The following is a 56,670-nucleotide window of genomic DNA, read 5'->3' as shown; positions in this document are numbered from 1 at the left end:
GCCAGCAAGGGCATTCCGGCGGTGATGAAGGACATCAACGAGAAGGCGCTGGCACTTGGCATGGGCGAAGCCACCAAGCTGCTCAATGGCCAGCTCGAGAAGGGCCGCATCGATGGCATCAAGATGGGCCAGGTGCTCTCCGCCATCACCCCGACCCTCAGCTATGACAACGTCAAGCATGTGGATGTGGTGGTCGAAGCCGTGGTCGAAAACCCGAAAGTGAAGGCCGCAGTGCTGGGCGAAGTGGAAGGGATCATCGGCGAAGACGCCGTGCTCGCCAGCAACACCTCCACCATTCCCATCTCCCTGCTGGCCAAGGGACTGAAGCGCCCGCAGAACTTCTGCGGCATGCACTTCTTCAACCCGGTGCACCGCATGCCGCTGGTGGAGATTATCCGCGGCGAGCAGACCTCCGATGAAACCATCAACCGCGTGGTGGCCTACGCCGCCGCCATGGGCAAGTCCCCGGTGGTGGTCAACGACTGTCCGGGCTTCTTCGTCAACCGCGTGCTGTTCCCCTACTTCTTCGGCTTCAACAAGCTGGTCGCCGATGGCGCCGACTTCGCGACCGTCGACAAGGTGATGGAGAAAGAGTTCGGCTGGCCGATGGGCCCCGCCTACCTGCTGGACGTAGTCGGCATCGATACCGGTCACCATGCCGGTGACGTGATGGCGCAGGGCTTCCCGGCGCGCATGAGCAAGGAAGGCCGCACCGCCATCGACGTGATGTACGAAGTGAACCGCTTCGGTCAGAAGAACGGCAAGGGCTTCTACGCCTACGAGCAGGACAAGAAGGGCAAGCCGAAGAAGGTAGCCGACGCAGCTGCTTACGAGCTGCTGGCCCCCATCGCCAAGCCGAAACAGGATTTCGACAAGGACGCCATCATTGCTCGCATGATGATCCCGATGATCAACGAGGTGGTGCTCTGTCTGGAAGAGGGCATTGTCGCCACGCCAGCCGAAGCCGACATCGCGCTGGTCTACGGTCTGGGCTTCCCTCCCTTCCGCGGCGGCGTGTTCCGCTATCTGGACACCATTGGTCTGGATCGCTACGTGGCCATGGCCGACCAGTATGCCGATTTGGGCCCGCTCTACCGCGTCAGCGACAAGCTGCGCGAGATGGCTGCCCAGGGCAAAACCTTCTACTGATTGCGGAAAGGAGATCCATTCATGAAAGACGTAGTCATTGTCGACTGTATCCGGACCCCGATGGGCCGGTCCAAGGGCGGCGCCTTCCGCAACGTGCGTGCAGAAGATCTGTCCGCGCACCTGATGAAATCCATCCTGCTGCGCAACCCCAACCTCGACCCGAACGAGATCGAGGATATCTACTGGGGCTGCGTGCAGCAGACCCTGGAGCAGGGCTTCAACATCGCCCGCAACGCCGCGCTGCTGGCCGGTATTCCGAAGCAGGTAGGGGCGGTTACCGTCAACCGCCTGTGTGGCTCCTCCATGCAGGCGCTGCACGACGCCTCCCGCGCCATTCAGGTGGGTGATGGGGATATCTTCATCATCGGCGGTGTCGAGCACATGGGCCACGTGCCGATGAGCCACGGCGTTGACTTCCACCCCGGCATGGCCAAGTCGGTGGCGAAAGCCTCCGGCATGATGGGGCTGACCGCCGAGATGCTCGGCAAGCTGCACGGCATCAGTCGTCAGCAGCAGGACGAATTTGCCGCCCGCTCCCACCGCCGCGCTCACGCGGCCACCGTGGAAGGGCGTTTTGCCAAGGAGATCGTCGGGCTGGAAGGCCATGACGCCAGCGGCGCCCGCTTCTTCTACGACTACGACGAGGTGATCCGCCCGGAGACCACGGTCGAAACCCTGAGCCAGCTGCGCCCGGTGTTTGACCCGGTCAACGGCACCGTCACCGCCGGCAGCTCCTCGGCGCTGTCAGATGGCGCCGCCGCCATGCTGGTGATGAGCGCGGATCGCGCCAAGGCCCTCGGCCTCACGCCGCGCGCCAAGGTACGTGCCATGGCCATCGCTGGCTGTGACGCCGCCATCATGGGTTACGGCCCGGTGCCGGCCACCCAGAAGGCGCTCAAGCGTGCCGGTCTGACTGTCGGTGATATCGACCTGTTCGAGCTGAACGAGGCGTTTGCCGCCCAGTCCCTGCCCTGCGTGAAGGATCTGGGTCTGCAGGACCTGGTGGACGAGAAGGTGAACCTGAACGGCGGCGCCATTGCGCTGGGCCACCCCCTCGGCTGCTCCGGCGCCCGCATCTCCACCACCCTCATCAATCTGATGGAGGAGAAGGATGCCACCCTGGGGGTTGCCACCATGTGTATCGGTCTGGGTCAGGGCATCGCCACCGTGTTTGAACGGGTGTGATAACCAGCCGGATCGACGGGATGCACTACTGAGAGTTGTCCCTTTTCGGGGCCAGTCTGACTGGCCCCTTTTCAAGTCTGTGACGATCGCCACACGGGGTGCTCGTCAGTGGTCAGAAGCTGTCTGTTGGCCGTCCCGTTTGGGTCGGCCTTTTTTCGTTTTAATCTTATCAATAGGCTGTTATTGCCTTAAACCTCACATTAGATGGGGGGCTTGCTTGCTTTTTACTCCCCCGACAGGTTCAATCTGCACAAAAAAATGGGTGGATGCACATACATATGTCAATGAGCAAACAACTGCTGATCGTCGATGACGACCAAGAGATCCGCGAGCTGCTCAATGAGTACCTGACCCGGGCGGGCTTTCAGGTATTGACGGCGGCGGAGGGCAACGAGATGCGCCAGCAACTCGCCCAGCACAGCCCGGACCTGATTATTCTGGACATCATGATGCCCGGCGAGGATGGTTTTACCCTCTGCCAGCAGATCCGTCGTGACTCCCAGGTGCCCATCATCATGCTGACCGCAGCCTCCGACGAAGCGGATCGGGTGATCGGCCTGGAACTCGGCGCCGACGACTATATCGCCAAGCCGTTCAGCCCCCGTGAACTGCAGGCCCGCATCAAGGCGCTGCTGCGCCGCGCCGAATTCCGCCAGCCGGAAAAAGAGAAAGAGCCGAGCCGCCGCCTGCGTTTTGCCGAGTGGACCCTCGACACCCTGAGCCACCAGCTGACCCATGACGATGGCAGCCTGCTGGATCTCTCCGGCAGCGACGCCATGCTGCTCGGCATGTTCCTGCAACAGCCCGGCGTGGTGCTGGATCGCGACACCATCTCGGATGCCACCCGCGGCCGCGAAAGTCTGCCGATGGAGCGCGGTATCGACGTGCAGATCAGCCGTCTGCGCCAGAAGCTGGGCGACAACGGCAAGAGCCCGCGCATCATCAAGACCATCCGCGGCAGCGGCTACATGCTGATTGCCGAGGTGCACGAGCTGCCATGAGCAACAAGTGGTCCTGGGGGGCGCTGGTGCCCCGCTCCCTGTTGTCACGGATGATCCTGCTGCTGTTGCTGGCCATCCTGCTCTCCCAGACCATTCTGACCGGCATCTGGATGCAGCAGATCCAGAAGCGGGAACTGGAGGGGATGCTCAGCACCACCCGCAACCTCGCCATGTCTGCCGCTTCCACCGTCAACTTCTTCAAATCCCTGCCGCTGCAATATCGCCACATCGCGCTGGACCAGCTGCGCAACATGGGGGGCAGCCGCTTCTTCGTCTCGCTCAACGAGGAAGAGATCCACATCAACGCCATCCCCGACAGCGAACGCAAGACGCAGGTGCTGGAGGAGGTTCAGGGAGTGCTGACCCGCAAGCTCTCCGACGCCATGGCGATCAAGGTGGACTTCTCCCGGCCCGATGACCTCCACGTCTTCAACAACGACACCCTGCTGGCGGATCTCCCCTCCTCCTGGGCCCGTTACACCCTGTCGCTGGAACCGCTCAATCCACCGGTGCTGGTGACCCAGATCGAGATTGAAAAGGGGGAGTGGCTCTATCTGGCGGCCCTGCTGCCCGCCCCCTACATGACCCTCGACGATACCGTGATGCCGAGCAACCAGGTGCGCTTCATCGCCCTGATGACGGTGTTCCTCTGCTTCTTCACCTTTATGCTGGTACGCTGGCAGACTCGGCCGCTGCGCCGTCTCGCCAAGGCGGCGGTGAACCTGGGCAAGGATATCGACCAGCCTTCGCTCAAGGAGGAAGGGGCGTCGGAAATCGTGGCGGCGACCCGCGCCTTCAACATCATGCAGCACCGCATTCGCCGCTATATCGACGATAGAGAGCGGCTGTTCAGCTCGATTTCCCACGACCTCAAGACCCCCATCACCCGACTGCGACTTCGGGTCGAACTACTCGACGACGAAGTGCAAATCGCCAAGTTCAACAAGGATCTCGACGAACTGGAGCTGATGGTGAAAGGGGCGCTGCAGACGGTCAAAGAGACCGACATTCACGAGAATATCGAGGAGATCGACATCAACGCCCTGCTTGAGCAGATGGCGGAGTCGATGAACCTGCACGACGAGCGGCTGACCATCGAAGGCCACTGCAAGTGGCCCTATCGCGGCAAGCTACTGGCGCTCAAGCGCTGCATCGGCAATCTGGTAGACAACGGCATCAAGTACGGTCAGAAGGTGCGCATCATCATCATGGATGACGAGGAGATGCTGATCCTCTTCATCATGGATGAGGGCCCCGGTCTGCCGGACGATCAGTTCGAGCGCATCTTCGAACCCTATTACCGGCTCAGCACCGATCAGGCCGGCACCGGCCTCGGCCTTGGCATCGCCCGCAACATAGCCCACGCCCACGGCGGCGATCTGGTGCTGGAAAACCGTCCGCAAGGTGGCCTGCAGGCCACGCTCTCCCTACCAAGGCAGTAACCTTATGAAGTGGTTGTCTTTTTCTGTCATCGCCCTGCTCTCTGCTCCCGTTGCAGCCTCCCAGGTGGAAGTGCTGCACTGGTGGACCTCTGGCGGCGAAGCGAAAGCGGTCGAAGTGCTCAAATCCGAGTGGACCAAACAGGGCAACCAGTGGAACGACTTTGCAGTGCAGGGCGGCGGCGGCAAGAGCGCCATGACGGTATTGAAGAGCCGGGCACTGGCGGCCAACCCGCCAGAAGCGGCCCACCTCAAGGGCTATGAGCTCAAGGAGTGGGCCGGGCTGGGCTTTTTGCGCGATCTCACCCCCATGGCCGAACACCTCGGCTGGTACAGTCAGATGCCGTCCATGGTGCGGGCCACCCTCAGCCAGAATGGCGCCCTGATGGCGGTGCCCACCGGCATCCACCGGGTCAACTGGCTGTGGCTCAACCGCAAGATCTTCGAGCGCAACAAGCTGACTCCACCCACCGACTGGGCCCAGTTTGTCACCGTCGCCGACCAGCTTAAAAAACGGGGCATCACCCCGCTCGCCATCGGTAACGAGCCCTGGCAGCTGGCGGTACTGTTTGAAACGGTGGCGCTCGGTGAGGGCGGTAAAGAATTCTATCGCAGGGCGTTCCTCGAGCAGGACAGCGCCACCCTGACCGGCCCCGACATGGTGCGGGTGTTGACCCGTTTCCAGCAGCTGCGCGCCTATGTGCCGCAAAAATACGCCGGTCTGAAGTGGCATCAGGCCACCAATCTGCTGGAGAGCGGTGGCGCCGCCATGCAGGTGATGGGGGACTGGGTGAAGGGGGAGCTGAGCGCGGGCAACTACCGGCCGGGTGAGGATATCGCCTGTCTGCCGAGCCCGGGCAGCGCCGGGCTATTCAGCTACAACCTCGACTCCATCGCCATGTTCAAACAGCGGGATCCGGCCCAACTGCAAGCGCAGGGCGATCTGGCCCAGCTGCTGATGACGCCGAAATTCCAGGAAGAGTTCAATCGGGTGAAGGGGTCTATTCCGGCTCTGACCAATCCCGACATGAGCAAGTTCGACCGCTGCGCCGTCCGCTCCTATCAGGATTTCCTGCTGGCGGAAAAGCAGGACAACCTGCTGCCCAGCATGGCGGAGGGGATGGCGACGCCGACCAATATGCGGCAGGCGATCCTCGATGTGCTGAGCAACTTCTTCAACGACCCCAAGGCCAACCCGGAGCAGACGGCGCTGCATCTAGAGCGGGCGATGCGCTCGACCCGCTGATCCGGGCAGATTGCCAAACGGCAGAAATGACAAAGGCGGAATTGCTCCGCCTTTGTTGCTGAATCGTCATCCGATTCAGGATTGATCGTTCTCGTCCTCATCCTCGTCATAGTAATCGCTGAGCTCGATCCAGAGCCCCAACCCGACCATCACCATGGAGCCGAACCAGGTACCGGTATTCCCGATCGGGCTGCCCATCACTATCATGGCGAAGGACAAGAACCCCATGCCTGCATAGGCTTGTAATCTGCCGTAGGAGACCTGCATATTCACCTCCTTGTTGAATATGGTTCAATTTTTATATTACTCGTCCGGCGCAAGCTGGATAGGGCCGAATAACATTTCGGTTACATATGCTGGTTGATGGGGCGTTTGTTTGATTATTTTTTAGCCCTGAGTATCATTGGCAGCCGAATAGGTTGAAGGTTGATAATAGATGAGTGATTTATTCTGCGGCGCAACCCACGAGTTGGACGCAATCGGGCTTCGTTGCCCGGAACCCGTTATGATGGTTCGCAAAAAAGTACGGCTGATGGCGGATGGCGAGACCCTGCTGGTCAGTGCCGACGATCCTTCAACCACCCGCGACATCCCCAGTTTCTGCCGCTTTATGGATCACACCCTGGTCGCCAGCGAGACAGAGCAGGCCCCCTACCGCTACCTGATCCGCAAGGGTCAATAAGCCCCCGTACCGGAGCACTCCATGACAACCATTACCCGAATCGGCACCACCCAGCGTTGGTCAGACGTGGTCATCCACAATGGCACCCTCTACGTGGTGGAAGTGCCCGTCAGCGAAGAGGCCGACATCCACCAGCAGACCCGCGAAGTGCTGGCAAGCCTGCAACGCCTGCTGGAAGCCAACGGCTCTGGCGTCGACAAGATCCTGATGGCCAATATCTATCTCAAAGACATTCAGGACATCGTTGCCTTCAACGAGCAGTGGGATGCCTGGATCCCGGCAGGCACCGCACCCGTGCGCGCCTGCGTACAAGCCCGTCTGGCCCACGAAGGTTACAAGGTGGAAGTGCAGCTGACTGCCGCTGTCTAAGTAAAACGGGATGCCTGGCTCCCCTTATGCCGACACCGCACCGGTCCGCGCCTGCGTACAGGCCCGCCTCGCCCACGAAGGCTACAAGGTCGAAGTGCAGCTGACTGCGGCCGTCTAAGAGGCGCTTATACCCCTCATCCCCGCCCCTTCTCCCACGAGGGGAGAAGGGAGCAAACAACAAGGCGTCATTGCTCGCCACGGCGCCAATAGAAAGGCCCCGCCATCACTGGCGGGGCCTTTTCGTTACCGAAACCTGAACGACTTAGGCGGTCGGGGTCAGGGTAATGGTCACGCGGCGGTTCTGAGCTTTGCCAGCGGCGGTGCTGTTGGTAGCAACCGGCTGATCCGGGCCCACGCCGGTGGTGGAGATGCGGCTGCCTGCAACGCCCTGACCAATCAGCTGAGCGGCAACGGCATCGGCACGATCGCGGGAGAGCTTCATGTTCAGCTCGCGGGAACCGGTACTGTCGGTGTGACCGACCACGTTCAGGCGGGTCTTGTCGAACTCGGCAACGACCATGGCCACACCGGAGAGGGTGTTGGCACCGGCCGCTTTCAGCTGGGAGCTGGAGCTGTCGAAGGTGACGTTGTTCGGCATGTTGAGGATCAGCTCATTGCCATTGCGGGTCACGCTGACGCCGGTGCCCTGCAGCTTCTCGCGCAGCTTGGCTTCCTGCACGTCCATGTAGTAGCCGATACCGCCACCCAGCGCCGCGCCGGCAGCAACGCCGGTCAGGATGCCCTTCTTGCGGTCACCCTTGCTGGAGGAGAGCGCACCTACGGCCGCACCGGCAGCGGCGCCAGCCAGCGCGCCCCAGGCACCTTTGGAGGTCTGGGATTCACCTGTGTAGGGGTTGGTGGTACAGCCGCTCAGGGCAACGGTCAGTGCCAGAGCAGGCACCAGGATCTTGGCTCGCATGAAAAAACCTCTGTGAAAACAATCCGGCACCATGCCGGGGGCCGGATTGTAACGCGCTGGCACGCCATTGTCTGACGCAAGCCTGAATCAACGGCGAGAGTGATGTTTTTTTGGCCAACCGGCGGGCTGTCAGCGCGGTAACTGACACTCGGCGTGGCAAGGACAGCTGACCAGATGATCGTTCACCATTCCCACCGCCTGCATAAAGGCGTAACAGATGGTGCTGCCGACGAAGTTGAAGCCAAGCTTTTTGAGCGCTTTCGACATGGCATCTGACTCCGGCGAGGTCGCCGGAATATCGCCATTGCCCTGCCGCTGGTTAACGATGGGGGCGCCGCCAACAAAGCCCCACAGGTAGTCGGCGAAGTCGATCCCCTGCTCCTGCAACGCCAGATAAGCGCGGGCATTTCTGATGATCGACTGCACCTTGAGCCGGTTGCGGATAATGCCGGTGTCCTGCATCAGCCGCTCTACATCCTGCTCGTCGAACCGGGCAATCTGCACCGGATCAAAGTCGGCATAGGCGCGGTAGTAGCTCTCGGTGCGCTTGAGGATGGTGATCCACGACAGCCCCGCCTGCTGGCCGTCGAGGCAGAGCTTGGCAAACAGCTCGCGGGCGTCATAGACCGGCCTGCCCCACTGTTTGTCATGGTATTCGATGTATTCCGGGTCTTTGGTCACCCAGGCGCAGCGCAGTTCCATTTCCTCTCCCTCGTTATTTCAGCGGTTTCCCCGCCCCTGCCCACTCTGCAGGCGGCACTGCTCACATCATATACCGGACAGCCCGCCCGACCAGCCAGAGCGCAGCACCATCCCGCGAATCCGCTGCAATTTCGCCTATTATCCGACCATGCCAGACGGTATACTCCCTCGGTTCACATTCAGCAAATCTTGCTCTGATTTTCATTTCGCGCGAAAAAAATTATGCAAAAATTCGATGTCAAAACCTTTCAGGGCCTGATCCTGCAGCTGCAGGACTATTGGTCCCGCCAGGGCTGTACCATCATTCAGCCGCTGGATATGGAAGTGGGTGCCGGTACTTCCCACCCCATGACCTGTCTGCGTGCCCTGGGCCCGGAGCCCATCGCCTGCGCTTACGTGCAACCGTCCCGCCGTCCGACTGACGGCCGCTACGGTGAAAACCCGAACCGCCTGCAGCACTACTACCAGTTCCAGGTGATCATCAAGCCTTCCCCCGACAACATTCAGGAACTCTATCTGGGCTCCCTGAAAGAGCTGGGCATGGATCCTGAAATCCACGACATCCGCTTCGTGGAAGACAACTGGGAAAACCCGACTCTGGGTGCCTGGGGTCTGGGTTGGGAAGTGTGGCTGAACGGCATGGAAGTGACCCAGTTCACCTACTTCCAGCAAGTTGGCGGCCTCGAGTGCAAGCCGGTCACCGGCGAGATCACCTACGGTCTCGAGCGTCTGGCCATGTACATTCAGGGCGTGGACAGCGTCTACGATCTGGTCTGGTCTGACGGCCCGCTGGGCAAGACCACCTACGGCGACGTGTTCCACCAGAACGAAGTGGAGCAATCCACCTACAACTTCGAACACGCCGATGTGGAGTTCCTGTTCCACTGCTTCGAGCAGTACGAGAAGGAAGCCCAGAATCTGCTGGCACTGAAAAAACCGCTGCCGCTGCCTGCCTACGAGCGCATCCTCAAAGCCGCTCACTCCTTCAACCTGCTGGATGCCCGCAAGGCCATCTCGGTCACCGAGCGTCAGCGCTACATATTGCGCATTCGCACCCTGACCAAGGCCGTGGCAGAGGCATACTACGCCTCCCGCGAAGCGCTGGGCTTCCCGATGTGTCAGCGCAGTGAGAACAAGCAAGGTTAAGGAACGGACATGGCACAACATACATTTTTGGTAGAGATCGGTACTGCTGAGCTGCCGCCCAAAGCCCTGCGCTCCCTGGCCGAAGCCTTTGCCGACAACTTCAAAGCCGAACTGACCAAGGCCGACCTGGCCTTCGGCGACGTCGAGTGGTTTGCCTCACCGCGCCGTCTGGCACTGAAGGTTAGCGAGCTGGCCGGCGAACAGCCTAGCAAGAGCGTCGAGAAGCGCGGCCCGGCCGTGGCGCAGGCGTTCGATGCCGAAGGCAAACCGACCAAGGCTGCCGAAGGCTGGGCCCGTGGCAACGGCATCACCGTTGAGCAGGCCGAGCGTCTGGTCACCGACAAGGGCGAGTGGCTGGTTCACACCGCCAAGGTCGAAGGCCGTCCGGCCGTCGATCTGCTGGGCGAACTGGTCGCCTCCGCACTGGGCAAACTGCCGATCCCGAAGATGATGCGCTGGGGCGACAAGACCATCCAGTTCGTGCGTCCGGTCTTCACCGTGACCCTGCTGCTGGATGGCGAGCTGGTTCCCGCCCACATTCTGGGTATCGACTCTGCCCGCACCCTTCGCGGTCACCGCTTTATGGGCGAGAGCGAATTCACCATCGACAACGCCAGCCAGTACCCGCAGATCCTGCAGGAGCGCGGCATGGTGATTGCCGACTTTATGGCGCGCAAGGCCAAGATCAAGGCTGACGTCGAAGCGGCCGCTGCCGCCTTCGGTGGCGTAGCCGATCTGGACGACGCCCTGCTGGAAGAAGTGACCGCACTGGTCGAATGGCCGGTGGTGCTGACCGCCAACTTCGAAGAGAAGTTCCTGGCCGTTCCGGCTGAAGCGCTGGTGCACACCATGAAGGGTGACCAGAAGTACTTCCCTGTCTACGACAAGAGCGGCAAGCTGCTGCCGAAGTTCATCTTCGTCACCAACATCGAGTCCAAAGACCCGAGCCAGATCATCAGCGGCAACGAGAAGGTGGTTCGCCCCCGTCTCTCTGACGCCGAGTTCTTCTTCAAGACCGACCTCAAGCAGACCCTGGCCTCCCGCCTGCCGCGCCTTGAAACCGTGCTGTTCCAGCAACAGCTGGGCACCGTCAAGGCCAAGGTCGAGCGCATCGAGACCGTCGCCGGCTTTATCGCCGAGCGTATCGGCGCCGACGTAGCTCAGGCCAAGCGTGCCGGTCTGCTCTCCAAGTGTGACCTGATGACCAACATGGTCGGCGAGTTCACCGACACCCAGGGTGTCATGGGGATGCACTACGCCCGTCACGATGGCGAAGATGAAGCAGTGGCCTTGGCCCTCAACGAGCAGTACATGCCGCGCTTTGCCGGCGATGCCCTGCCGTCCGGTCTGGTTGCCTGCGCCGTCGCGCTGGCCGACAAGTTCGACACCCTGGCCGGTATCTTCGGCATCGGCATGCTGCCGAAGGGTGACAAGGACCCGTTCGCCCTGCGTCGCGCCGCCATCGGTGCCCTGCGCATCATGACCGAGAAGCAGCTGGATCTGGATCTGGTTGAACTGGTTGAAGAAGCGGTACGCGTCTACGGCGACAAGCTGACCAACAAAACCGTCGTTACCGACGTGGTCGACTTTATGCTGGGCCGCTTCCGCGCAGCCTATCAGGACGAAGGCATCGGTGCCGACGTGGTGCTGGCCGTACTGGCCCGCCGCCCGACCCGTCCGCTCGACTTCGATCGTCGCGTCAAGGCCGTCAGCCACTTCCGCACCCTGGATGCCGCACTGGCACTGGCTGCCGCCAACAAGCGCGTGAGCAACATTCTGGCCAAGGTCGAAGGCGAACTGCCGACTGCCGTCAAACCGGAACTGCTGGTCGATGCCGCCGAGAAAGCGCTGGCCACCCAGGTTGCCGAACTGCAAGCCGAACTGGCCCCGCTGTTCGCCGCCGGTGACTATCAGGCTGCCCTCACCCGTCTGGCCGCCCTGCGCGAGCCGGTCGATACCTTCTTCAACGAAGTGATGGTGATGGCCGATGACGAAGCCCTCAAGGCCAACCGTCTGGCACTGCTGAACAACCTGCGCAACCTGTTCCTGCAAGTCGCGGATATCTCGCTGCTGCAGTGATTAGGGTTGAGTAAGTGATATTAAAAACGGCGCCGCGAGGCGCCGTTTTGATTAGGTTCACAGTTTTTATATTTAAATTATGTGACATTTATTTCATAAAAATCAAAGAGAGCAATTTCATGAATAAATTTTTCATTGTCTTTTTTTTATTGTTTTTCTCTGTTGTGATAAATGCACATGCAGAAAAAAACTCTCAGAGCAGCGTAGAGAATGGCTCTCTTATTAATTATGAAACAATTTATAAACTAAAAGCATTTGAAGAGCTTAAAATTGAAAACAAAATAATTAAAGAGTACCATGACTCATTGTTAAGCACCGTGTACTGGGCTATAGGTGCTGTTTTGGGAGTATCAGCATTATTATTTGGTTTCGGATGGTGGTCAAATTTTAAAATACATGAAAAAGATAAATCAACACTACTAAACGAAACATCCAGACTTATCATTGAATCAGAAATAAAGATTGCAGGAATAGTTGATGAAAAAAACTCTAAAAACGTAGATAACCTCTTAGCCTCACTAAAAAGCACCAATGAAAGAATAGATAAAATTTATAATTCAATTGAGGATTATTCCAGCGAACTTAATGAAATAAAATCTGGAATATCAAAAATAAAAATCGAACTCTCCCTGCAAAACAAAACAATTAAATACAATGAATACTCCCAAGAACTAAACCTTCGCTCTGTAGAAGAACGCCTTTGGGATTTAAAAAAGGTTTACAATAACGTTTTACTGGCGCAGTTGGAATCACTGGAGGCCAGTATTAAAATGAACCATATTCTTGGTTCAACTGAACACAACTTTGATCTAACACCAATATTGGAGAGAATTAAAACAACCATTGAGGATAATATCCTAGGGAAACCTTGCTACATATCTGACTTTACTACTTCTCGAACAGTAGAAATTCTTAAATCCATTGGTGGAGAATATAGTATAAAAGTTAATGATATTCTCTCCTTAGTAGAGAGAATAAACGTCACGCCAAGCCCATTTAGCTCGTAGGTTCGATTAGCCGTCAGGCGTAATCGGACGTTCGCGTAAATCAATTCTCCCGCCATAACGGCCAGCCGAATTTTCCCCTCCGGCTGGCCGCCTCTGTTTCACGGCAACAACCGTAATCAAAGCCTCTCGTTCGTCCGATTACGCTGCGCTAATCGAACCTACAGGGGGGTGATCAGCTGTTATCATTTGAGACAGTGCCCAGCGCCGCCACGCCCCGAGAGGAGAGTCATGGATATACCTGCCGCCCCGTCCCCCGCCATCTGCCAGCTGTGTCAGGAGAAAGCCGATCTCGACTTCGACTTCACCATGGCCTTTCAGCCCATCGTCGATTGCAGCAAGCGCACCATCTTCGGCTACGAGGCGCTGGTGCGGGGGTTCAACAATGAGCCAGCGCAGAGCGTGATTGCCCGGGTCAACGATGGCAATCGCTACCGCTTCGACCAGCTGTGCCGGATCAAGGCCATCGCGCTGGCTGCCCGGCTCGATATGCGGGGCATGCTGAGCATCAACTTTCTGCCCAATGCGGTCTACCGCCCGGAGCGCTGCATCCGCACCACCCTGCAGGCGGCCCGCGAGCATCTCTTTCCCATCGAGCAGATCATGTTCGAGTTCACCGAGGTGGAGCAGGTGCTGGATAACCGCCATATTCGCGGCATCGTCGATCACTATCAGGCGCTCGGCTTCAAGACGGCGATCGATGACTTTGGCGCCGGTTACTCGGGCCTCAGCCTGCTGGCCGATTTTCGCCCCGACATCGTCAAACTCGATATGCACCTGCTGCGCGGCATCGACCATGACCCGACCCGGCAAGCCATAGTGCGCCACTCTCTGGCCCTGCTTGCCGAGTTGCAGATCACCCCGCTGGCGGAGGGGGTCGAGACCCGCGAAGAGATGGCCTGCCTGCGGGAGATGGGCATCAACCTGATGCAGGGCTACCTGTTCGCCCGCCCCGGCTTTGAAAAACTGCCGGAAGTAGATTTCGCCATCCTCTAAGCCATGTCGGCCAGGGCTGCGCAAACATCCGGCTCCATTGCGCTGGATGACAAGCAGTTTCGCCTGCGCCACTGCTATGATGCTGGCACCTGTTCATCAACGACCGAGATATCATGAAGCGCAAAACCATGGCCCTGCTGCTGGGCACCCATCTGCTGGTCGCGGCGGCAGGCTTTGCCGCCGGTGTCTACACCCTGCCGATCCTGATCGCGCCAACCGCCCCTGATACCGAGCAGGTAGCGGCCAGCCAGCAGCAGGCGAGATTCCACGGCACCTTTCGCCGGGATCTGAAAGACAGCGATCGGCTGCACTGGGGGGAAGGCAAGGTGAGCATAGGGCCGGATGCCGTCAGCCTGATGGGCAAGCTGGCCCCCGGGCCGGACTACCAGCTCTACCTCTCCCCCGAGTTTGTCGAGACCGAAGCCGATTTTGCTCGCCTCAAGGATCAGATGGTGCGAGTCGGGCCGGTGAAGACCTTCGACAACTTTATCGTGCCGCTGCCCGCCACGATCGATCCGGCCCGCTACAGCAGCGTGATCGTCTGGTGTGAAACCTTCGGCCAGTTCATCACCGCCGCCCGTTACCAGGATGAGAGACCGGAGCAGTAACCTCGCCCCAGACCCGCACCATGAAAAAGGGCTGACATCGCTGTCAGCCCTTTGGCTATCCGATCCGCTAGTCATTAACGCTCCGGCTTGGTCATCTCCTGCAGCAGCTGATCGATGCAGCCCACTACCTGCTCTGAGTTCTGCTCGATCTCGCGATAGAGAGCCTCTGCCTCTTCATGCTTGTGCTGATTTTTCAGCTCGATAATCTGCTGGATCACCTGATGCAGTCTGGCGTGCGGGGCGGCCATCGCCCTGAAGGCGGGTTGATCGCCGCAGCATGCCTGCCCTTCGCTGAAGTACCAGTGGCCAAGGCGGCACTCCTTGTCACTGACCGCCTCGCTGCGCGACAGCCCCTCCTGCCCATCCAGATAGGCACGCACCCGGGTCTTCCAGCCCATATGAGCGGCGCGGGCGCGACTCAGCACCATCCGCACGTTGGAACCATCCTGGAACTGCCCGGCCAGATCCCCCAGCTTGTCCACCAGGGTCGCCACATGGCTGGCGATATGGGCGGTATCCCGCGCCACCAGCGTGGTGGCCTGGGAGATCTCGTGGACGCTGACGATATTGCGGGTGATCTCGTCGCTCACCGAGGATTGCTCCTCCGAGGCCGCGGCGATCTGGGTGTTCATGTCGCGAATGCTGTTGACCGCCCCCTTGATCCGGCCGAGGGCTTCTCCCGCCTGATTGGCCCGCTCCACCGACTCCCCGGCCCGCGAGACGCTGTGTTCGATCATGGTCACCGTGGTGCCCACCGCCCGTTGCAACTGCTCGATGGTGCCGCGGATCTCGGCGGTGGAGTGCTGGGTGCGCCCGGCCAGCGAGCGCACCTCGTCGGCCACCACCGCAAAACCACGCCCCTGTTCACCGGCCCGGGCCGCCTCGATGGCAGCGTTGAGGGCCAGCAGGTTGGTTTGCTCGGCGATGGACTGGATCACCGCCAGCACCGAGCCAATCTGCTCGCTGGCCTTGGCCACCTCTTTCACTGTGTTGCCCGCGCTGGCGATCTCCTCCGCCAGCTGTTCGATCATGTTGACGCTCTGCTGCACCACCTCATCGCCGGTGACCGCCTGATTGTCCGCTTCGTTGGCCGCTTCGGCCGCCTGCGCCGTGTTGTTGGCCACCTCGTGTACCGTGCTGGTCATCTCGGTCATGGCGGTGGCGAGCTGGGTGGTTTGCTCCTGCTGGCGCGTCATGTTGCCAAGGTTGCCCGCCGCACTGCGCGACAACCGCTCACTCTCGCCAGCCAGTTCGCCCAAAGTGGCGGTGAGCTGGCTGATGGTGTCGCGGATCTTGGCAACAAAGCCATTGAACGCCGACCCGAGGCGGCGGATCTCCTCCGGCCCCGCCACCGGCAGCTTGCTGCCGAGATCGCCGGAGCCATTGGCCAGCGCCTCCAGCGCCTTGACGCTGTCGAGCAGCGGACGGCTAAGACGCGCCAGCAGCAGCACCAGCGCCACCGCAATCAGAGCGGTGCCAAGTAGCGCGATCATTACCATCTGCCAGCTCTGGCGTACCAGCGCGGCTGCCACCTCACTGTGATCACGCGCCAACTCGATCACCCCGACCGCCTTGCCGGAGAAGTCGCGCAACGGTGCCGCCATCACCAGAAAATCGCTCCCCTGCTGCTTGATGGTGGTGAAGCGGCTCTCTCCCGCCAATACCTCCTGATACCAGTCCACCGACTCACCAAGCATGGAGGTACCAGTCAGCATAACGGGTTTACCCTGTTCAAACAGATAGATGGCAAGGCGACTCTCCTTGCCCAGCAGATCGGCAAACAGCGAGGTGTCGAGGGCGCGGCCAAACTCCACCGAGCCGACCGACTGGCCATTGAAAGTGACCGGCACTACGCCGCGGATCCCGGTGCCACCCTGACCGGTCTCCAACCCGCCGACCGGTTGATGATTGCGGTTCACCTCGACCACAGCCAACCGTGTAGCAGAGAGGTCGTCGCCATGATTTGCGGGCTTGTGTACCCGATAAAGGGAAGTAGCCGGGGGAATGTGAAAGTGAAACTGCTGGATCCCCTGCGCCTTGAGGGCGGGCCAGAGCGGATCAAACAGATTGGCGAGGGTCTGCCAATCCTTGTCGGCCACCGCCTTTGCTGCATCCGGCCGCTGGGCGATCAGGGTCGCCGCCAGCACGGTTTCATGGCTGGTATTTTTGATCACAGCTTCCACGTTCTGGAGCTGGCTCCGCAGTGCAGCCTGCTCGGCCGCGAGCGCCCGCTGGCGATTTTCAAACAGATTAAAGGTAAGCAGCACCACGGCGAGCAATACGATGCCGCCAATTGCCAGCAGCGTGATCTGGTGACCCAGCTTGCGAGGGGGGAACATAAGACACCATCCTTGACAGTCATACCCAACCTACAGGATGGAACGGTTAAGTCGGGAGTCCATCAGAACTTAACCCTTTGTTGATATTGATCAAACGATTAACAAGCAAAATGCGAGGCAGCTCAAACGGGGGGAATATTCACTCACAAGGCCGAGATCGGCGCTGCGAGCCACTGGTTGAAAGTAAACCGCCCATAAACAAAAACCCCCTCGTGACAGAGGGGGTTTTTCGTTTTGGCAACGGGTGCGGATTAACGCAGCGGTTTGACCGAGCGACGGACAATCAGCTCGGGCTGTACCGTCATCGACTCCACTTCCAGCTCCTTGTTGCGGATCCGGCTGACCAGATGCTTCACCGCCAGCTGGCCCAGTTCGGCCTTAGGGTGACGGATGGTGGTCAGCGGCGGGCTGGAGAAGCGCGCCATCTCCACATCGTCGTAGCCGATGATGGAGATATCGTCCGGCACCTTGACTCCCGCTTCCCAGGCAGCGCAAATCGCGCCGATCGCCATGGGATCGTCGAAGGCAAAGACCGCGGTCGGACGAGGCTGCAGGGCCAGGATGCGCTGCATGGCATCGAAGCCGCTCTGGCTCTCGTAATCCCCTTCAAAGACCTGCTCATCTTTGAGGGTCAGACCGTGCTCGCCCAGCGCATCACGTACCCCGTCCAGTCGCTGCTGGGTGGTCGGCTTGGAGAGCTGGCCAGTGATGCAGACGATGTCGCGGTGCCCCAGCTCCAGCAGATGGCGAACGGCCATGCGGGCGCCGATGCGGGCGTTGTCGTTGATGACGTTGGCGAAATCGCACTCCGTGCCCCAATCCAGTACCACCTGCGGCACGTTCTTGTGGATGCGCAGCATGTCACGCAACGGGGTGTCGATATCGGTACCCAATACCAGCAGTCCATCCACCCGTTTTTCCATCAGCATTCTCAGGTAATGCTGTTGGCGAGGCGGCTGGTTTTCGGTGTTGCAGAGGATCAGGCTGTAGCCCTGTTCGAAGCAGTACGCTTCAACCCCTTGCACCACTTCTGCGAAGAAGGGGTTTACGCTGGTGGTAACCAGCATGCCAATGGTCTTGGTCGAATTTATTTTAAGACTGCGCGCTACCGAGTTGGGCGCGTAGTTGAGTTCTGCCACCGCCTCAATCACTTTCTGGGTCGCGTCTTCGCTGACCCGCCGAGTGTGGTTGAGCACATGTGAGACGGTGGAGATGGATACGCCTGCGCGCGAGGCGACATCCTTGATAGTGGCCATCTCTGTCTCCTGACTGTCAAAGGCGGAACATTAGCAGATTTCCCGAATAAAGGCTTGGTTTTAACGAGCTCTGCCACGGAATTGTCAATGCCGGCTAATTTAGGCGCTCATTTCTGTTTGCGCAAATGGATTCTGGTCAAAATGGGAGCGCTGTCAGAGTAAAATATCGCCAGATTAATCCTCTGGCGTTTGTCAGAATCGCCTCTCGTTACCAAGATGTTAAGTCAACAAATCAAAATTAAGCTCTGATTAGCCGAAAATAACAGGTCATTTATTTCAAAATCCGTCCATCCAACCCCCTCTGGTTAGTATCTTTAACAGCTTGTTATTGCCCCGTGAGGAATGATAGAACCATACCTATAGCCGGATGCACGGGATGTAGATCCGGAATGGCACACGGAAATGAAACAATCCACTGATTAAGGGACGAATCAATGCATAAGTTGAGCAAAATCACAGTTGGCGCAGCGGTTTCTTTGGCTCTGTTTGGATCGATCTCCATCGCCCACGCGGCAGACACCATCAAGATAGGTATCGCAGGCCCGGTTACCGGCCCGGTTGCCCAGTACGGGGACATGCAGTTCACCGGCGGCAAGATGGCGGTAGAGCAGATCAACAAGGCTGGCGGCATCAATGGCAAGCAGATCGAAGCAGTCGTCTATGACGATGCCTGCGATCCCAAACAGGCGGTGGCCGTTGCCAACAAGGTGGTGAACGACGGCGTCAAGTTCGTGGTCGGTCACCTCTGCTCCGACAACACCCTGCCCGCCTCGGACATCTATGAAGACGAGGGGATCCTGATGGTCACCCCCGCCTCCACCAACCCCAAGATCACCGAGCGCGGTTACCAGCTGACCCTGCGCACCATCGGCCTGGATAGCGATCAGGGCCCGACTGCCGCCAAGTACATCATCGAGCAGGTCAAACCCCAGCGCGTCGCCGTTATCCACGACAAGAAGCAGTACGGTGAAGGGATCGCCTCCAGCGTCAAAGCGGCGCTCGACAAGGCTGGCGTGAAAGTGGTGGCCTTTGAAGGGATCACCGCCGGTGACAAGGACTTCTCCGCCCTGATCGCCAAGCTGCAGAAAGAGAACGTCGATTTCGTCTACTACGGCGGCTATCACCCTGAGCTGGGTCTGATCCTGCGTCAGGCTGGCGAGAAGGGGCTGAAAGCCAAGTTCATGGGCCCGGAAGGGGTGGGTAACAAGGATATCTCCGCCATCGGTGGCCCGGCTTCCGAAGGCCTGCTGGTGACCCTGCCGAACAAATACGATCTGGTGCCTGCCAACGCCCCGCTGGTGGCAGCGTTCAAGGCCAAGGGTCAGGACTCCTCCGGCCCGTTCGTCTGGACTACCTATGCCGCGGTGCAAACCCTGGCCGCCGGTATCGCCAAGGCGGGTGAAGATGACCCGGCCGCCGTTGCCGCCGCCATCAAGGTCGCCCCGATCGATACCGTGATGGGCCCCCTGACCTGGGCACCGAACGGTGACCTGAAAGGCTTCGAATTCGGTGTGTTCCAGTGGCACGCTGACGGTACTTCCAGCCAAGTCAAATAATCTGCCGATCGGGGGTGAGTACGCTCACCCCCTCCTCTCTTTGCGGGCAAGTACAGGGAACGCAGTATGTCCGAACACCTCCTCTATCTGGTTCAGCAACTGCTGAACGGATTAACCATAGGCAGCACCTATGCGTTGATCGCCATTGGCTACACCATGGTCTATGGCATCATCGGCATGATCAACTTCGCCCACGGCGAGGTGTATATGATCGGCTCCTATGTCGCTTTTATGGTGATGGCGGGGCTCATGATGATGGGCATCGACAGCACCTTTCTACTGCTGGGAGGCGCCTTCCTGGTCAGTATCATCATCACCGGCACCTATGGCTGGAGCATCGAGCGGGTCGCCTACCGGCCACTGCGCGGTGGCAACCGGCTGATCCCCCTTATCTCCGCCATCGGCATGTCGATCTTCCTGCAGAACATGATGCGCATGGCGCAGGGCTCGCGGGATATCGCCATGCCCAGCCTGATCTCCGGTGGCTGGATCCTGGGGGGGGAAGATGGTTTTCAGGCCAGCCTCTCTTATATGCAGCTGATCATCTTCGTGGTGACTTTCATCACCATGCTGGCGCTGACCCAGTTCATCGGCCGCTCCCGCATGGGCCGTGCCTGCCGCGCCTGTTCGGAAGATATCAAGATGGCCAACCTGTTAGGGATAGACACCCATATAGTCATCTCCATCACCTTCGTGCTGGGGGCTGCGCTGGCCGCCGTCGCCGGGGTGCTGCTCGGCATGTATTACGGCGTCATCAATCCCTACCTCGGCTTTATGGCCGGTCTGAAGGCTTTCACTGCCGCAGTGCTGGGCGGTATCGGCAGCATTCCGGGCGCCGTACTGGGCGGCCTGCTGCTCGGCGTGGTTGAAGCGCTCACCGCCGGTTATCTCAGCACCGAATACAAGGATGTGATGGCGTTTGCCCTGCTCATTTTTGTGCTGCTCTTTATGCCTACTGGCATCCTGGGTCGTCCGGAAGTGGAGAAAGTGTGATGAAACATCAATTTATCCACGCCTGTATCGCCAGCCTGGTGCTGCTGGTGCTCTCTTTCTGGCTGCTCGGCTTCAAGCTGGAGACCGATGGCTCCAGCCTGCAGGTAGTGAGCCGCCTCGATGTGTCGCTGGCCTGGCTGCTGGGGGGAGCCACCCTTGTTTTCTGGTTCCAGATGCTGCGCGGCCAGATCGCCAAGCTGTTTCAGGCTTCCATCAGCGGCTTCTCGGTCGGCTTCACCAAGCTGGTGCTGCCGAGCCCGGAAGAGGCGCCCAAGCTCTATAACCTCACCGCCGTGCTGGTGCTGCTGTTCGCGGTGAGCTGGCCCTTTATGGCCTCTCGCGGCGCCATCGATCTCGCCACCCTCACCCTGATTTACATCATGCTGGGGCTGGGCCTGAACGTGGTGGTCGGCCTCGCCGGTCTGCTCGATCTCGGCTATGTCGGCTTCTACGCGGTCGGTGCCTATAGCTATGCCCTGCTCAACACCTACTTCGGACTGAGCTTCTGGGAGTGCCTGCCCATCGCCGGGCTGATGGCCGCTACCTTCGGCTTCCTGCTCGGTTTCCCGGTGCTGCGGCTGCGGGGGGACTATCTGGCCATCGTCACCCTGGGTTTTGGCGAGATCATCCGCATCCTGCTCAACAACATGACCACCCTGACCGGCGGCCCGAACGGGATCTCCGGCATTCCCAAACCGACCCTGGGGGGGCTGGAGTTCAACCGCACCGTCAAGGATGGGGGCTTTGATACCTTCCACAACTTCTTCGGCATTACCTACAACGCCAACCACAAGGTGATCTTCCTCTACCTGATGGCGCTGGTGTTGGTGGTGGTGACCCTGTTTGTCATCAACCGTCTGCTGCGCATGCCCCTTGGCCGCGCCTGGGAAGCGCTGCGGGAAGATGAGATCGCCTGCAAATCGCTGGGGCTCAACCCCACCATCATCAAGCTGACCGCCTTCACCATAGGCGCCACCTTCGCAGGCTTCGCGGGGAGTTTCTTTGCCTCCCGGCAGGGCTTTATCAGCCCGGAATCCTTCGTCTTTATCGAGTCGGCCATCGTGCTGGCGATTGTGGTGCTGGGTGGTATGGGCTCCCAGATCGGGGTGGTGCTGGCAGCTATCGTGATGACGGTGCTGCCGGAGCTGGCCCGCGAATTCAACGAGTACCGCATGCTGATGTTTGGCCTCTTGATGGTGTTCATGATGATCTGGCGGCCACAGGGATTGCTGCCGATGACCCGTCCGCATCTGGAGTTGAAGAAATGAGTACACATCAGAAGTTAATGGAAGTCTCTGATCTGTCGATGCGCTTCGGGGGCCTGCTGGCCGTCAACGGGGTCAAACTGGATATCGACAAGGGCGAAGTAATCTCCATCATCGGCCCCAACGGCGCGGGCAAAACCACCATCTTCAACTGCCTGACCGGTTTCTACTGTCCGAGCGGCGGCACCATCCGTTACAAGGGTGAAGAGATCCAGGGGCTGCCCGGCCACCTCATCGCCCGCAAGGGGATTGTGCGTACCTTCCAGCACGTGCGGCTGTTCAAGGAGATGACAGCGGTGGAGAACCTGCTGGTCGCCCAGCACCAGCACCTCAACACCAGCTTTATCGCCGGTCTGTTCAAGACCCCGGCCTTCCGCCGGGCGGAGCAGGAGGGGCTGGAGCGGGCCGCCTTCTGGCTGGATAAAGTGGGCCTCAAGGATCTTGCCAACCGCGCCGCCGGTAATCTGGCCTACGGTCAGCAGCGCCGCCTCGAGATCGCCCGCTGCATGGCGACCCGTCCCGAGCTGCTGATGCTGGACGAACCGGCTGCCGGCCTCAACCCGAAGGAGACCGACGAGCTGGACGAGCTCATCATGAGCCTGCGGGACGAATTCGGGGTCTCGGTGCTGCTGATCGAACACGATATGAAGCTGGTGATGGGCATCTCCAACCGTATCTTCGTGGTCAGCCAAGGCACCCCGCTGGCCCATGGCAAGCCGGATGAGATCCGCAATAATCCGGCAGTGATCAAGGCCTATCTGGGCGAGTCGTAAGGAAAACAAGATGTTAGAACTTCGCAACGTATCGACCCACTACGGCAAAATTCAGGCGCTGCACGATGTCAGCGTCGAGGTGAAAGAGGGGGAAATCGTCACCCTGATCGGCGCCAACGGCGCGGGCAAGACTACCCTGCTGATGACCCTCTGCGGCGAGCCCAAGCCCAGCAGCGGCTCCATCTGGTTTGAAGGGGAGCAGATCAGCTCCCTCACCACAGCCCGCATCATGCGCAAGGATATCGCCGTGGTGCCGGAAGGGCGCCGTATCTTTGCCCGCCTGACGGTGGAGGAGAACCTGCTGATGGGCGCCTTTTTCGTCGACAAGGCAGAGCAGCATGGCCTGCTGGATCAGGTGTTTACCCTGTTCCCACGCCTGCACGAGCGGCTGGAACAGCGCGCGGGCACCATGTCCGGCGGCGAGCAACAGATGCTGGCCATCGGCCGCGCCCTGATGAGCAAACCGCGCCTGCTGCTGCTGGATGAACCCTCGCTGGGGCTGGCCCCCATCGTCATCCAGCAGATCTTCGACACCATAGAGCAGTTGCGCCAGAAGGGGATGACCATCTTTCTGGTGGAGCAGAACGCCAACCAGGCGCTCAAGCTGGCCGACCGCGGTTATGTGCTGGAGAACGGCCACGTGGTGCTGCAAGACACGGGCGCCGCCCTGCTGGCCAACCCGGCGGTGCGGCAGGCCTATCTGGGCGGTTAACCCACTGACACGCATGCCATATCGACAAGGGAGCCGCTGGCTCCCTTATCTTTTGTGGGGTTAGTTTGCGCCCAAGCTTGCGGTACACTGGCCCGTAATCAACCTATTCGCAGGACATCCCGATGGACCAGTTTGCCCATATCAGTGCCCATGATGCCCACCAGAAACTGAGCGCGGGTGAAGCCCGTCTGGTGGATATTCGCGACCCACAATCCTTTGAAGCGGCCCACGCGGTCGGCGCCTTCCACCTCACCAACGGCACCCTGGTGCGCTTTATGAACGAAGTGGATTTCGATACCCCGGTCATCGTGATGTGCTATCACGGCAACAGCAGTCAGGGGGCGGCCCAATACCTGCTGCAACAGGGTTATGACGAGGTCTACAGTCTGGATGGCGGTTTCGAGGCGTGGCGCAGGGAGTTTCCCATCGAGGCAAGCGAGGCATGATCCAGCTGCTGGTGCTCGACAACGCCCGCATGGCGCAGGCGCTGGTGGACTATCTGGCGACGCTGGGCATCTCCTGCGAGCTGACCCAGTCCGAGCTGGGGGTCACCATCTGGCTGGCGGACGAGCAACGCCTCGCTCAGGCCCAGCTGGAGGTGAAGCGCTTTCTGGCCGAGCCGGGCCACCCGCGCTACATGGAGGCCTCCTGGCAATCCGGCCGCGCCGATGCCCGCATCGACTACAGCAAGGGGATGACGGACCCCATCACCGATTTCCTCCATCAGGCGGGGCCGCTGACGCTGGTGGTCATCATCGCCTGTCTCGCCATCTACGGGATCGAGGCCATCGGCCTGCCAATCTACGATGAACTGGCATTCCACCCGACGCTGGCCCAGTTCACCGACTGGCAGGCGTGGCGTTATTTCACCCCCGCCCTGATCCACTTCTCGGTGCTCCATCTGGTGTTCAACTTGCTGTGGTGGTGGTATCTCGGCGGCCAGATCGAGCAGCGCCTCGGCAGCGGCAAGCTGCTGATCCTGCTGCTGGTGGGCGCCGCCCTGCCCAATATCGCCGAGTTCTTTGCCAGCGGCCCGCTGTTTGGCGGCCTCTCCGGCGTGGTCTATGCCCTGCTCGGCTACTGCTGGCTGCGCAGCAAGCTGCAACCGGCCTGTGGCCTGACTCTGCCACCTGCGCTGATGGGCTTTATGCTGTTCTGGATGGTGCTCGGCTTTTTCGACATGCTCGGCACCAGCACCGCCAATATCGCCCACCTGACCGGTCTGCTGGTCGGCCTGCTGCAAGGCTGGCTGGATCGCAACCACCAGCCGACCTGATTTTTCAGCAGTTGCAGAAACGAGAACGCCGCCCCGAGGGGCGGCGTTTTTTTACGCGATGGGCAGTTACTGCTTGATCAGGGTGTCGTCAGTCACCTTGACCGCCGCACCGCCACTCATAAAGAAGCTGGCGAACTGGGTCTGGATCTCGGTGGTGACCGCGCCAGCCTGATCGAAGTTCTCGTCAGGAGCCAGCAGCGAGCTGTGACCCCCTTTCAGGAAGCGCGCAGCATGGTGACCCGCCGGGAGCACGCCGGAACCCTTCAGCTCTTGCAAACCCAGCACCCGGAACAGCGGCTCGGTGCCACCCAGCGGCGCAGAGGCGATGCTGTTGGGGATCACCTGATCCGGCAGATTGAGCGCACCATCGCCAACAATTTCGGTCGCGAACAGCGGGAAGCTCTTGGCGATGCCACTGCCCAGATTGATCGGGTCGGCAGAGTCCAGCACTGACTGGGCGGCAAAGGTATAGCTCTGCAAGGTGCTCGCCGCACCCGCCTGCGTGGCGGCATCCAGACTGGGCAGGAACTCGTTGACGAAGCAAGTGGCGGCAGCCGTTTTGCAATTCGGTGCATAGGCGGTAAAGCCCGCTTTCAGCGCCGGACTGCCCGAGGTGAGCACGCTCATCTTGATGGTCGGCCCGAAGCTCGGCGAGTTGAGCAACAACGGCGCGATGCCGCCACCCGGCATCGCCAGACCACCGGTATCGAACTTGAACAGGGCATCAGCCTGAGCACTGCCGGTGGTCTGGTTGGCGACAGCCAGCAGATTGGCCCCGGTAATGGCACCGAGTGAGTGACCGAGGAAGTGAACTTTCAGACCGGCACCACCCAATTGGCCACCCAGCCCCTTGGCATTGGCCAGGCCGACAGCCAGTCGCAGCCCCAGCAGATCCGCCACGCTCTGCTTCAGGTTGTCCCGCGCCACCGTCAGATAGCCCAGATTCAGGTAGGGAGTCGGGTTCTCGGAGGTGGTGACGGTATCCATGCTGCCGCTCAAGGCGTAGCCACGTTCGCCGTGCAGTGGGTGATCGATCACTACCACAGCGACGCTCTTGCTGGCTGTGGCACCGGCGCCGATTTGGCCCAGCGCCAGCGCATAGGCGTTCTCCTTGATGGAGGTAACCCCGTGCTGATAGATGATCACATCGGTGATGGTATTGAGCGGTGCGGCGGCGAAGATCCGCAGCGGTACCGATTGTACTTCGGTCAGGGTCGGCAACGGGTTGAAACGGCCGATATTGCGCTCGGCATCCAGCGGCTTGCCATCGGCGGTGAGGGTCACCCCGATCAGCTTGCTCGCCTCGGTCAGCAGTTCACTCTGACGGCTCGGGTCGGCGATCAGCTCACCCAGCAATGCCGGGTCCACGCCCGCCCCAACCAGCCCACCGATCACCTCGGTATCGCCCGCTTTCAGCGCGTTGGCGATGGCATAGAGGCTGGGAATGGCGCCGTGCCAGGATTGGGTCTTGGCCTTGTCCCATGAGCCAGCTATCGCGGGTGTAGAGAGGAAGTAAGGGAGTTTGATGGTGCCGGTATAAACCTTGGTCGCCGCTGCGACTCCGTTGAGGGTGCCATTAGCCGCCACAGCGGCAGCAATCGCATCACGATCTTTCTGCGGCAAGAATGGCTCATTCGCCAGCTGGGTCAGAAAATCCACCCCGCCATTAAGACCATTGATGGTATAGGTTGCTGGCAGGCTGGTGTTGCCCTTGGCATCCTGTTTCCACAGCGCCGCGGCGTCCAGGCTCGGGCTCTTCAGCACGGAAGCGGCGGCACTCTTCACCGCCAGCAGCACATCGGCACCAGATTGGGTGGCAAACCAGTCGGAGAAGATCACCCGGTCGCTGGTGATCCCGGTGGCCGCCTTGAACAGACCTTCCTGCAGCGAGATCAGGCCGTTGATGGTCTGCTCCTGAGTAGTTGCGCCAGCTGTCGATTTGAAGCTGCTGTAATCGCCTCCCGCCTTGAGCGGTGTGCCGCGACTGTCCTTGAGGGCATCGGTCGCCACGATCATGTAGTAAGAAGAGGGATTGAGCGGCTTGAGCGGAACCAGATTGAGCTTGCCGTCCCCGCCAGTGACCACAAAGTCGGTCCCATAAACCAGTGGCTTGCCGCCCTTGACTCCGTTGGGTTGCAGAGTGACCGGATCCAGCGTGAGCTCGAGCAGGTAGAGGGGCGCAACGGCAGAGGCATACTCGCTGGCCGCCGGTGCCGGCACAGAGACACCGGTCACGGTCGCTGGTACCAGCTGGACCGGTTGGGTGGTTGACCAGCCATCCAGGGTGGAGAGGGCAGATACCGGGTTCGACAGATCAGCAGTTTCTGTCGAAAACTTCAGGGTACCGTCGCTGGCACGGGGGGCCAGCACGCTCGGGCGCACCCCGTTGGCGCCACTCAGGACGTAGTCGAGGGAGCTGGTGGTGTCTCCCTTGTTGTCATCTCCACCACATCCGGCCAGCAGGGCGCTGACAACAGCTGCATAAATTAGCTTCTTCTTCATTTTTTATTCTCTTTTTATAAGGTTGTTATCCATCACAAGCCAACGGGGTCATCACGACCTCGACTGCAAAACGTTAACATAAAACCAACACCAAATAAGACTCATGCCGGACAGTTCTGGCTCAGCTTTGTGGTGCATGTCATGGTTTCAGGTTAACAAAGGGGCGCAAGGGTAGCAGTTGTGGCCCCATCACCAGACCCGACCAGCCAGCGGGCACCATCACGACTAAAAAGCCGCCGCGATCTCGGCAAAGTGAGGGAATTGTCGGTAGAATGTCCGCCAACGCTTAAGGAGGACATCATGATCGACCCGAAGAAACTGGAAGAGATCGCCAAGCAGGTGCACAACTCCCTGCCGCCCGGCATTCGCAGCATGGGTGAAGAGGCCGAGAAGAAGATGCGTCAGGTACTGCAAGCCCAGTTGGGCAAGCTGGATCTGGTCAGCCGCGAAGAGTTCGACGTGCAGACCAAGGTGCTGCTGCGTACCCGTGAAAAACTGGCCGCCCTCGAAAGCAAGCTGGCTCAGCTCGAGCAGCAGCTCGGCGCCAAAGGCGAATAACGAAAACCCCAGCTCGGCTGGGGTTTTTGCTTTGTATTGAACCTGTAAAAAACATCACACCTGAAGCAGATACCAGGCCCGCTTGCCGCGTGCCTTAGCCTCATACATGGCACGGTCGGCCACCTCCAATGCCTGTCGGAAGCTCAATGGCTCCTCCTCCCAAAGGGCGATGCCGATACTCAGCCCCACCCGTTGCGGGCAACCGGGTTTGGGCACATAGCCATGCATCCGGCTGATCAGGGCGTCGGCCAGTTGTGCCAGGCCATGGCTCGACACATCCCGATGCAAATGCACCACAAACTCGTCGCCGCCGTAACGGCCACATAGCGCCGAGCCAGGCATGATAAGGCGCAACCAGTCCGCCATCTGCTGCAACACCAGATCGCCGCAGGCGTGCCCCAGCTGGTCGTTGATCCCCTTGAAATCATCCAGATCGATAAAGAGCAGCGCACCCGCTCCTTGCGGCTGCAGCTGGGCAAACGCCTTGCCAAACCCCTGCCGGTTGAGCAAACCGGTCAGCGCGTCGCTGTTGGCACGCTCCGCCAGTCGCTGCTCATAAGCCTTGCGTTGGGTGATATCGATATGGGAGCCCATGATCCGCAGCGGCTTGCCATCGCCATCCCGATCGACGACCCGTCCCCTATCCCACAGCCAGGTAACCTCGCCTTGCGGATTGATGGTGCGGTATTCGGCTTCATAGAAGGGGGTTTTCCCCTCAAGGTGGGCAAAGTAGCTGCCCATGGCATGGGCGCGATCGTCGGGATGGAGCTTGGCGCTCCACTGATCGAAATGAGGAGCCATGTCACCGGCCTGAAAGTTCTGCAGATTGAAGACCCGCAGCTCGCCGGTGGGAATGGAGCCCTGCCAGAGACAGATGCCGGTGCCATCGAGGGCGGCATTGAGCTTCTCCTGCAACAGGCCATTTTCATGCTTCAAAGCGGCGATCTCTGCCTGCAAACGGGCCATTTCACCGCCATGAGGGGAGGGGATCAGCGTTGCGATCCGCTCGACAGAGCCGGTCTCTCCCCTGTCATCCTCCGCAGATGCCCTGCCCTCTTCACTCAACACTGCGCCTCCTTGTGCTTGCTCTATGGATGCTCTTGTCAATCCCCCACAAAGATGCCATCAGCTAGGCTCGATTAGTAGCCATTCATAGCCAAAATATTGAAAAATAATGGGATAACGCCGCGATAATCCAACCATTCGGTACGATCAGGTACTGCGGCGGCCACAAAAACAAAAGCCCCCGGCAAAACCGGGGGCTGCGTCATCCAGACGGGGATCCCGTCAGATAAATTCGTAGGCGTCACCAAAGATGCGCTCCGGCTCGGCGCCGAGGATCTTGAACTCCTCCCGCGCGGCCCCCGCCATCTCGAAACGGCCGGCGACATAGATGTCGTAGTCGTGGAGACTGACGAAGTCATCCATGATCGCTTTGTGCACCAGCCCGCTCTTGCCGGTCCAGTCAGCGTCAGGCTCCTGCACCACCGGGATAAAGGTGAGCGGCGCATAGTCACGCTCCCACTGCTGCATCTGCCCCAGCTCATAGAGCCAGTGAGCCTGACGCACCCCCCAGTAGAAGAACACCGGACGCTTGCTGCCCGTGTCGATCAGGTACTCCAGAATGGAGCGGGCGTAAGAGAAACCGGTGCCGCCCGCCATCAGGATCAGCGGACGAGGGGATTCATCGCGCAGGAACGCCTTGCCAGCGGGCAATTCGACCTCGATCTCCCCCTGCTCGCGCATGCGGGCCAGCACCTGACCGGCATAGGCGTTCTCGGGAGTGGCACCAATTTGCAGCTCCAGCACACCCGGGCGGGTCGGCGAGTTGGCGATGGAGAAGGGGCGCTTGTCCGAATCGCTCATCACCACCAGCAGATACTGGCCCGGCTTGAAGCTGATCGCTTGCTGCGGCGTCAGGGCCACATGCCAGATGGTGTCGACATATTCGCGCAGTTCCTCTACGCGGCATTTGATACGTTGCATTCTTGTCCTTGTGGCGGGCTCGCTCGGCCCGCTTCGCTCATTGTTTCACTATGGAGTGACGACCAGCAGCCCTGGCCCCGTCAGTCGAGAATACTCAAATCAGTGCGGATCGCATCACTTTTTGCAGCAAAGCTGTCATGTTTGCCTCATCCGAGGATATTGAGCTCATCCCAGATGGCATCAACCTTCTGCTTCACCGCCTCATCCTGAACTATGGGCTGACCCCACTCCCGATTGGTCTCGCCCGGCCACTTGTTGGTGGCATCCAGCCCCATTTTGGAGCCGAGGCCGGAGACCGGCGAGGCGAAGTCCAGATAGTCGATCGGGGTGTGCTCGATCAAGGTGGTGTCCCGTGCCGGGTCCATCCGGGTGGTGATGGCCCAGATCACATCCTTCCAGTCGCGAGCGTTGACGTCATCGTCACACACCACCACGAACTTGGTGTACATGAACTGGCGCAGGAATGACCAGACTCCCAGCATCACCCGCTTGGCATGGCCCGGGTAACGCTTCTTGATGGTCACCACCGCCATCCGGTAGGAGCACCCCTCCGGCGGCAGATAGAAGTCCACAATCTCGGGGAACTGCTTCTGCAGCAGTGGCACAAACACCTCGTTCAGCGCCAGACCCAGCACCGCCGGTTCATCGGGCGGACGGCCGGTGTAGGTGCTGTGATAGATGGCATCACGCCGCTTGGTGATGTGGGTGATGGTGAAGACCGGGAACTCGTCCACCTCGTTGTAGTAGCCGGTGTGGTCGCCATAGGGCCCTTCCGGCGCCATCTCACCCGGCTCAAGATAGCCTTCCAGCACGATCTCGGCGCTGGCGGGCACCTCCAGATCGCAGCTGATGGCCTTGATCACCTCGGTACGGCTGCCGCGCAGCAGACCGGCAAAGGCATATTCGGAGAGAGTATCCGGCACCGGCGTCACCGCGCCGAGAATGGTCGCGGGATCGGCACCGAGTGCCACCACCACTGGGAATCGCTCACCGGGATGGGCCTCCTGCCACTCGCGAAAATCGATGGCACCGCCACGGTGATCAAGCCAGCGCATAATCAGCTTGTTTTTGGCGATCTTCTGCTGGCGATAGATGCCGAGGTTCTGGCGCTTCTTGTAGGGGCCGCGGGTGATGGTGAGGCCCCAGGTGACCAGTGGTGCCACATCGCCGGGCCAGCAGTGCTGGATCGGGATCTGGTCAAGATCGACCGCATCTCCCTCCTGCACCACCTGCTGGCAGGGGGCGGAAGAGAGGCGCTTGGTCGGCATGTTGAGTACCTGCTTGAAGATCGGCAGCTTCTCCATCAGCTCCTTGAATCCCTTGGGCGGCTCGGGCTCCTTGAGATAGGAGAGCCAGACCCCGACCTGACGCAGGGCGCCCACATCGGGCTGCCCCATGCCCATGGCAACCCGATCCGGAGTACCGAACAGGTTGGTCAGCACCGGCATGGTGTAGCCTTTGGGATTTTCGAACAGCAGAGCCGGGCCACCCGCACGCAGGGTGCGGTCGCTGATCTCGGTCATCTCCAGATAGGGATCTATCTCGCGGGTAATGCGCTTGAGTTGTCCGTTTTGTTCCAGCTGCGCGATGAAATCACGCAAATCCTTGTATTTCATGCAAGTTCCCAACCGGGTTCAGGAGGTCACGCATTATAACCCTGGCTGCCCATCGGGTGTACCCGAATCGGGCAGCAGACTCGGTGCAATGGGTGACATGTCACGCTGGCCGAGGCGTCTGGCCAGCGCAGAGAGCAGTTGGGGCTCGTCCACCTCCATCAACAGACCGGCCACCAGCGCCCCGTATTGACGGTTGGAGAGTTCCGCCAGCAAGTATTTCTGGGCTTGGGGCGGCAAGGGCGAGAGCGCGCTCAGCTGACGCAGGGCGGCCCCCTTCAACCCTTCGTTGCCACTGGCGGCAATCAGCAAATCGCTGGCAGCGCTGCCGTGATGGAAGCGGTTGATGGTAGAGAGTGCACGCAGCGCATCCTGATCTGCCGGCCGCCGCCACAGCATGCTATAGAGCGCCGGTTCGCCGGTGCGCTGCAACAGATGGAACAACAGATGATTGTCGGGCAGATAGATATTCTGGCTGGCCAGCGCTTGCGCCTCCCGCATCCAGATCGGTTGCGGCAAGCTGTCGAGGGCCAACAACAGGGCTTGCTGCTGCATGGCGAGATCGGGGTTACTGCTGTAGTAGATGGACTTTAGCTGGAAGCTGCCCTGGGCAAGCTGCTGCCGATAGCGCTGCATCAGTGATTGCAGCTGCCACTCCCCCAGCAACTGACGGGCCTGCGCGGCAAAATCATAGACAGGTTGCTGCACCAGAAAACCGTCGACCTGCTGCTCCATGAGCCACTCGGGGGCCTTGTCGGCCTGAGCCTCGACCCACTGTTGCAACGCAGGAGATGCAGGGGTGGTCGCGGGAATATCCCGCAGCAGCTGCAACAGCAGGAACTCCCGCCGCTCGCGACTCAGGGTCGCCAGCAGAGAGTCGATGGCTGCAAATTGCCCCTCCTTCAGACGGCCCGCCAGATAGCGTTGGTGAGTCTGCAACGTCTCGGCTGTCACCGCGACCGGTGCACTCTGCGCACAGGCTGGCATTGCACTCAGCAACCCCAGCAATAACCAGAAAACAGGCTTCATGACGTCTCCATCCATGTGACATCGGGATCTCATACTACTAGGGCGACCGGAAAACAGATAAACAAAAACCGCGACCAGGGCCGCGGTTTCGTCATTTTCTGACCGGACTTACTTCTGCTGGCGCCGCATGGCGTCGAAGAACTCGTCGTTGGTCTTGGTCATCGCCAGCTTGTCGATGAGGAATTCGATACCGTCGATCTCGCCCATCGGGTGGACAATCTTGCGCAGGATCCACATCTTCTGCAGCTCGTCACCGGAGGTGAGCAGCTCTTCCTTACGGGTGCCTGAGCGGGTGATGTCGATGGCCGGATAGACACGCTTCTCGGCAATCTTGCGCGAGAGGTGCAGTTCCATGTTGCCGGTACCCTTGAACTCTTCGTAGATAACCTCGTCCATTTTGGAACCGGTATCGATCAGCGCGGTAGCGATAATGGTCAGGCTGCCGCCCTCTTCAACATTACGCGCGGCGCCGAAGAAGCGCTTGGGACGGTGCAGGGCGTTGGCATCCACACCACCGGTCAGTACCTTGCCGGATGACGGGATAACGGTGTTGTAGGCGCGAGCCAGACGGGTGATGGAGTCCAGCAGGATCACCACATCTTTCTTGTGCTCGACCAGACGCTTGGCCTTCTCGATCACCATTTCGGCAACCTGAACATGACGGGAAGCAGGCTCGTCAAAGGTGGAAGCGATCACTTCACCTTTCACCATCCGCTGCATCTCGGTCACCTCTTCCGGACGCTCGTCGATCAGCAGAACGATCAGTTCACAGTCCGGGTGGTTGTAGGCGATGCTCTGGGCGATGTTCTGCAGCAGCATGGTCTTACCGGCCTTGGGCGGCGCCACGATCAGGCCACGCTGGCCTTTACCGATGGGGGAAGCCAGATCCAGTACACGGGCGGTGATATCTTCGGTAGAGCCGTTACCCCGTTCCATACGCAGACGTTCGTTGGCATGCAGGGGGGTAAGGTTTTCAAACAGGATCTTGTTGCGGGAGTTTTCCGGACGGTCGTAGTTGACCTCATTGACCTTGAGCAGTGCGAAGTAGCGTTCGCCCTCTTTCGGTGGCCGGATCTTGCCGGAGATGGTATCGCCGGTACGCAGGTTGAAGCGGCGGATCTGGCTCGGGGAGACGTAGATATCGTCAGGGCCTGCCAGATAGGAGCCGTCTGCACTGCGCAGGAAGCCGAAACCATCGGTCAGGATTTCCAGCACACCGTCGCCAAAGATATCTTCACCACCCTTGGCGTGCGCCTTGAGGATTGCAAAAATAATATCTTTCTTGTGCGCCCGAGCCAGATTTTCCAACCCCATGGATTCGCCAAGCTTGACCAGCTCGGACACAGGAGTGTTCTTTAATTCAGTCAGATTCATAGTGGTGAAAGTCTGTAAGCAAGGATTGAAATGAGGAGACAGTCTGCTGGATTGATGCTGATCGGATTTGATTGCCAGGCTGTGGTTAGCAAAGAGTCAGGCAAAAAGGTTAGCAAACGAGCGATAAACTAGCACCAATCGGGATGAGCGTCTAGGTGATAAAACACAAGGAGCGCATTATTGCAATGCGCTCCTCTTTAATTATTACAGGTTGCCGTCCAGGAACTCTTTCAGCTGAGTCTTGGACAGTGCACCGACCTTGGTCGCTGCCACTTCGCCATTCTTGAACAGCAAGAGGGTCGGGATACCACGAATGCCGTACTTGGGCGGAGTATCAGAGTTATGGTCGATGTTCAGTTTGGCTACGGTCACGCGACCTTCGTACTCTTGGGCAACTTCTTCCAGAATCGGGGCAATCATCTTGCACGGACCACACCACTCGGCCCAGAAGTCGACCAGAACGGCGCCATCGGCTTTGATTACATCTGCCTCGAAGCTGGCATCGCTCAGCTGAACAATCTTGTCACTCATCTCCAACTCCAGTCAGTAATTAAGGCTTTATTGACATATCAACAAAGGCAATAGTTGCCCTATTTGAAATGATCCTGTTTATTATTGCAAGCCTAACCTGATAACCTACCGCCATGAGCAAAACACACTTAACGACCGACAAATTCGCCCAAATGGGCCTCGAACCCGAAGTTCTGGCTGGTCTGGAATCAAAGGGATTTCACTATTGCACGCCCATCCAGGCACTGTCTCTGCCACTGCTGGTAGAAGGTCATGACCTCGCCGGTCAGGCCCAGACAGGAACCGGCAAGACCATTGCCTTCCTGGCCGCGACATTCAACTATTTGCTGACTCACCCGCTGACCAAGCCCCGTCTGGTTAACCAACCCAGAGCCATCATCATGGCACCCACCCGGGAACTGGCAGTACAGATCTATAACGATGCCGACAGCATCGCCGCCTCTACCGGCCTGAAACTCGGCCTCGCCTACGGTGGCGAAGGTTACGACAAGCAGCTGGCCGTGCTGGAGCAAGGTGTCGACATCCTGATCGGCACCACTGGCCGCATCATCGACTACTTCAAGTCCAAGGTGATCGATCTGAGCAACATTCAGGTCGTGGTACTGGACGAAGCGGATCGCATGTTCGATCTGGGCTTCATCAAGGACATCCGCTTCCTGTTCCGCCGCATGCCGCCCGCGACCGAGCGCCTGAGCATGCTGTTCTCCGCCACCCTCTCCCTGCGCGTGCAGGAGCTGGCCTACGAACACATGAACCACCCGGAACATGTGCAGGTCGAGCCGGAGCAGATGACCGGCGTGCGGATCAAGGAGGAGCTGTTCTACCCCTCCAACGAAGACAAGATGTTGCTGCTGCTCTCCCTGATGGAAGAGGAGTGGCCGGAAAAAGCCATCGTCTTCGCCAACACCAAGCATGTCTGTGAAGACGTTCACGCCTGGCTGGAAAACGACGGCCACCGCGTCGGTCTGCTGACCGGTGACGTGCCGCAGAAGAAGCGGATGAAGATCCTCGAGGATTTCACCAAGGGTGCGCTCGATATTCTGGTCGCCACCGACGTGGCCGCCCGTGGTCTGCACATCCCTGACGTGACCCACGTTTTCAACTATGACCTGCCCGACGACGCCGAAGACTATGTACACCGTATCGGTCGTACCGGTCGTGCCGGCAAGAGCGGTCACTCCATCAGCCTGGCCTGTGAAGACTATGCCTTCAACCTGCCGGCCATCGAGGAGTACATCCACCACGCCATTCCGGTCAGCAAGTACGACCGTGAAGCGCTGCTGGATGACGTGACCCCGCCGAAACGGGTGTTCCGCAACCGTCAGCCGGTGAACCGCAACATGCGGGATCGTCAGGGCGGTGGCAACAGCAACAACCGTCGTCGTCCGCCGCGCAAGAGCTAAGGACAGGCCCGTTGCACAACTCGCCTCTCTATGCCGCTATCGACCTCGGCTCCAACAGCTTTCATATGCTGGTGGTGCGCGAGGTCGCCGGTGCCCTGCGCACCGTCGCCAAGGTAAAGCGCAAGGTTCGCCTCGCAGCCGGGCTCGACCCGGAATTTCGTCTCAGCCGTGCCGCCATGGAGCGGGGCTGGGACTGTTTGCGTCTCTTCTCCGAACAATTGCAGGACATTCCGGCCGACAATATCCGGGTGGTGGGCACCGCAACCTTGCGGCTTGCCACCAACGTCGACGAGTTCCTCAGCGAAGCTGAACGGGTACTCAACCACAGCATCGAGATCATCTCGGGCGAGGAAGAGGCCAAGACCATCTATGAAGGGGTCTCCTGGACCTCTGCCGGGGAAGGCAACCGACTGGTGATCGACATCGGCGGTGCCAGTACCGAACTGGTGATCGGCGAACATAGCGAAGCAAAACTGCTCAATAGCCTGCACATGGGCTGCGTCACCTGGCTCAATAATCACTTTGGTGATGGCGAGCTCTCCGAAGCCCGTTTCGAGCAGGCGATTGCTGCCGCCAAGGCGGTGCTGGAGAAGGTGGCTGATGATTACCGTGCCCTTGGCTGGCGTACCTGTGTCGGCGCCTCCGGCACGGTGCAGGCGCTGCAAGAGATCATGCTGGCGCAAGGGAAGAGTGAACGGGTCACCCTGCCGAAACTGCAGGAGCTGATGGGTCAGGCCATCGCCTGCGGCAAGCTCGACCGGCTGCAACTGGAAGGGCTGGCTGCCGAGCGGCTGACCGTGTTCCCCTCCGGCCTTGCCATCCTGATCGCCATCTTCGAAACCCTCGATATCGAGAGCATGACCCTCGCGGGTGGCGCCCTGCGTGAAGGACTGATCTACGGTCTGCTTGGCAACAATCACGACTGTGATGCCCGGGATCGCACCGCCGACAGCCTGATCAGCCGCTATCAGCTGGATAAAGAGCACGCCGAACGGGTGCGCGATACCGCCGTCGAGGCGTTCAACCAGCTGCAACCGGCCTGGCGACTCTCCAAACGCTACGGTCGCCCGATTTTGCGTTATGCCGCCCTGCTGCACGAGATCGGCCTCTGTATCGAATATAAGAAGGCGCCGCAACACGCCGCCTACATCATCGACAACATCGACATGCCGGGCTTTACCCCTGCGCAAAAGAAGCTGTTGTCGGCCCTGCTGTTCAACCAGCGGGACGAATTCAAGCTGGAACCACTGGAGAGACAGGGTGCCGTCACCGGTCGTCAGGCGATCCGGCTGGCCCGTATCCTGCGCATCGCGCTGATCCTCTGCATGCGCCGCACCCAGGGCACAGTGCCCAGCTTCACCCTGCAGGCAGAAGAGGAGTCACTGACCCTGACCCTGCCCAAGGGCTGGATGGATGAACACTACCTGCGCGCCAGCGAGCTGCGCTTTGAAGTGGAACGCCAGCAGAAGATGGGCTGGCCGACCCGTGTACAGGAAGCCTGACTCAGCAACCTGCCTGTTTTGGAGCCGATCATGCCGGATTATCAACCCATCAGCTGCGATCTCTACGACTGGCTCGAAATTGCTGCCAGCTGGCAACTGCCGGTGACCCTAACCAGCCGCGATGATCGCCAATGGGATGACAAGATCCGCACTATCGAAGCCAGCGAAGGGGTCGAGTATCTGCTGCTGCACAGTGGCGAGCGGCTCAGTCTGGCAGAACTGGCGACCCTGCGCCTGAACTGGCAAGGGGAAGAAAAGCTGATCCGCTTCGCTCCAACCAACTGAATCCAGTATGAAAAAGGAGGGCCAACATGACGTTGGCCCTCCTTTTTTGCATCCGCAACTCACACCGACCGTTAACTCGCCGCCAGCGCCGCCATCACATAGACATCGAAGCGGTTGCTCTTGGTCTCGATAGCCATGCTGGGCTTCTGTTCGTTGAGCCAGCCGGCGTAGTCCGGCCGCTTCACCACCACCCGCTTATCAGCCATCTTGAGCGCGGCAGGCAACAAGGCATCCGCATCGAGATCCGGTCCCACCAGCGACTGGAACACCCGCATCTCCTTTTTCACCAAAGCTGACTTCTGCTTGTGAGGGAACATGGGGTCGAGGTAGATCACCTCGGGCCGCTCCGGCAGCGCCATCAGGTTGTCCACCGCCGGGCCTTGCAGCAGGTGCATCCGCTCACTGACCCAAGGACCGATCTCGGGATCCTGTGCCGCCCGCGCCAGCCCATCCTGCAACAGAGCGGCCACCACAGGGCTGCGTTCGATCAGGGTCACCTTGCAACCGAGGGAGGCGAGCACGAAGGCATCGCGCCCCAGCCCGGCGGTGGCATCCACCACGGTCGGTGTGGCACCGGCCTTGAGCCCCACCGCCTTGGCGATGGACTGGCCCCGACCGCCGCCAAACTTGCGGCGATGCGCCACCGCCCCTTCCACGAAGTCCACATAGACAGCACCCAGCTTGGGCTCATCCAGCTTGCGCAGTTCCAACCGTTCCGGGGTAAACACCAGGGCAAACTGGGGAAGGTCGAGCTGGGCAAGCTGGCTGGCCAGCGCGTCTGCCAGCGCGGCCTTGGCGGGGTCTTCGAGGAGGATTTGCATGGTCTTTGGATGCGTTCTAAGTTCAGTGAACCGAGTGTACCACAGCCCCTTCAAGTCGCTGTAGGGAGGAAATCCCATGAACCTGTTCATTGCCCTGCTCCTCGCCGCCCAGAGCGGTACAAACCTGAAGGTCTGCGGCGTAGACTGGCCTCCCTTTTCCTATGCCGAACAGGGTAACCTGAAAGAGGGCATTTCGGTGGAGATCCATCAAGAGGTGGCGCGCCGCCTTGGCATGAACCTCACCCTGCTTGAACTGCCTTGGGGACGCTGCGAGCAGTATGTCAGCACCCAGCTGGCGGATGGCATTCTCGACAATGCCCCTCTTCCCGGTTGCTATCACTCTGACCTTGCCACCGCCTTCTATCCTCTGGCCGCCTATGTGCGTACCGACAGTCCGTTACAGAACTTCTCATGGGAGATGGCCAAGGGGCTGAAAGTAGGGATGGTCAGGGGGTATGACTATACGGCCAAGATCAGGAACTTCACCGGCTGGGAGCCCATCAAGGTTCACTCCGACAAACAGCTGCTACTGATGCTGGAAAAGAGCCGGGTCGATATGATCATCCTGGACTACTTCTCTGCCCCCATTCTGTCGAGGGAGCAGGACGTCAGGATCCGCGCCCTCACCCCCTTTATCGATTCGACGCCGCTCTACCTCTGTTTTGGCAAACAGAAGGCTGACCTGCTGCCTGCCTACAACAAGGCGCTGCAACAGATGCAGGATGAGGGAGTACTGGATCGCATCTATTTGCGCTATCTCGGCGAGGATTACCGGACATTGAAAACCAAACAGGAACAGATGACATCGAAGGAGTAAGCGCCACTAGCTGATCTGCAGAAACATCCCTTTGTCATTGAGCTGCAGATATTCGGTGAGATCGTCATAGGCCAGCGGGCGGCTGAGCAGATAACCCTGGGTGAAGGCACACCCTTTCTGGCAGAGGAAGTTGAGCTGCTCGCGGGTCTCTACCCCCTCGATCACCACCTGCATGCCGAGGTTGTGCACTATGTTGATGATGCCGTCGAGCAGCATCCTATCCTGCTCGTTGAAGGGGATATGGCGCACGAAGGAGCGGTCGATCTTGACCAGATCGACCGGGAAGGTGCGCAGATAGTTGAGGGCCGAGTAGCCGGTACCGAAATCGTCGATGGCCAGCTTGCAGCCCGCCTCGCGCAGGGCATCGATCCGCACTCTGTGCTGATCGCTGCTCTCCATCAGCAGAGATTCGGTGATTTCGATGACGATGTCGGCAGGATCGAGCCCGAAGTGCTGGATCACCTTGAGCCACTCACTCGCCTCGGGGTCAATGGTCTGAAACTCCATGGTGGAACGGTTGATCGACATCTGCAGATCCGGGAAGCCGGATTGCTGCAACCGCGCCAGATCCTGGCACGACTGCCACAATACCAGCGCACCCAGCCCCTGAATGAGCCCGGCCTCTTCCGCCAGCGGAATGAACTCGGCAGGGGAGACCTGTCCCCATTGGGGGTGATACCAGCGCACCAGCGCCTCCAGCTTGGCGACCCGTCCGCTGCGATTGTCCCAGATGGGCTGGTAGGCCATGGTCAGCTGCTCCAGCTTGATCGCTTCGGCCAAATCCTGCTGCATCTGGTGGCGCTGGCGCACCTCTTCCCGCATGGATGAGCAGTAGGCACCGAGCAACCTTCCCTGCCGCTTGGCCGCAAACAGCGCCTGTTCGGCGTTGCGCAGCAGCTCGTCGCTCTCGCTGCCATCAACCGGGCAGAGGGTCATGCCGATGGTCGCGGTCACATAGAGATGCTGGTTGGCCAGCATAAAGGGCCGGGCGAAACTGCCGATCACCTGCTTGGTAAACACCTCGGCCTGACGGCGGGTGACGATGCCGGGCACCAGAAACGCGAACTCGTCGCCACCGATACGGGCCACCAAATCTTCGGTGCGCACCCGGCTCACCAGTCGATCCGACACCTCTCGCAGCAGGGCATCGCCAGCATGGTGATCCATGCTGTTGTTGACCGCCTTGAAGTTGTTGAGGTCGAGCACCATGAGCGCGAAGCGCTCGCCCCGCTCGCAGAAGCGGGTGAGGCAGCGGCCAAACAGCCAGCGGTTGGGCAGGCTGGTAAGGTTGTCGTAGTTGGCCTGGGTCGCGATCTTCTGTTCAGCCACCTTGGTCTGGGAAAGATCGCTGAAAATGGCGATATATTGCTGAATTTTGCCAGCTTCGCGCAGGGTGCTGATCATCAGCTGCTGCGGATAGAGCTTGCCGTTCTTGCGCTTGTTCCACACCTCGCCACGCCACACCCCCACCCGCTCCAGCGCATGGTACATGTCGGCATAGAAGGTCTGATCGTGCAGCCCGGACTTGAGCATGCTGGGACGTTGGCCCCGCACCTCATCGCTGCTGTAGCCGGTGATCTGCTCGAAGGCCGGGTTGACCGAGATGATGCGGCTGTCGGCATCGCACACCAGAATCGCTTCGGAGAGGTTGTCGTAGACCCGGTGGGAGAGCTTGAGCTGCTCCGCATGGCGCTTGAGGGGATCGATATTCTCCAGCAGCACCATCAGGTAGTCCGGCTGCTGCTGCTCGTCGCGGATCAGGGTGACAGTCACCCGTCCCCACAGGATCTCGCCCCCCTTGCAGAAGTAGCGCTTCTCCTGGGTGAAACTGCTGCGCTCGCCGCGCCGGATCTCTTCGTAGCACTCAAGGCTGCGCTGCCAATCCTCCGGGTGATTGATGTCGGAGATGGAGCGATGAAGCAGCTCGTCGAGGGGATAACCCAACATCTTCTCTATGGCCGGGTTGGCCCAGAGAATGCGGCCGGTGAGATCGAGCTTGCCGATCCCCACCGGGGCCTGAAACAGCATGCTCTGCAGCACATGGGGGGTATCAGGCAAGAGTTGCGGCAGCTGGCGTTGCAGCATCAGCGCCAGTTCGCGACCGGCCAGCGGCCCCAGCAACCGGAGCAGCCCCATCACCTTGGTCATATTGGCCTGCGGCTGACGATAGAGCAGGCAGCAGATGCCTATGGTCTCGCCATCCGCATCCTTGAGGGCGATCCCGGCGTAGGCCTGGGCCTGCCACGCATCGGCAAGCGGCATCGCGGGGAACAGCTGCAACAGACGATCGCTGAACCAGGCTTCCCCCTCCTGCCAGGTAATGGCATCGGGAGAGTCAGTGATTGGCAGCGTCAGGGTATCGGGGTCAAGAGAGGAGGGATGGGCAGCCTGAACCGTAAGATGGGAAGCATTTGATTCCCTGCTGGCGATCAGGACGACATCAGCCATCACAGCAGCGGCGATTTCACTCACAAAGGTATCGAAATATCCCTGGCCGCTCGAATGAGCCAGACTGGAGATGATTTGATAGACGGAATCGAGTGCTCGCCTCATGGCAAGTGGCTTTCTCTCCTTGAAGGTTAGAACACGACTCTACTGAAGAGCCGTGGGCAGTGCAAATATGCAATCAGCAAGATATTAAAAAGCCTTGAAAAAAGGGACCAAAAGGTCCCTTTTTGTCGCAGAAATCACGACTCGATCCCACTATGCCGCAAAACAGTGTACCTGCTTGAAGCTCACACAGGCGGTGAGTCAGGAATCTCAGGCGGCGATCCCGCTATGTCGCAGCAGTGCATCCACCTTGGGCTCACGACCACGGAAGGCTCGGAACAGCTCCATCGGCTCCTTCGAGCCTCCCTTCTCCAGAATATTCTTCAGGAAGGATTGGCCGGTCGCCGGGTTGAAGATCCCCTCCTCCTCGAAGCGGGAGAAGGCATCGGCAGAGAGCACCTCGGCCCACTTGTAGCTGTAGTAACCCGCCGCATAGCCGCCCGCGAAGATGTGGGAGAAGCTGTGCTGGAAGCGGTTGAACGCCGGTGGCGTCATCACGGCCACCTGACTGCGCACCTCGTCCAGCAGCGCCGGAAGCTGCGCCGGATTGGCCGGATCAAACTCCTGATGGAGACGGAAGTCGAACAGGGCGAACTCCAGCTGGCGCAGCATCTGCATGGCGGCCTGGAAGTTGCGGGCGGTCAGCATCTTCTCCAGCAGATCGGCAGGCAACGGCTCGCCGGTCTCGTAGTGGCCGGAGATAAAGGCCAGCGCCTCGGACTCCCAGCACCAGTTCTCGAGGAACTGGCTCGGCAGCTCGACCGCATCCCAGGCCACGCCGTTGATACCGGCCACGCCGGCCACATCGATGCGGGTCAGCATGTGGTGGATGCCATGGCCAAACTCATGGAACAGGGTGACCACTTCGTTGTGGGTAAACAGCGCAGGCTTGCCATCCACCGGGCCGTTGAAGTTGCAGGTCAAGTAGGCCACCGGTTTTTGCAGCGAGCCATCCTGACGGTAGCGACGACCCAGACAGACATCCATCCAGGCCCCGCCCTGCTTGTGCTCGCGGGCGTAGAGGTCGAGATAGAAGCTGCCGCGCAGCTCGTCGTCGGCATCGAAGATGTCGTAGAAGCGCACGTCCGGGTGCCAGGTGTCGATGCCGAGGCGCTCGCGCACCTTCATGCCGAACACCCGCTTCACCACTTCGAACAGCCCCTTCACCACCTTGCTGGCAGGGAAGTAGGGGCGCAGCTGCTCATCGGAGATGGAGAACTTGTGCTGCTTGAGCTTCTCGGCGTAGTAAGCGAGATCCCAGGCTGCCAGCTCGCTCTGACCATGCTGCTCGGCGGCGAAAGCGCGGATCTCCTCCAACTCGGCCTTGCCTTGCGGCAGGGATTTGGCCGCCAGATCGGTGAGGAAGCTCACCACCTGTTCGGTCTTGTCCGCCATCTTGGTGGCCAGGGAGAGCTCGGCATAGTTGGCGAACCCCAGCAACTGAGCCAGTTCGCGGCGCAGGGTGAGCAGCTCGCTCATGATGGCGGAGTTGTCCCACTTGCCCGCATTGGGGCCCTGATCGGAGGCGCGGGTGGTGAAGGCTTCGTACATCTCGGCCCGCAGCTCGCGGTTGTCCGCGTACATCATCACCGGCAGGTAGGAAGGGATATCCAGCGTGAACAGCCACCCCTCTTTGCCTTTAAGTTCAGCCATCTGGCGGGCAGCGGCACGCACACTGTCGGGCAGACCGGCCAGCTCGGCTTCATCGGCCACCAGCTTGTGCCAGCCCTGGGTGGCATCCAGCACGTTGTTGCTGAAACGGGAGGCCAGTTCGGAGAGGCGGGCCTGAATTTCGCCGTAACGCTGCTGCGCCTCGGCAGGCAGACCGATGCCGGAGAGGCGGAAGTCACGCAGGGTATTCTGGATCTCCTTGCGCTGGGCACCACTCAGCAGCGGGAAATCATCGCTCTGGGAGAGGGCCAGATAGGCCTGATAGAGCCCTTCATGCTGACCAACATAGGTCTGGAATTCGGAGAGCAGCGGCAGGCAGGCATCATGGGCCTCGCGCAGCGCTTCGCTGTTGAGTACGGAGTTGAGGTGGCTGACCGGTGACCAGATCCGTGACAGGCGGTCATTTACCTCTTCCAGCGGGGCAATCAGGCTATCCCAGGTATGGGGATCACGCTGGGCCAGCACATCGCTGATCTTCTGCTTGCAGTCAGCAATCGCCTGAATCACGGCAGGCTGAACCTGCTCCGGCTTGATCTGGCTGAAAGGGGGCAGAGAATCCATTGTCAGCAAAGGGTTATTCATCCCGGTTACCTCTTGTTTGGTCTTGAACAGACCGCTTTAGCAGCTCTGTATGGCTTTCTAACATGTGGCCAAGCCACGCAATAATCAAGCGGGAATCCGCCGCAACCCTGTACTTTTCCAGCCATTGCGACCCGGATCTCTGCCGTTGCTGCAGTTTTGCTATCAACAGCCAGTAACAGAATGAATCTGTGGGCCTTTTTTGGCTCTTACCGCTACTTTCAAGGGGCAAAAAATCGCCATTTACCGGCGCCACAGCTGCCAGCCAAGTACCGTCATGCTCAATCATGGAAACGGACAAAATGTGGTAGATGTAACAAATTATCAATATTTTTCAGTCAATTAGAATCAAAACCAACTATTGATTAATTTATTTTCAAGCATCTATCATAGGCAACCTGCCATGCAGGTCACTTGATTCTCTGTGCTGCACAGAAATCGGGTGAAAAAGGCAAAGTGACCCGAAAGGGCGCGACGCAAAGCCACCGGTCTAAGGGAAAACACCTATGACAGCGGGGCTGCCCCCGGGGACGTCCGGTCACAACCGACGCCCCATTTGCACCGTACGGAGAGACGATGAACAAACTCAAATTATCCCTGCTTGGCTGCCTGCTCGGCATGGGCGCCCCCATGGCGCAGGCCGCCTCGGCCGGTCAGGCGATGGTCAACCCCCAGTCCGGCGTAGTGGTCGGCTATTGGCACAACTGGTGTGACGGCTCGGGCTACAAGGGCGGTATCGCCCCCTGCGTCAAGCTCGATCAGGTCAACCCGCAATACAACGTGGTCGATGTCTCCTTCATGAAGGTCTATGGCAGCGATCCCATCCCCACCTTCAAACTCGACCCGGCCATCGGCATGAGCGAAAGCCAGTTTATCGAGCAGATTGCCGAGCTGAACCGTCAGGGCCGTTCCGTGCTGCTGGCGCTGGGCGGTGCCGATGCGCACATCGAGCTGCGCAAGGGTCAGGAGCAGGCCTTTGCCGACGAGATCATCCGTCTGGTGGAGACCTATGGCTTCGACGGGCTGGATATCGATCTGGAACAGGCCGCCATCACCGCCGCCGACAACCAGACCGTGATCCCGGCGGCCCTGCGTCTGGTCAAGGCTCACTACCGCGCCCAGGGGAAAAACTTCCTCATCACCATGGCGCCGGAGTTCCCCTATCTGACCCAGACTGGCGCCTACATCCCCTATATCCGCAATCTGGAAGGGTACTACGACTGGATCAACCCCCAGTTCTACAACCAGGGTGGTGACGGTATCTACATCGATGGCATCGGCTGGATTGCCCAGAACAACGATGCCCTGAAAGAAGAGTTCATCTACTACATGGCGGATTCGCTGAGCAACGGTACCCGCGGCTTCTACAAGATCCCCCATGACAAGCTGGTGTTCGGCATTCCGACCAACATCGACGCCGCCGCCACCGGCTATGTGCTGGATCCGCAGAAGCTCTACAACGCCTTCAACCGCCTGAAGAGCGAGGGGCAACCACTGCGCGGCGTGATGACCTGGTCCATCAACTGGGACATGGGCCGCAACGCCGCCGGTCAGTCCTACAACGAATCCTTCATCAAGAGCTACGGCCCCTTCATCCACGATCAGGAGATCACGCCCCCGGTCGACAACGGCAAGCCGGTGTTTAGCGGCCTGAGCGATATCCGCATCAAGCAGGGCACCGCCTTTGATCCGCTGGCCGGTGTCAGCGCCAACGACAAGGAAGATGGCGACCTGACTGGCCAGATCCAGGTAGAAGGCTCGGTAGACAGCCAGCGCATCGGCCTCTACCCCCTCACCTACAAGGTGAGCGATCGCGACAACAACGTCACCGAGCAGGTACGCACCATCGAGGTCTACAGCATGAAGCCGGTGTTCAGCGGTGTCACCGACACCACGCTGGAACTGGGTACCGCTTTCGATCCGATGACAGGCGTCAGCGCCCATGATGAAGAAGATGGCGACCTGACCGCCCAAATCAAGGTCAGCGGCAACGTCGACAGCAGCAAGGTCGGCCGCTACACCCTCACCTATCAGGTGAGCGACAGCGCCGGTCAGCAGGTAACCCAGCAGCGCAACGTAACCGTCAGGGAGCAGGGCGCCGTCTGTGAAAACAGCTGGGATGCCAAGAAGGTCTACGTGGGCGGCGACATCGTCAGCCACAACGGCAAGAACTGGCGGGCAGGCTGGTGGACCCAGAACGAAGAGCCGGGCACCACGGGTGACTGGGGCGTCTGGCGCGTACAGGGCGACAGCGACTGCGGCGGCACAACGCCACCCGCAGAAGGCAGCAGCGACTTCACCGTCAGCGCCATGGGCTCCGACTACACCATAGTCAACGGTCAGGTCAGCATCCGCTTCAACCTGACCACCGCCAACCCGGTACAAATCACCGCGACTCTGGAGCAGAGCGGCCACAGCCACGGTACCACCAGCAGCCAGGTGAACGGCACCAGCACCCTGATGCTGCAGGGCAGCAACGTCACCGATGGCAGCTACGAAGTGGTCATCACCGGTCTGGCTGACGGCCAGCAGCCGGTGGTACAGCGCTTCCCGGTTGCGCTGACCGAAGAGAACAGCGGGGGTGGCGAAGGTGACTACCCGGCCTACGCCCCCAACACCGGCTATCAGTCCGGTGATCGGGTCAGCAATGCCGGTGGCAACTACGAGTGCAAACCCTGGCCGTACAGCGGCTGGTGTGGCGGCTCGACCAGCCACTATGCGCCGGGTACCGGCAGCGCCTGGAGCGATGCCTGGATCAAGCTGTAATCAGCCGCTCGTTACCAAAAGAGAGCCATAACGACAGAGGGGGAGCCATCGGCTCCCCCTCTCGTTTATCTCTTCAACCCGGCTTAACGGGCATCTTCCTTCAGCCACTGCGCTACGCGCTTGGCGAAGTAGGTGAGGATGCCATCGGCCCCGGCCCGCTTGAAGCAGAGTAGAGACTCCATGATGGTCTCCTTCTCTTTCAGCCAGCCGTTCTGGATCGCCGCCATGTGCATGGCGTACTCGCCGCTGACCTGATAGGCGAAAGTCGGCACGCCGAACTGATCCTTCACCTGACGAACCACGTCCAGATAGGGCATGCCCGGCTTGACCATCACGCTGTCGGCCCCTTCCTGAATATCCAGCGCCACTTCGTGCAGGGCTTCGTTACTGTTGGCCGGATCCATCTGATAGGTGGCCTTGTTGCTCTTGCCGAGGTTGCCGGCAGAGCCAACCGCATCGCGGAACGGGCCGTAGTAGCAGGAAGCGTACTTGGCGGAGTAGGCCATGATCTGGGTGTTGATGAAGCCATTCTCTTCCAGCGCAGCGCGGATGGCGCCGATGCGGCCATCCATCATGTCGGACGGCGCGACGATATCGACCCCGGCCTCGGCATGGGAGAGCGCCTGCTTGATCAGGATCTCGGTGGTGATGTCGTTCAGCACATAGCCTTCGTCATCGATAATGCCGTCCTGCCCGTGGGTGGTGAACGGATCGAGCGCCACGTCGGTGATGACCCCGAGCTCCGGGAAGCGGGCCTTGAGGGCACGCACGGTGCGCTGGGCCAGCCCGTTCGGGTTGTAGGCCTCTTCCGCCATCAGGCTCTTGCTCTCCAGCGGAGTGACCGGGAACAGGGCAATAGCAGGTACGCCCAGTTCCACCAGCTCGGCGGCTTCCTCCAGCAGCAGATCGATGGAGAGACGCTCCACCCCCGGCATTGAGGGAACGGCTTCACGGCGGTTCTCCCCTTCCAGCACAAACACCGGATAGATGAGATCGTTGACGGTCAGTACGTTCTCGCGCACCAGACGACGGCTGAAATCATGTTTGCGCAGACGGCGCAGGCGGCGGCCCGGAAAGGCGCCCGGAAGAGTTGTAGCCATGAATCACTCCTGGAGAGGAAGTTGGAAGAACGCGGCGGAGGTGGCCCGGGTATGGGCCAGCAAGGCCTCGGGCGCTTCACCACGACAGGCCGCCACCACCTGGGCGATGTGCGGCAAAAAAGCAGGTTCGTTGCGTTTCGGGCGCGGTTTCAGATCTCGCGGCACCAGATAGGGGGCATCGGTCTCGATCATCAGCCGACCGGCCGGAATACGCGCAACCTGTTCGCGCAGCAGCTGACCACGGCGCTCATCGCAGAGCCAGCCGGTCACCCCGATATGCAGCCCCAGCGCCAGACACTCGTCCAGCTCCTCGTCGGAACCGGTGAAGCAGTGCAGCACGGCTCCCGGTAGTTTCGGCAACCAGGGACGGAGGATCTCGATAAAACGGGCGTGGGCATCGCGGCAGTGGAGAAACACCGGCATCCGGAGCTCAGCAGCCAGTGCCAGCTGGGCGTCGAATACCGCATCCTGCACCGGGCGGGGGGAGAAGTCGCGGTTGTAGTCGAGACCGCACTCGCCAATAGCCACCACCTGCGGCAAGGCTGCCAGCTCGCGCAAGGCGGGCAGGGTCGCCTCATCGACACTCTTGGCATCGTGAGGGTGTACCCCGGCGGTGGAGAAGCAGTAGCCCGGCCAGCGGGCGGCCAACCCGGCGCTCTCGCGGCTACCAGCCAGATCGGTACCGGTGAGGATCAGCGCTTCCACTCCGGCGGCGCGGGCACGGGCCACCAGCTCAGCCTGCTCGCCGGCGAACTGGCTGCTGGTCAGGTTTAAACCGATATCGATCATGGAATGAGACGTTCCGAACAAAAGGAATACATATCAGGTATTTGAAAACCATCTACCGAATGGGGTCTTACCATACGCCTCGAACGGGAGCATGAAAAGAGGAAGGGAGCCTCAGCTCCCCTCGTTCTGTTATTCCTGCGGACGTCGTCATCCTCTCGCCGTCCGGCAAACAGGTGACGAACAGAGCCTCAGCTCTCCACATCCGGTTGTTCCTGTTGTTCTTCATCCTCTTTCTTCACGTAGAAGCGGGCGAAGAACAGACCTATCTCCCACAGCGCCCACATCGGAATGGCGAGCAGGGTCTGGGAGAAGACATCAGGCGGCGTCAGCAGCATGCCGACCACAAACACCCCGACAACGACGTAGGGACGTTTCTCCTTCAGGTTTTGCGGTGTGGTCACGCCGGTCCAGCAGAGCAGTATGGTGGCCACCGGAATTTCGAACGCCACCCCGAACGCGAAGAACAGGGTCAGTACGAAGTCCAGATAGCTGGCGATGTCGGTCGCCACCGTCACCCCGGCAGGGGCGGTACTGGTGAAGAAACCGAACACCAGCGGGAACACCACGTAGTAGGCGAACGCCATCCCCGCATAGAACAACAGGGCACTGGAGACCACCAACGGCATGATCAGGCGCCGCTCATGCTGGTACAGACCGGGGGCGATAAAGGCCCAGGCCTGATAGAGCAGATAGGGGATCGCCACGAAGAAGGAGACCACCAGGGTCAGCTTGATCGGCGTCAGGAAGGGGGTCGCCACATCCGTCGCTATCATGCTGGTCCCTTCCGGCAGCTGGCTGAGCAGCGGCTGGGCCACGAAGTCGTAGATGTTGTTGGAGAAGTAGATCAGCGCCAGAAACACCACCAGAATGGCGGTAATGGAGCGCAGCAAACGGGTTCTCAGCTCAACCAGATGGCTGATCAGGGGTTGTTCGGCCTGACTCATGGCTTCACCTCCCCTTTTACTGCGGAATCGCTGACCGGCACCGGCTCACTCTCTCGCTGGCTATTGACCGGCGGCACGTCGTGGCTCAGCTGCACCGCAGGCTCAGCCAGCGTGGCAGGCTCAGCCTGGGCGACCGACTCGGGGCGCGGCGGACGGATCTCGTTCTCCACCTGATAGGGGCGATTGACCGACTGGGCCGCCGCCTTGAGCTGTTCGATGGACTCCTGCAGCTCGGGGCTCAGGTTGCTCATCTGCAACTGTTCGGCCTTCTTGAGGTCGTTATGCAGCTCTTGCAACTTGAGCTCCTGCTCCAGCTCGGACTTGACCGAGTTCGCGGTCGAACGAATGAGGCGGATCCAGTGGGTAGCCGTGCGGATGGCAACCGGCAGCCGCTCGGGCCCCAGTACCACCAGTGCTACCACACCGATAACGACCAGCTCCCAAAAACCGATATCGAACATGGCTTAGGCCTGGTCTTTGTCTTTCTGCTTGGCGGTCTCACTGCTCTGAGCGGCCGCTTCGTTCAGCTGTTTCGGGGGAAACTCGGCATCTTTCTGCTCGGCCTTGGCATCAGCCGGCTCGTCGGAGAGGGCTTTCTTGAACCCTTTGACCGCCGCGCCCAGATCACCGCCAATGCCGCGCAGTTTCTTGGTACCGAACAGCAGCACGACGATGACTGCAATGATCAACAATTGCCAAATACTGATACCACCCATGATTTTCTCTCCAGAACAGGCGCCTGACGGCGCGGTTGTTGATTAATGGGAACGGGTTCGCAACCAGCCGACCAGCCAGCAGAGGGCTGCACCGGCGAGACTGGCTTGTCCCCACTCAATGTGTTGTTTTTGGGTCAGCAAGAATACACCCGCCAATAGCAGGCTGGCTCCAACCCCTAAGAGGTAGCGGGCCTGCCCCTGCCGACGGCTGTGACGGCGGAACTCGGCAAACATCTGGTCGAAATGACGCTGCTGATGACGGGTCTGACGCAGGGTCTCATAGACCAGCTCCGGCAGCTCCGGCAGCTTCTCCGCCCAGAATGGCGCCTTCTCCTTGATGGCGTTCAATACCGACTTGGGCCCGACCTGTTCGTGCATCCAGTTCTCGAGGAACGGCTTGGCGGTCTGCCACAAATCGAGCTGCGGGTAGAGCTGACGCCCCAACCCTTCCACATAGAGCAGGGTCTTTTGCAGCAGCACCAGCTGCGGCTGCACCGTCATATGGAAGCGGCGCGCAGTGTTGAACAAGTTGAGCAGCACGTGACCGAACGAAATTTCGGAGAGCGGCTTCTCGAAGATGGGCTCCAGCACGGTGCGAATGGCGAACTCGAACTCGTCCACCTTGGTGTCTGCCGGTACCCAGCCCGACTCCACGTGCAGCTCCGCCACGCGGCGATAGTCACGGTTGAAGAAGGCGAGGAAGTTCTCCGCCAGATAGCGTTTGTCTTCCCGATTGAGGGTACCGACGATGCCGCAGTCGATGCCGATCCAGAGCGGGTTTTCCGGATGTTCGTAAGAGACGAAGATGTTGCCCGGGTGCATATCGGCATGGAAGAAGCTGTCGCGGAACACCTGGGTGAAGAAAACCTCTACCCCGCGCTCGGCCAGCAGCTTCATATTGGTGCCGTTGGCTTCCAGCGCAGGAATGTCGGAGACCGGAATACCGTAGATCCGCTCCATCACCAGCACCTGCTCGCGGCAGAGATCGGTGATGATTTCAGGCACATAGAGCGCTTCGGAGCCGGTGAAGTTGCGCCGTAGCTGGATGGCGTTGGCCGCTTCGCGCATCAAATTCAGCTCGTCGAGGATGGTCTTGCGATACTCCTCCACCACCTCGATGGGGCGCAGTCGCGCGCTCTGGGGCACGAAGCGGGCCACCAGACGGGCCAGCGCCTGCATCAGTCGCAGGTCGGCCTCGATGACAGGCTCGATGTCGGGACGGATCACCTTGATGACGATCTCGCGGCCACTCTCCTTCAAGCGGGCGGTATGCACCTGCGCGATGGAAGCCGACGCCAGCGGCGTCTCGTCGAAGTCGTCAAACAGGGTTTCGATGGGACAACCCAGGCTCAGCTCGATCTGCTGGCGCGCCGCCTGACCACAGAAGGGGGGCACCCTGTCCTGCAGCAGGGCCAGCTCCTCGGCGATATCCGGCGGCAGCAGGTCGCGGCGGGTCGAGAGCATCTGGCCAAACTTGATGAAAATGGGGCCGAGAGCCTCGAAGGCGAGGCGGATGCGGGCTCCGCGGCTGAGATCCGGTTGCCTGTTCTTGAGCCAGAACAGGGAGCGACGGGCCAGACGACCCGGCCAGGGTTGATAGCGGGCGGGCACCAGTTCGTCGATGCCCTGCTCCAGCAGGATGGTGATGATGCGATAGAGGCGTTTGAACTCCTTCGGGGTCATCAGGTCACCTGCTGTTCGAAGCGGGCCAGCCGCAGTTCGACGGCCTTGAGCTGCTGGGCCAGCACCTCGACATCATCGTTGAAACTCGCCACTTCCAGCGGGCCGGGGGCGAGGCGGGCCTCTTCGGTCAAATATTCCGCCAGCTGGCTGCGGGTGCGGCACAGCTCGCGGCCGACCAGACGACGCGCCTGACGGGCACCGCTGAACAGGGTGTGGGCAACGACATCGCCGGTATAGCGCGACAGCTCCTCTTCCCAGTCGATATCCAGCTCACCCAGCAGCACGCTGAATGCCTGCACCAGCTGGGGATCACCGCTCAGATCCAGCTTCTCCTCACGGATATAGCGGGTCAGAGCGGACGGGTCTTTCAGCAGACCGAGGGCGGTCAGCGACAGGCTAAGCACCGCATCGGCCTCCCCTTCATGCTGGGCCAGCACATCCAGCCGACGCTCGGAGAAGACAAACCAGAGCGGCTTGAGTTCACGCAGCTCCAGCTTGAGCACCTTGCCCACCAGTTTGCGCAGCCGCTCCGGACTCTGTTTGTCCAGCACCAGCAACTGGTTGAGGCTGGTTTCGATCACCGCGGTGACCATGGCATCCATCGGCATAGGCAACCTTAAAACTTGTAACCGCGGTGCAGGGCGACCACACCCTGAGTCAGATTGAAGTACTCCACCTGCTCGAAACCGACATTTTCCATCATGCCGGCCAGGGTCTGCTGATCCGGGTGCATACGAATAGACTCTGCCAGATATTTGTAGCTTTCACTGTCGTTCGCGACGATTTCGCCCATTTTCGGCAGCAGTTTGAAGGAGTAGAGGTCATAGAGCTTGGCGATCACTTCGCTGACCGGCTTGGAGAACTCCAGCACCAGCAGACGGCCACCCGGCTTGAGCACCCGGAACATGGAGGCGAGCGCCTTGTCCTTGTCGGTGACGTTGCGCAGGCCGAAGCCGATGGTGATGACGTCGAAGTGGTTATCCGGGAAGGGGAGCGCCTCGGCATTGGCCTGCACGTAGGAGACGTTGTTGGCGACCCCCAGATTGCGCAGCTTGTCGCGGCCCACTTTCAGCATGGAGTCGTTGATATCTGCCAGCACCACCTGACCGGTCTCGCCGACGATGCGGGAGAACTTGGCGGTCAAGTCACCGGTACCACCGGCCAGATCCAGCACCTTCTGGCCCTTGCGCACACCGGAGCAGTCGATGGTGAAGCGCTTCCACAGGCGGTGGATGCCGAACGACATCAGATCGTTCATCAGATCATACTTGGCTGCCACCGAATGGAAGACACCTGCTACCAGAGTTTCCTTCTCGGTCGCGGCCACGGTTTTAAAGCCAAAATGCGTTGTCGTTGCTTGTTCTGACATCCCTTAAACACCCATAGAGCAAAGAATGGCCGCCAGTTTACCAGAGCCACTGGCGTCCGGACACCTTAAACCCGGCTCGCAACCAACTGCATGCCCAGCACCACCATGGCAAGACAGAGGAAGAGATTGAGAGCGATATTGAGCAGCGCTTTCAGATAGGCTCCATGTTGAGCCAGCACTACCGTATCGAGGGCAAAGGAAGAGAAAGTAGTCAGGGCACCGAGGATCCCCACCATCAGCAACGGCTTCATCGGGTGTTCTACCACATGACCATGACTGATGAGGGCAAATGCCACCCCCATGATGAAAGAGCCCACCACGTTGACCACCAGAGTCCCGTAAGGAAAGTGGCGCCCCAGCAGCAAGGCCATCAGTTCGGCAATCCCAAAACGAAGGCAGGCGCCGATGGCGCCCCCTGCAGCAACATAGAACCAGGTTTGCATGGTGTCACTCCCTCAGGGTCAGGCCGCCATTATGTCGCAATGGCGGCCCTTGTGCCCAGAGGCGGAACTAATCGACATCCAGCCTGATTGAAATCTCAGCGGCGAAAATCGATGGGCTCTGGCTGACCCAGCACGATCTCGGTCTGGGCCGGGCGGGTCTGGGCAATCACCTTGCCGTGGCGGATCGAGTAACGCACCGGCACCTGACGGCGCACCGCATCGAAGCCGTTCTCGGCGGGCAGGACCAACAGGTTGGCCGGTTTGCCCACCTCGATACCATAGCGATCCTGCACATTCAGGGTGCGGGCGCTGTGGCTGCTGATCAGCTTCAGACCGTCGTTGATCTGCTCGTAACCCATGATCTGGCAGACATGCAGCCCCATGTGCAGCACCTGCAACATGTTGGCGGTGCCCATGGGATACCAGGGATCGAACACGTCGTCGTGACCGAAACAGACGTTGATGTTCGCCTCCAGCATCTCCTTCACTCGGGTAATGCCGCGGCGTTTGGGATAGGTATCGAACCGCCCCTGCAGGTGAATGTTCACCAGCGGATTGGCCACGAAGTTGATGTCCGCCATCTTGAGCAGACGGAACAGGCGGGAAGCATAAGCACCGTTGTAGGAGTGCATGGCGGTGGTGTGACTGGCGGTGACTCTATGACCGATACCCCGCTCGTAGGCCAGGGTCGCCAGCGTCTCGATAAAACGGGACTGCTCGTCATCGATCTCGTCGCAGTGCACATCGACCAGAACCTGATACTTCTCGGCAAGATCGAAGATGTAGTGCAGACTTTCGACCCCATATTCCCGAGTGAACTCGAAGTGAGGGATCGCACCGATCACATCGGCCCCCAGCTTGAGCGCCTCCTCCAGCAGTGCCTTGCCATTGGGGTAGGAGAGGATCCCCTCCTGCGGGAAGGCAACGATCTGCAGCTCCACCCACTCCTTCATCTCCTCCCGCACTTCCAGCATCGCCTTGAGCGCGACCAGATTGGGGTCGGAGACATCGACGTGAGTACGGACGAACTGGATGCCGTTGGCGATCTGCCACTTCAGCGTCTGGATGGCGCGCTGCTTCACATCCTCATGGGTCAGCAGCGCCTTGCGCTCGGCCCAGCGCTCGATCCCCTCGAACAGAGTGCCGGAGAGATTCCAGCTCGGCTCGCCCGCCGTCTGGGTGGTATCGAGGTGAATGTGGGGTTCGATAAAGGGGGCGATCGCCAGACCGCCCTCCCCGTCCAGCACCCGACCGGCGACGGCATGTTCGTCATGGGGTTCGATGGCGGTGATGACCCCATCCTGACAGCGGATCTGCCAAAATCCTTCCCGATCGGCCAAACGAATATGTTGAATCAGCATTTGTTAGCTTCCTGTACCAGAACCGGCCGCTGGGTGAGGCGAACCAGAATGAAATAGGTGAAGGCGGCGCCCAATACCGCGTTGAGTGGCACTATGCCCGGCAGCCACTTGCCGACAGCCACCCCGACAGCCGTGGCGACCAGCGCCTGCCAGCGCACCGTCTCGAACTGCTGATCGGCAAATTGACGGTAACGCTCACGATTGAGCAGGAAATCCATGATGATAATGCCACCGATCGGCGGAATTGCCGTACTCAAAAAGGCCAGCCAGCCGACAAAGTTGTTGTAAAGCCAGAGGGCGCAAGCCGTACCGATGAGGCCGTTGATCACGCTGAGCGGCTTGCTCTTGAGGCCGGTAATGTTGGCAAAACCGAGGCCGGAGGCATAGAGCGCGTTGTCGTTGGTGGTCCAGATATTGAGGCCCAGCACCAGAATGGCGGGGATCAGCAGTCCCTGCATCAGCATCACTTCCGAGATATCGGCCTGACCGGTCACCGCCGCACCGGCTGCGCCGAAGACGAACATTAGCGTATTGCCCAAAAAAAACGCCACCATGGTAATCATGACGGCGCCCCAGGGTTTGCGACCAAAGCGAACAAAGTCGGCGGTCAGGGTTCCTGCACTGATAAAGGAACCAACCACCATGGTCAACGCCGTGGTGAACTCGATGGGATTGCTTGGTTGTACCTGCTGCAGCGCCGCCATGCCACCGGTCGAGGTCACCGCCAGCCAGACCGAGTAGCCGCCAAGCAGTGCAATGGCCGGTACGGCCACAAAGCTCAGCGCCATCAGGGCGGAGATGCCGAAGTAGACGGTCACCGTCATCAACATGCCCGAAATGGCGATCAGCCAGTTCACATCTATGCCGGTCGCCTTCTGCACCGGCAGGGCAAACATCGCCACACCAACGCCAAACCAGCCGACCTGAGTACCGCCCAGCAGCAGGGATGGCAGCCAGGAACCTTTGACGCCGAAGGAGTATCGCGCCAGCAGATGGGTAGAGAGACCGGTTGAAGCACCGATATAACCGAGACAGGCGGTATAGATCCCCAGCAACAGGTTGCCGATCAGTACCGCCTTGATGAAGTCGTCAAACACCAGACCGGTACCCAGCGCACCACCGGTCCACATACTGGCAGAGAAGAAGGTCAGCCCGAGCATCACCAGCATCAGCGACAGCACACCTTTGCGCCCTTTGGCGGGAACCGCCCCCAAACAGTATTCGTTATCCTGCGCCATGCTCTTTCTCCACGTAATAGGCAAAACGCGCCGGATTTTACATGTAAAACGTTTCACGTCAATCAATCATGGTTAAATATCTGGATAAAACCATCAATAGCAGTCAAATGAGTAACACATTAGGACTCAAACCAGCAGATAAACAGTGTCGGCTGCAAGCAGAAGGGGTTGCGGGAATAGGGAATGTAAGGGGATATCAAAAAATGACGGGTGCAAAAAAGCCTCCCTTTTCAGGGAGGCTTTCTATTTAATGGTGCTGATACCCAGAATCGAACTGGGGACCTCATCCTTACCAAGGATGCGCTCTACCGACTGAGCCATATCAGCACACTAACCGGTAAAGAC

52 protein-coding genes, 1 tRNA gene, 1 pseudogene and 1 riboswitch (1 of these 55 only partly in view) are annotated in these 56,670 nt (G+C 59.8%); of the genes and pseudogenes, 26 read left to right on the top strand and 28 right to left on the bottom strand.

The window, feature by feature from the left end; all coding sequences use genetic code 11:
* From fadB to AB5Y99_RS05025, 5 genes are all read left to right on the top strand, one after another.
* Positions 1-1,149, top strand: partial view of a fatty acid oxidation complex subunit alpha FadB gene (gene fadB, locus AB5Y99_RS05045; RefSeq protein ID WP_323894050.1) — the 3' portion only. Its footprint begins 999 nt before the window's first position; 1,149 of the gene's 2,148 nt are visible here — the last part of the coding sequence; the start codon falls outside the window, past its left edge; the stop codon is at positions 1,147-1,149.
* A complete protein-coding gene (gene fadA / locus AB5Y99_RS05040) occupies positions 1,150-2,334 on the top strand; it encodes an acetyl-CoA C-acyltransferase FadA (protein WP_198868326.1) in 1,185 nt (394 codons plus the stop codon).
* 278 nt (positions 2,335-2,612) lie between these two features.
* Positions 2,613-3,335 carry a response regulator gene (locus tag AB5Y99_RS05035; RefSeq protein ID WP_005339475.1) on the top strand — a complete coding sequence of 241 codons (723 nt, stop codon included), beginning with the start codon at positions 2,613-2,615 and terminating at the stop codon, positions 3,333-3,335.
* Positions 3,332-4,777, top strand: a complete 1,446-nt coding sequence (locus tag AB5Y99_RS05030) for an ATP-binding protein (protein ID WP_005357365.1) — start codon at positions 3,332-3,334, stop codon at positions 4,775-4,777. Before AB5Y99_RS05035 ends, AB5Y99_RS05030 begins: the two co-directional genes overlap by 4 nt.
* A gap of 4 nt (positions 4,778-4,781) precedes the next feature.
* Positions 4,782-6,020, top strand: a complete 1,239-nt coding sequence (locus tag AB5Y99_RS05025; RefSeq protein ID WP_368208911.1) for an ABC transporter substrate-binding protein — start codon at positions 4,782-4,784, stop codon at positions 6,018-6,020.
* A gap of 75 nt (positions 6,021-6,095) precedes the next feature.
* Here the strand turns inward: AB5Y99_RS05025 and AB5Y99_RS05020 are convergent, their stop codons facing one another.
* Positions 6,096-6,287: a hypothetical protein gene (locus AB5Y99_RS05020; protein ID WP_005339471.1), complete on the bottom strand. Its 192-nt coding sequence runs from the start codon at positions 6,285-6,287 to the stop codon at positions 6,096-6,098.
* A 169-nt stretch (positions 6,288-6,456) separates the two neighbouring features.
* Between AB5Y99_RS05020 and tusA the strand changes: the two genes are divergently transcribed.
* From tusA to AB5Y99_RS05005, 3 genes and pseudogenes are all read left to right on the top strand, one after another.
* Entirely contained in the window at positions 6,457-6,702 is a 246-nt protein-coding gene (gene tusA / locus AB5Y99_RS05015; RefSeq protein WP_005339470.1) for a sulfurtransferase TusA, read from the top strand.
* Positions 6,703-6,723: 21 nt separating this feature from the next.
* Complete coding sequence (locus AB5Y99_RS05010; RefSeq protein ID WP_005339469.1) at positions 6,724-7,071, top strand: RidA family protein; 348 nt, start codon at positions 6,724-6,726, stop codon at positions 7,069-7,071.
* A gap of 28 nt (positions 7,072-7,099) precedes the next feature.
* A pseudogene (locus tag AB5Y99_RS05005) lies at positions 7,100-7,189 on the top strand (endoribonuclease L-PSP); the annotation flags it as partial.
* Between the two features lie 144 nt (positions 7,190-7,333).
* On the opposite strand, the gene AB5Y99_RS05000 reads toward AB5Y99_RS05005, so the two are convergent.
* Entirely contained in the window at positions 7,334-7,990 is a 657-nt protein-coding gene (locus AB5Y99_RS05000) for an OmpA family lipoprotein (RefSeq protein WP_042054666.1), read from the bottom strand.
* Positions 7,991-8,119: 129 nt separating this feature from the next.
* Positions 8,120-8,692, bottom strand: coding sequence for a DNA-3-methyladenine glycosylase I (locus AB5Y99_RS04995; RefSeq protein WP_107683489.1), 573 nt, complete (start codon positions 8,690-8,692; stop codon positions 8,120-8,122).
* 222 nt (positions 8,693-8,914) lie between these two features.
* Between AB5Y99_RS04995 and glyQ the strand changes: the two genes are divergently transcribed.
* From glyQ to AB5Y99_RS04970, 5 genes are all read left to right on the top strand, one after another.
* The gene (gene glyQ / locus AB5Y99_RS04990) at positions 8,915-9,838 is read left to right on the top strand and encodes a glycine--tRNA ligase subunit alpha (RefSeq protein ID WP_368208908.1); all 924 of its coding nucleotides are present in this window, start codon (positions 8,915-8,917) and stop codon (positions 9,836-9,838) included.
* Between the two features lie 9 nt (positions 9,839-9,847).
* Positions 9,848-11,917 (top strand): glycine--tRNA ligase subunit beta, encoded by a 2,070-nt coding sequence (glyS, locus tag AB5Y99_RS04985; protein ID WP_368208907.1) that lies wholly within the window; start codon positions 9,848-9,850, stop codon positions 11,915-11,917.
* Positions 11,918-12,036: 119 nt separating this feature from the next.
* Complete coding sequence (locus tag AB5Y99_RS04980) at positions 12,037-12,924, top strand: hypothetical protein (RefSeq protein WP_151285705.1); 888 nt, start codon at positions 12,037-12,039, stop codon at positions 12,922-12,924.
* A gap of 228 nt (positions 12,925-13,152) precedes the next feature.
* Positions 13,153-13,917: an EAL domain-containing protein gene (locus AB5Y99_RS04975; protein WP_368208904.1), complete on the top strand. Its 765-nt coding sequence runs from the start codon at positions 13,153-13,155 to the stop codon at positions 13,915-13,917.
* Between the two features lie 113 nt (positions 13,918-14,030).
* A complete protein-coding gene (locus AB5Y99_RS04970) occupies positions 14,031-14,525 on the top strand; it encodes a DM13 domain-containing protein (protein ID WP_368208901.1) in 495 nt (164 codons plus the stop codon).
* Positions 14,526-14,599: 74 nt separating this feature from the next.
* Here AB5Y99_RS04970 and AB5Y99_RS04965 read toward each other — a convergent pair whose 3' ends face one another.
* Together AB5Y99_RS04965 and AB5Y99_RS04960 are read right to left on the bottom strand one after the other, a co-directional pair.
* Entirely contained in the window at positions 14,600-16,864 is a 2,265-nt protein-coding gene (locus tag AB5Y99_RS04965; protein ID WP_368208899.1) for a methyl-accepting chemotaxis protein, read from the bottom strand.
* 251 nt (positions 16,865-17,115) lie between these two features.
* Positions 17,116-18,120 carry a substrate-binding domain-containing protein gene (locus tag AB5Y99_RS04960; protein WP_005355925.1) on the bottom strand — a complete coding sequence of 335 codons (1,005 nt, stop codon included), beginning with the start codon at positions 18,118-18,120 and terminating at the stop codon, positions 17,116-17,118.
* 434 nt (positions 18,121-18,554) lie between these two features.
* Between AB5Y99_RS04960 and AB5Y99_RS04955 the strand changes: the two genes are divergently transcribed.
* The 7 genes from AB5Y99_RS04955 (at position 18,555) to glpG (ending at position 24,695) form a co-directional block, all read left to right on the top strand.
* Positions 18,555-19,676, top strand: a complete 1,122-nt coding sequence (locus tag AB5Y99_RS04955) for a branched-chain amino acid ABC transporter substrate-binding protein (protein ID WP_206876539.1) — start codon at positions 18,555-18,557, stop codon at positions 19,674-19,676.
* A gap of 66 nt (positions 19,677-19,742) precedes the next feature.
* On the top strand, positions 19,743-20,669 hold the full coding sequence (gene livH, locus AB5Y99_RS04950) for a high-affinity branched-chain amino acid ABC transporter permease LivH (protein ID WP_323894063.1): 927 nt from the start codon (positions 19,743-19,745) through the stop codon (positions 20,667-20,669).
* Positions 20,669-21,937, top strand: a complete 1,269-nt coding sequence (locus AB5Y99_RS04945; RefSeq protein WP_005355922.1) for a high-affinity branched-chain amino acid ABC transporter permease LivM — start codon at positions 20,669-20,671, stop codon at positions 21,935-21,937. The genes livH and AB5Y99_RS04945 overlap by 1 nt, the downstream gene beginning before the upstream one ends.
* On the top strand, positions 21,934-22,707 hold the full coding sequence (gene livG, locus AB5Y99_RS04940) for a high-affinity branched-chain amino acid ABC transporter ATP-binding protein LivG (RefSeq protein ID WP_005339435.1): 774 nt from the start codon (positions 21,934-21,936) through the stop codon (positions 22,705-22,707). Before AB5Y99_RS04945 ends, livG begins: the two co-directional genes overlap by 4 nt.
* A gap of 10 nt (positions 22,708-22,717) precedes the next feature.
* Positions 22,718-23,419, top strand: coding sequence for an ABC transporter ATP-binding protein (locus AB5Y99_RS04935; RefSeq protein WP_005339433.1), 702 nt, complete (start codon positions 22,718-22,720; stop codon positions 23,417-23,419).
* A 122-nt stretch (positions 23,420-23,541) separates the two neighbouring features.
* Positions 23,542-23,865, top strand: a complete 324-nt coding sequence (glpE, locus tag AB5Y99_RS04930) for a thiosulfate sulfurtransferase GlpE (protein WP_244776120.1) — start codon at positions 23,542-23,544, stop codon at positions 23,863-23,865.
* Entirely contained in the window at positions 23,862-24,695 is an 834-nt protein-coding gene (gene glpG, locus AB5Y99_RS04925; protein ID WP_005339431.1) for a rhomboid family intramembrane serine protease GlpG, read from the top strand. The genes glpE and glpG overlap by 4 nt, the downstream gene beginning before the upstream one ends.
* A 66-nt stretch (positions 24,696-24,761) precedes the next feature.
* Here glpG and AB5Y99_RS04920 read toward each other — a convergent pair whose 3' ends face one another.
* Complete coding sequence (locus AB5Y99_RS04920; RefSeq protein ID WP_368208895.1) at positions 24,762-27,197, bottom strand: VolA/Pla-1 family phospholipase; 2,436 nt, start codon at positions 27,195-27,197, stop codon at positions 24,762-24,764.
* Between the two features lie 300 nt (positions 27,198-27,497).
* Here AB5Y99_RS04920 and AB5Y99_RS04915 point away from each other — a divergent pair, with 300 nt between their 5' ends.
* On the top strand, positions 27,498-27,755 hold the full coding sequence (locus tag AB5Y99_RS04915; protein ID WP_005339429.1) for an accessory factor UbiK family protein: 258 nt from the start codon (positions 27,498-27,500) through the stop codon (positions 27,753-27,755).
* A 54-nt stretch (positions 27,756-27,809) separates the two neighbouring features.
* Here AB5Y99_RS04915 and AB5Y99_RS04910 read toward each other — a convergent pair whose 3' ends face one another.
* From AB5Y99_RS04910 to trxA, 7 genes are all read right to left on the bottom strand, one after another.
* Positions 27,810-28,823, bottom strand: a complete 1,014-nt coding sequence (locus tag AB5Y99_RS04910; protein WP_368208894.1) for a GGDEF domain-containing protein — start codon at positions 28,821-28,823, stop codon at positions 27,810-27,812.
* A 71-nt stretch (positions 28,824-28,894) separates the two neighbouring features.
* Positions 28,895-29,026: a hypothetical protein gene (locus AB5Y99_RS04905; RefSeq protein WP_257124013.1), complete on the bottom strand. Its 132-nt coding sequence runs from the start codon at positions 29,024-29,026 to the stop codon at positions 28,895-28,897.
* A gap of 16 nt (positions 29,027-29,042) precedes the next feature.
* On the bottom strand, positions 29,043-29,741 hold the full coding sequence (gene fre, locus AB5Y99_RS04900; RefSeq protein WP_368208892.1) for an NAD(P)H-flavin reductase: 699 nt from the start codon (positions 29,739-29,741) through the stop codon (positions 29,043-29,045).
* A 146-nt stretch (positions 29,742-29,887) separates the two neighbouring features.
* Entirely contained in the window at positions 29,888-31,357 is a 1,470-nt protein-coding gene (ubiD, locus tag AB5Y99_RS04895; RefSeq protein ID WP_005339421.1) for a 4-hydroxy-3-polyprenylbenzoate decarboxylase, read from the bottom strand.
* A gap of 33 nt (positions 31,358-31,390) precedes the next feature.
* Entirely contained in the window at positions 31,391-32,383 is a 993-nt protein-coding gene (locus AB5Y99_RS04890) for a hypothetical protein (RefSeq protein WP_368208890.1), read from the bottom strand.
* A gap of 108 nt (positions 32,384-32,491) precedes the next feature.
* On the bottom strand, positions 32,492-33,757 hold the full coding sequence (gene rho / locus AB5Y99_RS04885) for a transcription termination factor Rho (protein ID WP_005339417.1): 1,266 nt from the start codon (positions 33,755-33,757) through the stop codon (positions 32,492-32,494).
* A gap of 204 nt (positions 33,758-33,961) precedes the next feature.
* Entirely contained in the window at positions 33,962-34,288 is a 327-nt protein-coding gene (trxA, locus tag AB5Y99_RS04880) for a thioredoxin TrxA (RefSeq protein ID WP_005339416.1), read from the bottom strand.
* Between the two features lie 113 nt (positions 34,289-34,401).
* Here trxA and rhlB point away from each other — a divergent pair, with 113 nt between their 5' ends.
* Genes rhlB through AB5Y99_RS04865 form a run of 3 tightly spaced genes read left to right on the top strand, consistent with a single transcriptional unit; the run spans position 34,402 to position 37,478 of the window.
* Entirely contained in the window at positions 34,402-35,691 is a 1,290-nt protein-coding gene (rhlB, locus tag AB5Y99_RS04875; RefSeq protein ID WP_005339414.1) for an ATP-dependent RNA helicase RhlB, read from the top strand.
* Positions 35,692-35,702: 11 nt separating this feature from the next.
* Entirely contained in the window at positions 35,703-37,193 is a 1,491-nt protein-coding gene (gene gppA / locus AB5Y99_RS04870; RefSeq protein WP_100647152.1) for a guanosine-5'-triphosphate,3'-diphosphate diphosphatase, read from the top strand.
* Positions 37,194-37,223: 30 nt separating this feature from the next.
* A complete protein-coding gene (locus tag AB5Y99_RS04865) occupies positions 37,224-37,478 on the top strand; it encodes a Rho-binding antiterminator (protein WP_042054704.1) in 255 nt (84 codons plus the stop codon).
* 71 nt (positions 37,479-37,549) lie between these two features.
* Here AB5Y99_RS04865 and AB5Y99_RS04860 read toward each other — a convergent pair whose 3' ends face one another.
* Positions 37,550-38,299, bottom strand: coding sequence for a class I SAM-dependent methyltransferase (locus AB5Y99_RS04860; RefSeq protein WP_368208888.1), 750 nt, complete (start codon positions 38,297-38,299; stop codon positions 37,550-37,552).
* Between the two features lie 76 nt (positions 38,300-38,375).
* On the opposite strand from AB5Y99_RS04860, the gene AB5Y99_RS04855 reads away from it, so the two are divergent.
* Positions 38,376-39,116: an ABC transporter substrate-binding protein gene (locus AB5Y99_RS04855; RefSeq protein WP_042081324.1), complete on the top strand. Its 741-nt coding sequence runs from the start codon at positions 38,376-38,378 to the stop codon at positions 39,114-39,116.
* 6 nt (positions 39,117-39,122) lie between these two features.
* Here the strand turns inward: AB5Y99_RS04855 and AB5Y99_RS04850 are convergent, their stop codons facing one another.
* Positions 39,123-41,669, bottom strand: coding sequence for a putative bifunctional diguanylate cyclase/phosphodiesterase (locus AB5Y99_RS04850; RefSeq protein ID WP_368208886.1), 2,547 nt, complete (start codon positions 41,667-41,669; stop codon positions 39,123-39,125).
* 207 nt (positions 41,670-41,876) lie between these two features.
* Complete coding sequence (prlC, locus tag AB5Y99_RS04845) at positions 41,877-43,919, bottom strand: oligopeptidase A (protein WP_042054692.1); 2,043 nt, start codon at positions 43,917-43,919, stop codon at positions 41,877-41,879.
* A 437-nt stretch (positions 43,920-44,356) separates the two neighbouring features.
* Positions 44,357-44,442: riboswitch (cyclic di-GMP riboswitch) on the top strand.
* 50 nt (positions 44,443-44,492) lie between these two features.
* Here prlC and AB5Y99_RS04840 point away from each other — a divergent pair.
* The gene (locus AB5Y99_RS04840; RefSeq protein ID WP_368208884.1) at positions 44,493-46,682 is read left to right on the top strand and encodes an immunoglobulin-like domain-containing protein; all 2,190 of its coding nucleotides are present in this window, start codon (positions 44,493-44,495) and stop codon (positions 46,680-46,682) included.
* A gap of 83 nt (positions 46,683-46,765) precedes the next feature.
* Here the strand turns inward: AB5Y99_RS04840 and hemB are convergent, their stop codons facing one another.
* The 12 genes from hemB to AB5Y99_RS04780 all read right to left on the bottom strand — a co-directional run bounded on the left by hemB (position 46,766) and on the right by AB5Y99_RS04780 (position 56,652).
* Positions 46,766-47,782 carry a porphobilinogen synthase gene (gene hemB, locus AB5Y99_RS04835; RefSeq protein ID WP_005357271.1) on the bottom strand — a complete coding sequence of 339 codons (1,017 nt, stop codon included), beginning with the start codon at positions 47,780-47,782 and terminating at the stop codon, positions 46,766-46,768.
* A 3-nt stretch (positions 47,783-47,785) separates the two neighbouring features.
* Positions 47,786-48,571, bottom strand: a complete 786-nt coding sequence (locus AB5Y99_RS04830) for a TatD family hydrolase (RefSeq protein WP_368208883.1) — start codon at positions 48,569-48,571, stop codon at positions 47,786-47,788.
* A 188-nt stretch (positions 48,572-48,759) separates the two neighbouring features.
* Positions 48,760-49,515 carry a twin-arginine translocase subunit TatC gene (gene tatC, locus AB5Y99_RS04825; RefSeq protein ID WP_005342401.1) on the bottom strand — a complete coding sequence of 252 codons (756 nt, stop codon included), beginning with the start codon at positions 49,513-49,515 and terminating at the stop codon, positions 48,760-48,762.
* Positions 49,512-49,976, bottom strand: coding sequence for a Sec-independent protein translocase protein TatB (tatB, locus tag AB5Y99_RS04820; protein WP_368208882.1), 465 nt, complete (start codon positions 49,974-49,976; stop codon positions 49,512-49,514). Before tatB ends, tatC begins: the two co-directional genes overlap by 4 nt.
* A gap of 3 nt (positions 49,977-49,979) precedes the next feature.
* Positions 49,980-50,231: a Sec-independent protein translocase subunit TatA gene (tatA, locus tag AB5Y99_RS04815; protein ID WP_103251634.1), complete on the bottom strand. Its 252-nt coding sequence runs from the start codon at positions 50,229-50,231 to the stop codon at positions 49,980-49,982.
* Between the two features lie 42 nt (positions 50,232-50,273).
* Entirely contained in the window at positions 50,274-51,914 is a 1,641-nt protein-coding gene (gene ubiB, locus AB5Y99_RS04810; protein ID WP_257691700.1) for a ubiquinone biosynthesis regulatory protein kinase UbiB, read from the bottom strand.
* Complete coding sequence (locus AB5Y99_RS04805) at positions 51,914-52,522, bottom strand: SCP2 sterol-binding domain-containing protein (RefSeq protein WP_323894085.1); 609 nt, start codon at positions 52,520-52,522, stop codon at positions 51,914-51,916. Before AB5Y99_RS04805 ends, ubiB begins: the two co-directional genes overlap by 1 nt.
* 8 nt (positions 52,523-52,530) lie before the next feature.
* On the bottom strand, positions 52,531-53,283 hold the full coding sequence (gene ubiE / locus AB5Y99_RS04800; RefSeq protein WP_005342396.1) for a bifunctional demethylmenaquinone methyltransferase/2-methoxy-6-polyprenyl-1,4-benzoquinol methylase UbiE: 753 nt from the start codon (positions 53,281-53,283) through the stop codon (positions 52,531-52,533).
* 65 nt (positions 53,284-53,348) lie between these two features.
* Positions 53,349-53,726, bottom strand: a complete 378-nt coding sequence (gene crcB, locus AB5Y99_RS04795) for a fluoride efflux transporter CrcB (protein WP_194494566.1) — start codon at positions 53,724-53,726, stop codon at positions 53,349-53,351.
* A gap of 95 nt (positions 53,727-53,821) precedes the next feature.
* Positions 53,822-55,087, bottom strand: a complete 1,266-nt coding sequence (locus AB5Y99_RS04790; protein ID WP_368208880.1) for a cytosine deaminase — start codon at positions 55,085-55,087, stop codon at positions 53,822-53,824.
* A complete protein-coding gene (gene codB / locus AB5Y99_RS04785; RefSeq protein ID WP_368208879.1) occupies positions 55,081-56,325 on the bottom strand; it encodes a cytosine permease in 1,245 nt (414 codons plus the stop codon). The genes AB5Y99_RS04790 and codB overlap by 7 nt, the downstream gene beginning before the upstream one ends.
* A 251-nt stretch (positions 56,326-56,576) precedes the next feature.
* Positions 56,577-56,652, bottom strand: a tRNA-Thr gene (locus tag AB5Y99_RS04780).
* Between the last annotated feature and the right edge of the window lie 18 nt (positions 56,653-56,670).

This window comes from Aeromonas sp. R4-2, from assembly GCF_040908295.1.
GTDB lineage: Bacteria > Pseudomonadota > Gammaproteobacteria > Enterobacterales > Aeromonadaceae > Aeromonas > Aeromonas veronii.
Note: the sequence above shows the minus strand (reverse complement) of the source record. Positions and strands in the feature narration are given on the sequence as shown.

Excerpts from the sequence above, each read along its gene's own strand:
- prlC (WP_042054692.1), bottom strand. The coding sequence starts at position 43,919 with ATGAATAACCCTTTGCTGACAATGGATTCTCTGCCCCCTTTCAGCCAG.
- AB5Y99_RS04805 (WP_323894085.1), bottom strand. The coding sequence starts at position 52,522 with ATGCCGATGGATGCCATGGTCACCGCGGTGATCGAAACCAGCCTCAAC.
- AB5Y99_RS04975 (WP_368208904.1), top strand. The coding sequence starts at position 13,153 with ATGGATATACCTGCCGCCCCGTCCCCCGCCATCTGCCAGCTGTGTCAG.
- AB5Y99_RS05030 (WP_005357365.1), top strand. The coding sequence starts at position 3,332 with ATGAGCAACAAGTGGTCCTGGGGGGCGCTGGTGCCCCGCTCCCTGTTG.
- glpE (WP_244776120.1), top strand. The coding sequence starts at position 23,542 with ATGGACCAGTTTGCCCATATCAGTGCCCATGATGCCCACCAGAAACTG.
- AB5Y99_RS04905 (WP_257124013.1), bottom strand. The coding sequence starts at position 29,026 with ATGACGCAGCCCCCGGTTTTGCCGGGGGCTTTTGTTTTTGTGGCCGCC.
- glpG (WP_005339431.1), top strand. The coding sequence starts at position 23,862 with ATGATCCAGCTGCTGGTGCTCGACAACGCCCGCATGGCGCAGGCGCTG.
- AB5Y99_RS04840 (WP_368208884.1), top strand. The coding sequence starts at position 44,493 with ATGAACAAACTCAAATTATCCCTGCTTGGCTGCCTGCTCGGCATGGGC.
- fre (WP_368208892.1), bottom strand. The coding sequence starts at position 29,741 with ATGCAACGTATCAAATGCCGCGTAGAGGAACTGCGCGAATATGTCGAC.
- AB5Y99_RS05020 (WP_005339471.1), bottom strand. The coding sequence starts at position 6,287 with ATGCAGGTCTCCTACGGCAGATTACAAGCCTATGCAGGCATGGGGTTC.
- AB5Y99_RS05035 (WP_005339475.1), top strand. The coding sequence starts at position 2,613 with ATGTCAATGAGCAAACAACTGCTGATCGTCGATGACGACCAAGAGATC.
- tatC (WP_005342401.1), bottom strand. The coding sequence starts at position 49,515 with ATGAGTCAGGCCGAACAACCCCTGATCAGCCATCTGGTTGAGCTGAGA.
- codB (WP_368208879.1), bottom strand. The coding sequence starts at position 56,325 with ATGGCGCAGGATAACGAATACTGTTTGGGGGCGGTTCCCGCCAAAGGG.
- ubiD (WP_005339421.1), bottom strand. The coding sequence starts at position 31,357 with ATGAAATACAAGGATTTGCGTGATTTCATCGCGCAGCTGGAACAAAAC.
- rhlB (WP_005339414.1), top strand. The coding sequence starts at position 34,402 with ATGAGCAAAACACACTTAACGACCGACAAATTCGCCCAAATGGGCCTC.
- glyS (WP_368208907.1), top strand. The coding sequence starts at position 9,848 with ATGGCACAACATACATTTTTGGTAGAGATCGGTACTGCTGAGCTGCCG.
- AB5Y99_RS04915 (WP_005339429.1), top strand. The coding sequence starts at position 27,498 with ATGATCGACCCGAAGAAACTGGAAGAGATCGCCAAGCAGGTGCACAAC.
- AB5Y99_RS04850 (WP_368208886.1), bottom strand. The coding sequence starts at position 41,669 with ATGAGGCGAGCACTCGATTCCGTCTATCAAATCATCTCCAGTCTGGCT.
- ubiE (WP_005342396.1), bottom strand. The coding sequence starts at position 53,283 with ATGTCAGAACAAGCAACGACAACGCATTTTGGCTTTAAAACCGTGGCC.
- hemB (WP_005357271.1), bottom strand. The coding sequence starts at position 47,782 with ATGGCTACAACTCTTCCGGGCGCCTTTCCGGGCCGCCGCCTGCGCCGT.
- rho (WP_005339417.1), bottom strand. The coding sequence starts at position 33,757 with ATGAATCTGACTGAATTAAAGAACACTCCTGTGTCCGAGCTGGTCAAG.
- AB5Y99_RS05025 (WP_368208911.1), top strand. The coding sequence starts at position 4,782 with ATGAAGTGGTTGTCTTTTTCTGTCATCGCCCTGCTCTCTGCTCCCGTT.
- AB5Y99_RS04890 (WP_368208890.1), bottom strand. The coding sequence starts at position 32,383 with ATGAAGCCTGTTTTCTGGTTATTGCTGGGGTTGCTGAGTGCAATGCCA.
- AB5Y99_RS05010 (WP_005339469.1), top strand. The coding sequence starts at position 6,724 with ATGACAACCATTACCCGAATCGGCACCACCCAGCGTTGGTCAGACGTG.
- tatA (WP_103251634.1), bottom strand. The coding sequence starts at position 50,231 with ATGGGTGGTATCAGTATTTGGCAATTGTTGATCATTGCAGTCATCGTC.
- AB5Y99_RS04965 (WP_368208899.1), bottom strand. The coding sequence starts at position 16,864 with ATGTTCCCCCCTCGCAAGCTGGGTCACCAGATCACGCTGCTGGCAATT.
- AB5Y99_RS04970 (WP_368208901.1), top strand. The coding sequence starts at position 14,031 with ATGAAGCGCAAAACCATGGCCCTGCTGCTGGGCACCCATCTGCTGGTC.
- AB5Y99_RS04980 (WP_151285705.1), top strand. The coding sequence starts at position 12,037 with ATGAATAAATTTTTCATTGTCTTTTTTTTATTGTTTTTCTCTGTTGTG.
- ubiB (WP_257691700.1), bottom strand. The coding sequence starts at position 51,914 with ATGACCCCGAAGGAGTTCAAACGCCTCTATCGCATCATCACCATCCTG.
- tatB (WP_368208882.1), bottom strand. The coding sequence starts at position 49,976 with ATGTTCGATATCGGTTTTTGGGAGCTGGTCGTTATCGGTGTGGTAGCA.
- AB5Y99_RS04935 (WP_005339433.1), top strand. The coding sequence starts at position 22,718 with ATGTTAGAACTTCGCAACGTATCGACCCACTACGGCAAAATTCAGGCG.
- AB5Y99_RS05000 (WP_042054666.1), bottom strand. The coding sequence starts at position 7,990 with ATGCGAGCCAAGATCCTGGTGCCTGCTCTGGCACTGACCGTTGCCCTG.
- AB5Y99_RS04790 (WP_368208880.1), bottom strand. The coding sequence starts at position 55,087 with ATGCTGATTCAACATATTCGTTTGGCCGATCGGGAAGGATTTTGGCAG.
- AB5Y99_RS04855 (WP_042081324.1), top strand. The coding sequence starts at position 38,376 with ATGAACCTGTTCATTGCCCTGCTCCTCGCCGCCCAGAGCGGTACAAAC.
- AB5Y99_RS04945 (WP_005355922.1), top strand. The coding sequence starts at position 20,669 with ATGAAACATCAATTTATCCACGCCTGTATCGCCAGCCTGGTGCTGCTG.
- AB5Y99_RS04955 (WP_206876539.1), top strand. The coding sequence starts at position 18,555 with ATGCATAAGTTGAGCAAAATCACAGTTGGCGCAGCGGTTTCTTTGGCT.
- AB5Y99_RS04995 (WP_107683489.1), bottom strand. The coding sequence starts at position 8,692 with ATGGAACTGCGCTGCGCCTGGGTGACCAAAGACCCGGAATACATCGAA.
- livH (WP_323894063.1), top strand. The coding sequence starts at position 19,743 with ATGTCCGAACACCTCCTCTATCTGGTTCAGCAACTGCTGAACGGATTA.
- livG (WP_005339435.1), top strand. The coding sequence starts at position 21,934 with ATGAGTACACATCAGAAGTTAATGGAAGTCTCTGATCTGTCGATGCGC.
- AB5Y99_RS04865 (WP_042054704.1), top strand. The coding sequence starts at position 37,224 with ATGCCGGATTATCAACCCATCAGCTGCGATCTCTACGACTGGCTCGAA.
- AB5Y99_RS04960 (WP_005355925.1), bottom strand. The coding sequence starts at position 18,120 with ATGGCCACTATCAAGGATGTCGCCTCGCGCGCAGGCGTATCCATCTCC.
- AB5Y99_RS04830 (WP_368208883.1), bottom strand. The coding sequence starts at position 48,571 with ATGATCGATATCGGTTTAAACCTGACCAGCAGCCAGTTCGCCGGCGAG.
- AB5Y99_RS04860 (WP_368208888.1), bottom strand. The coding sequence starts at position 38,299 with ATGCAAATCCTCCTCGAAGACCCCGCCAAGGCCGCGCTGGCAGACGCG.
- trxA (WP_005339416.1), bottom strand. The coding sequence starts at position 34,288 with ATGAGTGACAAGATTGTTCAGCTGAGCGATGCCAGCTTCGAGGCAGAT.
- tusA (WP_005339470.1), top strand. The coding sequence starts at position 6,457 with ATGAGTGATTTATTCTGCGGCGCAACCCACGAGTTGGACGCAATCGGG.
- crcB (WP_194494566.1), bottom strand. The coding sequence starts at position 53,726 with ATGCAAACCTGGTTCTATGTTGCTGCAGGGGGCGCCATCGGCGCCTGC.
- glyQ (WP_368208908.1), top strand. The coding sequence starts at position 8,915 with ATGCAAAAATTCGATGTCAAAACCTTTCAGGGCCTGATCCTGCAGCTG.
- AB5Y99_RS04920 (WP_368208895.1), bottom strand. The coding sequence starts at position 27,197 with ATGAAGAAGAAGCTAATTTATGCAGCTGTTGTCAGCGCCCTGCTGGCC.